At 66.3% G+C, this 57,671-nt stretch carries 43 protein-coding genes, 1 tRNA gene, 1 riboswitch and 1 other annotated feature (1 of these 46 running past the window's edge); of the genes, 23 read left to right on the forward strand and 21 right to left on the reverse strand.

Annotated elements, in window-relative coordinates; all coding sequences use genetic code 11:
- On the forward strand, window positions 1-233 hold a 233-nt coding region (locus GGR45_RS19560; protein WP_221235838.1), incomplete at its 5' end, for a hypothetical protein.
- 22 nt (window positions 234-255) lie between these two features.
- On the opposite strand, the gene cobA is transcribed toward GGR45_RS19560, so the two are convergent.
- From cobA to GGR45_RS17560, 8 genes are all read right to left on the reverse strand, one after another.
- A complete protein-coding gene (cobA, locus tag GGR45_RS17525) occupies window positions 256-1,047 on the reverse strand; it encodes a uroporphyrinogen-III C-methyltransferase (protein ID WP_175310518.1) in 792 nt (263 codons plus the stop codon).
- On the reverse strand, window positions 1,037-3,622 hold the full coding sequence (locus tag GGR45_RS17530) for a nitrate reductase (protein WP_175310517.1): 2,586 nt from the start codon (window positions 3,620-3,622) through the stop codon (window positions 1,037-1,039). Before GGR45_RS17530 ends, cobA begins: the two co-directional genes overlap by 11 nt.
- Window positions 3,623-3,773: 151 nt before the next feature.
- Window positions 3,774-4,112 carry a nitrite reductase small subunit NirD gene (nirD, locus tag GGR45_RS17535; protein WP_175310516.1) on the reverse strand — a complete coding sequence of 113 codons (339 nt, stop codon included), beginning with the start codon at window positions 4,110-4,112 and terminating at the stop codon, window positions 3,774-3,776.
- On the reverse strand, window positions 4,109-6,613 hold the full coding sequence (gene nirB, locus GGR45_RS17540; protein WP_175310515.1) for a nitrite reductase large subunit NirB: 2,505 nt from the start codon (window positions 6,611-6,613) through the stop codon (window positions 4,109-4,111). The genes nirD and nirB overlap by 4 nt, the downstream gene beginning before the upstream one ends.
- On the reverse strand, window positions 6,613-7,824 hold the full coding sequence (locus GGR45_RS17545) for an alginate export family protein (protein WP_175310514.1): 1,212 nt from the start codon (window positions 7,822-7,824) through the stop codon (window positions 6,613-6,615). The genes nirB and GGR45_RS17545 overlap by 1 nt, the downstream gene beginning before the upstream one ends.
- A gap of 2 nt (window positions 7,825-7,826) precedes the next feature.
- The gene (locus tag GGR45_RS17550; protein ID WP_175310513.1) at window positions 7,827-9,074 is read right to left on the reverse strand and encodes a nitrate/nitrite transporter; all 1,248 of its coding nucleotides are present in this window, start codon (window positions 9,072-9,074) and stop codon (window positions 7,827-7,829) included.
- Window positions 9,075-9,441: 367 nt separating this feature from the next.
- A complete protein-coding gene (locus tag GGR45_RS17555; RefSeq protein ID WP_175310512.1) occupies window positions 9,442-10,638 on the reverse strand; it encodes an ABC transporter substrate-binding protein in 1,197 nt (398 codons plus the stop codon).
- Window positions 10,635-11,216: an ANTAR domain-containing response regulator gene (locus GGR45_RS17560; protein ID WP_175310511.1), complete on the reverse strand. Its 582-nt coding sequence runs from the start codon at window positions 11,214-11,216 to the stop codon at window positions 10,635-10,637. Before GGR45_RS17560 ends, GGR45_RS17555 begins: the two co-directional genes overlap by 4 nt.
- Window positions 11,217-11,442: 226 nt before the next feature.
- Here GGR45_RS17560 and GGR45_RS17565 point away from each other — a divergent pair, with 226 nt between their 5' ends.
- Together GGR45_RS17565 and GGR45_RS17570 are read left to right on the forward strand one after the other, a co-directional pair.
- Window positions 11,443-13,464, forward strand: a complete 2,022-nt coding sequence (locus GGR45_RS17565) for a TonB-dependent receptor (protein WP_246358300.1) — start codon at window positions 11,443-11,445, stop codon at window positions 13,462-13,464.
- 208 nt (window positions 13,465-13,672) lie between these two features.
- Window positions 13,673-14,128, forward strand: coding sequence for a DUF3429 domain-containing protein (locus GGR45_RS17570; RefSeq protein ID WP_175310509.1), 456 nt, complete (start codon window positions 13,673-13,675; stop codon window positions 14,126-14,128).
- Between the two features lie 4 nt (window positions 14,129-14,132).
- Here the strand turns inward: GGR45_RS17570 and GGR45_RS19870 are convergent, their stop codons facing one another.
- Window positions 14,133-14,264, reverse strand: a complete 132-nt coding sequence (locus GGR45_RS19870) for a hypothetical protein (RefSeq protein ID WP_281394146.1) — start codon at window positions 14,262-14,264, stop codon at window positions 14,133-14,135.
- Between the two features lie 84 nt (window positions 14,265-14,348).
- Here GGR45_RS19870 and GGR45_RS17575 point away from each other — a divergent pair.
- Window positions 14,349-14,423 (forward strand) — tRNA-Thr (locus GGR45_RS17575).
- A 442-nt stretch (window positions 14,424-14,865) separates the two neighbouring features.
- On the opposite strand, the gene GGR45_RS17580 is transcribed toward GGR45_RS17575, so the two are convergent.
- Entirely contained in the window at window positions 14,866-16,284 is a 1,419-nt protein-coding gene (locus tag GGR45_RS17580) for a coniferyl aldehyde dehydrogenase (RefSeq protein ID WP_246358301.1), read from the reverse strand.
- Between the two features lie 260 nt (window positions 16,285-16,544).
- On the opposite strand from GGR45_RS17580, the gene GGR45_RS17585 reads away from it, so the two are divergent.
- Both GGR45_RS17585 and GGR45_RS17590 read left to right on the forward strand, forming a co-directional pair.
- On the forward strand, window positions 16,545-19,058 hold the full coding sequence (locus GGR45_RS17585; protein ID WP_217497856.1) for an alpha/beta hydrolase fold domain-containing protein: 2,514 nt from the start codon (window positions 16,545-16,547) through the stop codon (window positions 19,056-19,058).
- Window positions 19,055-20,683 carry a GMC family oxidoreductase gene (locus GGR45_RS17590; protein WP_175310508.1) on the forward strand — a complete coding sequence of 543 codons (1,629 nt, stop codon included), beginning with the start codon at window positions 19,055-19,057 and terminating at the stop codon, window positions 20,681-20,683. Before GGR45_RS17585 ends, GGR45_RS17590 begins: the two co-directional genes overlap by 4 nt.
- A gap of 19 nt (window positions 20,684-20,702) precedes the next feature.
- Here the strand turns inward: GGR45_RS17590 and GGR45_RS17595 are convergent, their stop codons facing one another.
- The 4 genes from GGR45_RS17595 to GGR45_RS17610 all read right to left on the reverse strand — a co-directional run bounded on the left by GGR45_RS17595 (window position 20,703) and on the right by GGR45_RS17610 (window position 27,789).
- Window positions 20,703-21,716, reverse strand: coding sequence for an AraC family transcriptional regulator (locus tag GGR45_RS17595; protein ID WP_175310507.1), 1,014 nt, complete (start codon window positions 21,714-21,716; stop codon window positions 20,703-20,705).
- 423 nt (window positions 21,717-22,139) lie between these two features.
- On the reverse strand, window positions 22,140-23,855 hold the full coding sequence (locus tag GGR45_RS17600) for an acyl-CoA dehydrogenase family protein (protein WP_175310506.1): 1,716 nt from the start codon (window positions 23,853-23,855) through the stop codon (window positions 22,140-22,142).
- A 30-nt stretch (window positions 23,856-23,885) separates the two neighbouring features.
- On the reverse strand, window positions 23,886-25,463 hold the full coding sequence (locus tag GGR45_RS17605; RefSeq protein WP_175310505.1) for a long-chain-fatty-acid--CoA ligase: 1,578 nt from the start codon (window positions 25,461-25,463) through the stop codon (window positions 23,886-23,888).
- A gap of 25 nt (window positions 25,464-25,488) precedes the next feature.
- The gene (locus GGR45_RS17610) at window positions 25,489-27,789 is read right to left on the reverse strand and encodes a membrane-bound PQQ-dependent dehydrogenase, glucose/quinate/shikimate family (RefSeq protein ID WP_175310504.1); all 2,301 of its coding nucleotides are present in this window, start codon (window positions 27,787-27,789) and stop codon (window positions 25,489-25,491) included.
- Window positions 27,790-28,116: 327 nt separating this feature from the next.
- On the opposite strand from GGR45_RS17610, the gene GGR45_RS17615 reads away from it, so the two are divergent.
- From GGR45_RS17615 to GGR45_RS17680, 14 genes are all read left to right on the forward strand, one after another.
- Window positions 28,117-28,533, forward strand: a complete 417-nt coding sequence (locus GGR45_RS17615; protein ID WP_175310503.1) for an acyl-CoA thioesterase — start codon at window positions 28,117-28,119, stop codon at window positions 28,531-28,533.
- A gap of 182 nt (window positions 28,534-28,715) precedes the next feature.
- Window positions 28,716-30,026, forward strand: coding sequence for a TolC family protein (locus GGR45_RS17620; protein ID WP_483398307.1), 1,311 nt, complete (start codon window positions 28,716-28,718; stop codon window positions 30,024-30,026).
- Window positions 30,023-31,027, forward strand: coding sequence for an HlyD family secretion protein (locus GGR45_RS17625; protein WP_175310502.1), 1,005 nt, complete (start codon window positions 30,023-30,025; stop codon window positions 31,025-31,027). The genes GGR45_RS17620 and GGR45_RS17625 overlap by 4 nt, the downstream gene beginning before the upstream one ends.
- Window positions 31,024-32,157, forward strand: coding sequence for an ABC transporter permease (locus tag GGR45_RS17630; RefSeq protein ID WP_175310501.1), 1,134 nt, complete (start codon window positions 31,024-31,026; stop codon window positions 32,155-32,157). Before GGR45_RS17625 ends, GGR45_RS17630 begins: the two co-directional genes overlap by 4 nt.
- A complete protein-coding gene (locus GGR45_RS17635) occupies window positions 32,154-33,275 on the forward strand; it encodes an ABC transporter permease (protein ID WP_175310500.1) in 1,122 nt (373 codons plus the stop codon). Before GGR45_RS17630 ends, GGR45_RS17635 begins: the two co-directional genes overlap by 4 nt.
- A 387-nt stretch (window positions 33,276-33,662) precedes the next feature.
- Window positions 33,663-34,592 carry a 3-hydroxyacyl-CoA dehydrogenase NAD-binding domain-containing protein gene (locus GGR45_RS17640; RefSeq protein WP_175310499.1) on the forward strand — a complete coding sequence of 310 codons (930 nt, stop codon included), beginning with the start codon at window positions 33,663-33,665 and terminating at the stop codon, window positions 34,590-34,592.
- Window positions 34,589-37,078: a CoA transferase gene (locus tag GGR45_RS17645; RefSeq protein ID WP_175310498.1), complete on the forward strand. Its 2,490-nt coding sequence runs from the start codon at window positions 34,589-34,591 to the stop codon at window positions 37,076-37,078. Before GGR45_RS17640 ends, GGR45_RS17645 begins: the two co-directional genes overlap by 4 nt.
- A gap of 84 nt (window positions 37,079-37,162) precedes the next feature.
- Window positions 37,163-38,059, forward strand: a complete 897-nt coding sequence (locus GGR45_RS17650; RefSeq protein WP_175310497.1) for a YncE family protein — start codon at window positions 37,163-37,165, stop codon at window positions 38,057-38,059.
- A gap of 283 nt (window positions 38,060-38,342) precedes the next feature.
- Window positions 38,343-38,618, forward strand: a complete 276-nt coding sequence (locus GGR45_RS17655; protein WP_175310496.1) for a hypothetical protein — start codon at window positions 38,343-38,345, stop codon at window positions 38,616-38,618.
- Window positions 38,619-38,907: 289 nt separating this feature from the next.
- Window positions 38,908-40,200, forward strand: a complete 1,293-nt coding sequence (locus GGR45_RS17660) for a dicarboxylate/amino acid:cation symporter (protein WP_175310495.1) — start codon at window positions 38,908-38,910, stop codon at window positions 40,198-40,200.
- Window positions 40,201-40,254: 54 nt separating this feature from the next.
- Window positions 40,255-42,378 (forward strand): transglycosylase domain-containing protein, encoded by a 2,124-nt coding sequence (locus tag GGR45_RS17665; protein WP_246358303.1) that lies wholly within the window; start codon window positions 40,255-40,257, stop codon window positions 42,376-42,378.
- A 306-nt stretch (window positions 42,379-42,684) separates the two neighbouring features.
- Window positions 42,685-42,740 (forward strand) — a sequence feature (sul1 is cis-regulatory element that is thought to sense ions involved in sulfur or methionine metabolism; They are found in Alphaproteobacteria).
- Between the two features lie 70 nt (window positions 42,741-42,810).
- A complete protein-coding gene (locus GGR45_RS17670) occupies window positions 42,811-44,292 on the forward strand; it encodes a SulP family inorganic anion transporter (RefSeq protein WP_175310493.1) in 1,482 nt (493 codons plus the stop codon).
- Window positions 44,293-44,351: 59 nt separating this feature from the next.
- Window positions 44,352-45,353 carry a threonine aldolase family protein gene (locus GGR45_RS17675; RefSeq protein WP_175310492.1) on the forward strand — a complete coding sequence of 334 codons (1,002 nt, stop codon included), beginning with the start codon at window positions 44,352-44,354 and terminating at the stop codon, window positions 45,351-45,353.
- On the forward strand, window positions 45,350-46,270 hold the full coding sequence (locus GGR45_RS17680) for a DMT family transporter (protein ID WP_175310491.1): 921 nt from the start codon (window positions 45,350-45,352) through the stop codon (window positions 46,268-46,270). The genes GGR45_RS17675 and GGR45_RS17680 overlap by 4 nt, the downstream gene beginning before the upstream one ends.
- Here the strand turns inward: GGR45_RS17680 and GGR45_RS17685 are convergent.
- Both GGR45_RS17685 and GGR45_RS17690 read right to left on the reverse strand, forming a co-directional pair.
- Window positions 46,180-47,019 carry a Rossmann-fold NAD(P)-binding domain-containing protein gene (locus GGR45_RS17685; RefSeq protein WP_285138717.1) on the reverse strand — a complete coding sequence of 280 codons (840 nt, stop codon included), beginning with the start codon at window positions 47,017-47,019 and terminating at the stop codon, window positions 46,180-46,182. The genes GGR45_RS17680 and GGR45_RS17685 overlap by 91 nt on opposite strands.
- Before the next feature lie 124 nt (window positions 47,020-47,143).
- On the reverse strand, window positions 47,144-48,850 hold the full coding sequence (locus GGR45_RS17690; RefSeq protein ID WP_175310490.1) for a M28 family metallopeptidase: 1,707 nt from the start codon (window positions 48,848-48,850) through the stop codon (window positions 47,144-47,146).
- Between the two features lie 137 nt (window positions 48,851-48,987).
- Between GGR45_RS17690 and pepN the strand changes: the two genes are divergently transcribed.
- Window positions 48,988-51,591, forward strand: coding sequence for an aminopeptidase N (pepN, locus tag GGR45_RS17695; protein WP_175310519.1), 2,604 nt, complete (start codon window positions 48,988-48,990; stop codon window positions 51,589-51,591).
- A gap of 124 nt (window positions 51,592-51,715) precedes the next feature.
- Here the strand turns inward: pepN and GGR45_RS17700 are convergent, their stop codons facing one another.
- From GGR45_RS17700 to GGR45_RS17720, 5 genes are all read right to left on the reverse strand, one after another.
- Window positions 51,716-52,642 carry an alpha/beta hydrolase gene (locus GGR45_RS17700; protein WP_175310489.1) on the reverse strand — a complete coding sequence of 309 codons (927 nt, stop codon included), beginning with the start codon at window positions 52,640-52,642 and terminating at the stop codon, window positions 51,716-51,718.
- Between the two features lie 201 nt (window positions 52,643-52,843).
- A complete protein-coding gene (locus GGR45_RS17705; protein ID WP_175310488.1) occupies window positions 52,844-53,203 on the reverse strand; it encodes a tRNA-binding protein in 360 nt (119 codons plus the stop codon).
- Window positions 53,190-53,861 carry a glutathione S-transferase family protein gene (locus GGR45_RS17710; RefSeq protein ID WP_007405605.1) on the reverse strand — a complete coding sequence of 224 codons (672 nt, stop codon included), beginning with the start codon at window positions 53,859-53,861 and terminating at the stop codon, window positions 53,190-53,192. The genes GGR45_RS17705 and GGR45_RS17710 overlap by 14 nt, the downstream gene beginning before the upstream one ends.
- 151 nt (window positions 53,862-54,012) lie before the next feature.
- Entirely contained in the window at window positions 54,013-54,150 is a 138-nt protein-coding gene (locus GGR45_RS17715; protein WP_175310487.1) for a hypothetical protein, read from the reverse strand.
- Window positions 54,137-56,299, reverse strand: a complete 2,163-nt coding sequence (locus GGR45_RS17720; protein WP_175310486.1) for a TonB-dependent receptor — start codon at window positions 56,297-56,299, stop codon at window positions 54,137-54,139. The genes GGR45_RS17715 and GGR45_RS17720 overlap by 14 nt, the downstream gene beginning before the upstream one ends.
- A 180-nt stretch (window positions 56,300-56,479) precedes the next feature.
- Window positions 56,480-56,699: riboswitch (cobalamin riboswitch) on the reverse strand.
- A gap of 88 nt (window positions 56,700-56,787) precedes the next feature.
- Here GGR45_RS17720 and GGR45_RS17725 point away from each other — a divergent pair.
- Both GGR45_RS17725 and GGR45_RS17730 read left to right on the forward strand, forming a co-directional pair.
- Window positions 56,788-57,105 (forward strand): hypothetical protein, encoded by a 318-nt coding sequence (locus tag GGR45_RS17725; RefSeq protein WP_175310485.1) that lies wholly within the window; start codon window positions 56,788-56,790, stop codon window positions 57,103-57,105.
- A 371-nt stretch (window positions 57,106-57,476) separates the two neighbouring features.
- Window positions 57,477-57,671, forward strand: the 5' end (the start) of a protein-coding gene (locus GGR45_RS17730; RefSeq protein WP_175310484.1) for an alpha/beta hydrolase-fold protein. The gene runs 978 nt beyond the window's last position; only the first 195 of its 1,173 coding nucleotides appear in the window; it begins with the start codon at window positions 57,477-57,479; the stop codon falls past the right edge of the window.

The raw sequence follows: 57,671 nt of genomic DNA on the forward strand, positions 1-57,671 counted from the left end.
TCGAACCGACGACCGTTGAAAAGGCAGGAGAAAACTCGACCATGCCCGAGGACTCGAACCACCACGCTCGGCTCACTCCTCTTCTGGGCACCATTCTTTCCCAAGGCTTCAGAGCCTGGGACTGGCGGAAAACCAAGACTTTCTACCAACGTCACCGTGCGGAACGCGCGATGACGAGGTCTTGGCCTATCCCGCCGCCATGGCCGCCCACGCGCGCGCTTTCCCCCTTCTGAAGCTGACGGACCCATATTGGCGTCAGGCGACGATCATCCCGTCACGTACCGGGGTGGATTGTGCGCGTGCGAAAGCAGGATCGGCTTCGACCGCCTCGCCGACGATCAGCATGGCGGGATCATGCGCGCTGATCGCCTCGACCAGAAAGGCCAGCGAGGACAGACGCCCCCGGATGATGCGCTCATTGGGCAGCGAGGCGTTGACCACGACCAGCACCGGCGTGTCGGGGCTACGCCCGGCGGCGACGAGCTGCTGGGCGACCGTCGCGGCGGCGGCGCGGCCCATATAGATGGCGAGTGTCGAATTGGCGGCGGCCAGCGCTGGCCAGTCGAGATCGAGCGTCGCGCCCGCCTGCGCATGGGCCGTGACCAAGGTCAGGCGACGCGCCACGCCGCGTAGCGTCAGGCTGGTCCCCGCCGAGGCGACAGCCGCGCTGGCGGCGGTGATGCCGGGGCATATGCGCGCCGATACGCCCGCCGCGCGGCAGGCGGTGACTTCCTCCGCCGTGCGCCCGAAGATCGCCGGGTCGCCGCCCTTCAGCCGGACGACGCGCTTGCCCTCCAGCGCTGCCGTAACGATCAGCGCGTCGATGGTGCGCTGATCCTTGGAATGACGACCGGAGCGCTTGCCGACGCTGATCCGCTCGGCACCGGGCGCGATCAGGTCGAGGACACCGGGGCCGACCAGCGCGTCGTAGAAGACGATGTCGGCGGCGGCGATCAGCCGCTCGGCCTTGCGGGTCAGCAGATCGGGATCGCCCGGCCCAGCGCCGACCAGCCAGACCGAACCGGCGGGAAAATCGTCATGCAGCATGGATATTCTCCTCGGCGAGCAGGCGGGCGAGCGCGGGGCGGCAGGATCCGCAATTGGTGCCCGCCCCCAAGGCGGCTCCGATCGCGGCGACATCGGCCAGCCGCTGGTCGCGAATTGCCGCGACGATGGTGCGCATCCCGATATCGAAACAGGCGCAGACGATGGCGCCGCGATCCGCCTGAACCCCCGGCGCGCGTCCGGCGAGCAGGGTCGGCGCGGCTTCCGCCTCGGTCAGTTGTCCGATCAGCCAGTCACGGGCGGGCAATTCGCCGCTCTCGGTCACGAACAGCGCGGCGACCAGCCGTCCGCCCGACAGGATCGCGATCCGCCTGGTGCCGCGCGCGGCGTCGATCGCCTCGATCCGCTCGCCGCCGGGCAGGCTCGCCTCCAGCTTCACCGGATCGCCATCGCCCGCCAACTCCCACAGGCTGCCCGCCGGAACCGCGACGCGCGTCGCCCAAAGACATTTGGGCGGGCGCACCGGCTCGCCCGCGACGATCAGGAAGCCGCGCCAGCGCGTCGCCACCGCCGCCAGCCGCGCCGGGGTTTCCTTGAAGCCCGGCTGGCCCGAGACCGGATCGACCAGCGGACGCGGCAACAGGCCGGTGCGACCGCCGCTCGACGTTCGGTCGGTCCAGTGGATCGGGGTGAAGATCTCGCCCTTTCGCTGCGCAGGCGTCACGCGCACGCGGTAGAGGCTGTCGCCCTGCGGCGTCGCCACCCGCGCCAGTCCGCCATCGGTGACGCCCAGCCCTGTGGCATCGTCGGGATGCACCTCGACCAGCGGCTCCTCGCGGTGCCGGGCGAGCTTGGGGGCCAGGCCGGTGCGGGTCATGCTGTGCCACTGGTCGCGGTAACGCCCGGTATTGAGCGTCAGCGGCCAGGCGGCGAGCGGCCCCGAAATCGCCTTTTGCGTCACCGTCACCAGCCGCGCGCGACCATCGGGGGTCGGGAAACGGCTATCGGCAAAGGGCGTACCGCCCCAGCGGAACGGCGTCATCGCGTCATAGTCCGCATTGCCCGCGCTCGACCGGCCGGGCAGCGCGAAGAGGCGCGCGCCGTCATTCTCATAGGCCGACAACCGGCAATGCTCGCGCCAGATCTCGGCGGGGCGGTCATAGGCGAACGCGGTCTTCCACCCCATGCGGCGACCGACTTCCTTGACGATCCACCAGTCGGGCTTGGCCTCGCCGGGCAGCGGGAACAGCGCGCGCTGGCGGCTGATCGTGCGATCCGAATTGGTGACGGTCCCGTCCTTCTCACCCCAGGCGGCGGCGGGCAGGCGGACATGGGCATGAGCCGAGGTGTCGGTGTCGGCGATCACGTCGCTGACCACCACGAAGGGACAGGCGGCCAGCGCCTCGCGCACCCTGCCCGCGTCGGGCATCGACACGGCGGGGTTGGTCGCCATCACCCAGAGCGCCTTGATCCGCCCCTCGCCGACCGCCCGGAACAGGTCGACGGCCTTGAGACCCGGCTTGTCCGCAATGGTCGGCGCGGCCCAGAAGCGCTGGACGCGCGCGCGATTGTCGGGGGCGAAGTCCATATGCGCGGCCAGCGTCGAGGCCAGCCCGCCCACCTCGCGCCCGCCCATCGCATTGGGCTGTCCGGTGATCGAAAAGGGCTGCGCGCCGGGCTTGCCGATCCGCCCCGTCGCGAGATGCACGTTCAGGATCGCATTGACCTGATCGGTGCCGGTCAGCGACTGGTTCACCCCCTGGCTGAACAGGGTGACGGTGCGCGGGGTGGCGGCGAACAGCTCGTAGAAGCGGCGGAGGTCGGCGGGCGTGAGGTCGCAGGTCCTGGCCACCGACCAGAGATCGCTGCCCTCGCTCACCCGCTCCCAGAAATCGGCCGGAACCGACAGATGATCGGCGAGGAACCCGGCGTCGAGCACCCCCGCCTCGCGGCACCAGCCGAGCAGGCCGTTCATCAGCGCCACGTCGCTGCCCGGGCGCAGCGGGAGGTGCAGGTCGGCTTCCTCCGCCGTCTCGGTGCGGCGCGGGTCGATGACGACCAGCTTGGCGCCCGCATCGCACCGGGCGCGGATGCGTTGATAGACGATGGGGTGGCACCAGGCGGTGTTGCTGCCGACCAGGACGATCAGGTCGGCGGCGTCGATGTCTTCGTAGGACGCGGGCACGATGTCCTCGCCGAACGCGCGGGTGTGACCCGCCACCGCGCTGGACATGCAGAGCCGCGAATTGGTGTCGATGTTCGCCGAGCCGATGAACCCCTTCATCAGCTTGTTGGCGACATAATAGTCCTCGGTCAGCAGCTGGCCGGAGACGTAGAAGGCGACGCTGTCGGGGCCATGCTGCGCGATGGTGTCGCGGAAGCGTTTGGCGACCAGGTCGAGCGCCTTGTCCCAGCTGGCGCGGCGCTTGCCGATCATGGGGTGCAGCAGGCGACCTTCCAGGCCGACCGTATCGCCCAGATGCGTGCCCTTGGAACAGAGCTTGCCGCGATTGGCGGGGTGGTCGGGGTCGCCCTCGATGCGGACGGAGCGGTCGCCGGTGACGGTCGCACGGATGCCGCAGCCGACGCCGCAATAGGCGCAGGTGGTGCGGATCATAGATCCTCCCCGGCACGGGGAGGGGGACCAGCGAAGCTGGTGGAGGGGGCGTGCGGCGGGGCGACAACGGCAATATGAATGGCGCAGCCTTTGCGGCGCCCCCCCTCCACCATGCTGCGCATGGTCCCCCTCCCCGTGCCGGGGAGGATCCTCACGCCGCCGCCTTCAGGGTGCTGGCGCGGCAGATCAGCACGCGGCCGCCGCTGATCTTCACCGGCACGACCGGGGTACATCCCTTGTCCTCGCCCAGCGCTTCCCCGGTGCTCAGCGAAATCCGCCAATTGTGCAGCGGACACGCCACCGCGCCGCCATGGACGATGCCCTGGCTCAGCCGCCCATGTTTGTGCGGACAGCGGTCGAGCAGCGCGAAGACCTTGTTCTCGCCGGTGCGGAAGACGGCGATGTCGTTTCCGCCCTCGACCTGCACGGTGCGGCTGCCGCGCACCGGGATTTCGTTGACCCAGCCGATATCGAGCCATTCGCCAATCATGCCATCTCTCCAACGGGCTGGAAGCGCGCCATCGGCGCGTGGATTTCGCGTTCCTCGCCCGCGACGCGCGCGGCCCAGGGATCGTCTTGCGAGAATTGCTGGGAGAAGAAGAAGCGGCGGGCGAGTTCGGCTCGCTCGTCCGCGTCGGGCAGGAGGCGCGACTGGATATAGGCGAGGCCGACCCGCTCGATCCACGGCGCGGTGCGTTCCAGATAGCGCGCCTCCTCGCGATAGAGCTGGACGAAGGCGGCGCACATCTCCATCGCCTCGGCCTCGGTCGCGACCTTGCAGAGCAGATCGGTCGCTCGAACCTTGATCCCGCCATTGCCGCCGACATGGAGTTCATAGCCAGAGTCGACGCAGACCACGCCGAAATCCTTGATCGTCGCCTCGGCACAGTTGCGCGGGCAGCCGCTGACCGCGATCTTGAACTTGTGCGGCATCCACGAGCCCCAGGTCGCGCGCTCCAGCTTGACGCCCAGCCCGGTCGAATCCTGCGTACCGAAGCGGCACCATTCGGAGCCGACACAGGTCTTCACGGTGCGCAAGCTCTTGCCGTACGCATGGCCGCTGACCATCCCGGCGGCGTTGAGATCGGCCCAGACGGCGGGCAGGTCTTCCTTCCTGATGCCGAAGATGTCCAGCCGCTGGCCGCCCGTCACCTTGACCATCGGCGCGTTGAACTTCTCGACCACATCGGCGATCGCGCGCAGCTCCTTGGGGCTGGTGATCCCGCCCCACATGCGCGGGACGACCGAATAGGTGCCATCCTTCTGGATGTTGGCGTGCATGCGTTCGTTGACGAAGCGGCTCTGCTGATCGTCGACATACTCACCGGGCAGCGCGCAGAGCAGATAGTAATTGAGCGCGGGGCGGCAGGACGAACAGCCGTCCGGGGTCGACCAGTGCAGCTTCTGCATCACCTCGGGGATCGAGCGCATGTCCTGCGCGACGATCTCGCGGCGGACATCGTCGTGACCGAAGCTGGTGCATTTGCACATCGTCTTCGGCCCCGCCTCGACCTCGTCGCCCAGGGTGAGCGCGAGCAGCGTTTCGACCAGCCCGGTGCACGAGCCGCAGCTCGCCGACGCCTTGCAGGTGGCGCGGACCGCATCCAGGCTGTGCGCACCCTTGGCGATGCACGAGACGACCTGGCCCTTGGTGACGCCGTTGCAGCCGCAAATCTCCGCCGTGTCGGAGAGCGCCGCAACGGCCGCCTTAGGGTCCGCCTGCCCCCCTCCCGAGGCGAAGGCCTGGCCGAAGATCAGGGCGTCGCGAATGGCGCCGACGCTCTCGCCCTTTTTCAGCAGGTCGAAATACCAGTTGCCGTCGGCGGTGTCGCCGTAGAGCACCGCGCCGACGATGCGGTCGTCCTTGACCACGACCCGCTTGTAAATGCCGCGACTGGCATCGCGCAGCACGATGTCCTCCGCGCCGTCGCCGCCGCCGAAATCGCCCGCCGAGAAGACGTCGAGACCAGCGACCTTCAACTTGGTCGCGGTGGCGGTGGGGCGATAGCCGCTGGGTGCGCCGGTCAGCGCATCGGCCAGGCTGCGGCACATGTCCCAGAGCGGCGCGACCAGGCCATAGACCTGCCCGTCATGCTCGACGCACTCGCCGACTGCCAGGATGCGGGGATCGCTGGTGACCATATGGTCGTCCACCTTGATCCCGCGCCCGACATCGAGTCCCGCCGCGCGGGCGAGCGCGACCGAAGGACGGATGCCGACCGCCATCACGACCAGATCGGCGGGGATCTCGCGACCGTCCTTCAGGCGGATCGCCTCCACCTTTCCATCGCCCAGGATCGCGGCGGTGTCCGCGCCGGTCAGCACGGTCTGCCCCCGCGCCTCCAGCGCCTGTTTCAGCAGCCAGCCCGCCGCCTCGTCCAGCTGCCGCTCCATCAGCGTCGGCATCAAATGGAGGACGGTGACGGTCATTCCCCGAAGCGACAGGCCATGCGCCGCCTCCAGCCCGAGCAGACCACCGCCGATCACCACCGCGCTGCCGCCCCGCTCGGCGGCGGCGAGCATATGCTCGACATCCTTCATGTCGCGGAAGCTGATGACGCCGGGCAGGTCGTGGCCGGGCACCGGAATGATGAACGGGTCGGAGCCGGTCGCGATCAGCAGCCGGTCATAGTCCAGCACCATGCCGCTCTTGGCGGTGACGGTGCGGCCCACGCGGTCGATCGCGGTGACGGGATCGCCGCTGACCAGCGTGATGCCGTTATCGGCATACCAGTCGAGCCCGTTGATGACGATCTCGTCGAACGTCTTTTCCCCCGCCAGCACCGGCGACAGCATGATCCGGTTGTAATTCACCAGCGGCTCGGCACCGAAGATGGTGATCTGGTAGCGGGCGGGATCGCGGGCCAGCAGTTCCTCGACCGCGCGGCATCCGGCCATGCCGTTGCCGATGACGATCAAGTGTTCCCGGGCTTCGCCCGCTGGCAGGTGCTCGCGGGTATCGGTCGCCGCGACGACGGGGCGATGTTCCATCAGATGGTCCAGTCCAGTTGCAGCCAAAGCTTTTGGGTGTCCGCACCAAAGCGATCCGCCTGATAATCGGCGTAGCGCAGCGAGGCGGTGGTGCGACCGATCTTGCCCTGCGCCAGCAGGTCGATCTCGTTGCCGTAATGGCGGATCAGCCGGTCGCTTTCGAAGCGGTGCCAGACGGCGGACAGGCTGACCGCCTTGACCGGGCCGACCTGTTTCCAGCCCCAGCCGGTGCTGGCGTACAGGTCGCGGATGCCGTCGGCCGGCGTGGTGGTGAACTTGTCGGCCCAGCCCTGAAACTTGAAGATCGAGGACAGCGGCGTCTGAAAGCTGGTCAATGCCTGGCCCTTGTCCGCGCCCAACACTTCATAGCCCCCACCCAGACGCGGGCCGTTCAGGTCGAGCGCGAGGTCGGCCAGCCAGTAATCGGCCGAATAGCTGTTGGGGTTGCGGTGATAGTCCGACTGACGCGCCCAACTCGCCTGATAGGCGAGCTTCGCCTTGCCCAGCGACTGCGCGCCCGCCAGGCGCGTGCCATAGGTCTGGCTCGACAGGCGGAAGCCCTGCACCGCAGCCTCGTCCTCATCGATCAGATAGGCAAAACCGGTCAGCGTGCCGATCGGCGAGGCCCAGCCCAGATTGGCCAGCACCGTATTGCCGCCGACCGAGCGCGGCCGCACGCCGGTGCCATCGATGCCCCAGACGGTGCGCACGCCCCAGACATAGCTGACGTCCGCCTTCACGCCCTTTACGGGCACCAGCTCGACCCGCACCGCGTCGAAGGTCTGGCCATTGTTGCGGATCTGCGCGGCACCGACGAAGCGTTCGTCGTCCAGAGCGATACGCTGCCGCCCGGCCGTCAGAGTGAAGGGATCGCTCTTATACTGGATCTGCGCGCGGTAGAGGCCGATGCTTTGCGGATCGCCGATCAGCGGGCGATTGGGGTCTGGGTGCACGCCGTCGAAATAGTCCGGGACGATCGCCAGATTGCCTTGCGCCTCGGCCAGCGCCGACCATCGGCCGGTCGTCGCGACCAGTCCGGTACGGATGCGGGCGGTCACCGCATCCGCCTTTTGGGGCAGGCCGTCCTGGTCCACCTGCTCCCAGCGCAGCCGGGCTTCGGCCAGCGGCTTCAGCGTCACCGTCTGCGCGGCAAGCGGGCTCGCGGCGAGAACCGGGGCGGAGAGCAGGAGAAGGGTGGAAAGAGCGCGCATGTTCAGATCCGTACGGTTCCGGCGGCCGCCCAATCGCGCCGCCAACGGGTCTTCACTAGCGTCAGTCCGGTTACTGCCACGCTAGCGAGCGCGGCGAAGATCAGGAAACCGGGGGCGAAGCTGCCCGTCCACTGCTTGGCGAAACCCAGTGAGGAGGCGAGGTAGAAGCCGCCGATGCCGCCAGCCATGCCGACCAGACCGGTCATGACGCCAATCTCCGCCCCGAAACGCTGCGGGACCAGCTGGAACACCGATCCGTTACCGACCCCCAGCGCGAGCATCGACAGGACGAACAGGGCCAGCGACGCGGCGAACCCGTCGACCAGCGCGACCCCGACCAGCGTGGCGGCAGCGGCCAGGAACACGACGGTCAGCGCCTTCACGCCGCCGATCGCATCGGCGAGCGCACCGCCCATCGGTCGCACCAGCGATCCGGCGAAGACGCAGGCCGCCGTGGCGTAACCCGCCTGTACCGGGGTCAGCCCGAACCGGTCGGTGAAATAGATGGGCAGGCTGGCGGCGAGCCCGACGAACCCACCGAACGTGACGGCGTAAAAGCCCATCAGCCACCAGGCATCGGCCTGTTTCAACGGCGCCAGATATTCGACCAGACGACGTGGGCTCGGCGCGCCCGGCGCATCCTTGGCCATGACCATATAGGCGAAGAAGACGAGGGTGAGCGGAAGGCAGGACAGGCCCAGCACCGCGTTCCAGCCGAACAGCTTGGCCAGCGCCGGTGCGAACAGCGCGGCCAGCACCGTACCCGAATTGCCCATGCCGGCGAGGCCCATCGCCTTGCCCTGATGCTCGGCCGGGTACCAGCGGCTGGCGAGCGGCAGCGCGATGGCGAAGCTGGCGCCTGCAAAGCCCAGGATCACGCCCAGCGCCAGCGTACCGCCAAAGCTGTTCACCCCCAGCACCCAAGCCGAGAAGAGCCCGCCGATGACGATCAGTTGGCTGATCGCGCCTGCCCGCTTCGGCCCGATCCGGTCGACGAGCAGGCCGTTGACTACGCGCAGCACCGCGCCCGCCAGCGTCGGCACCGCCACCATCACGCCCTTTTCGGCAGGGGTCAGCGACAGGCTGGTGGCGATCTGCGGCGCCAGCGGGCCGAGCAAGACCCAGACCATGAAGGCCAGATCGAAATACAGGAACGCGGCGATCAGGGTCGGCGTATGGCCGCTCGCCCAGAAGCCGCCGTCCTCCCCCGCTTTCGCCGTCTTGCCGTCGTCCCAGAATGCCGTTGCCATCGTGCCGCCTCCCTAGGGTCGCTGGGACCCGAAACGAAAAAAGCCGCCAGGACGTGGACCCTTGGGTCCCATCCTGGCGGCTTCGTTGCCTCCAAACGGAACGCGGGGATCATCCCGCTTCCGCCAGCGCGCTACCCCGTCATTGGAGCGGCATCCGCTGCTATCTCGTGCCCGACGCCATTGCCGAACGAATCGAAAGTTGCCTGATTCGCGAGCCCCGCGCAAGAGGCTTTCGCAATCGCAGCAAATTCATCCTTCCCGGCACGAGTGGAAGGTGGAGGGGGATCACCGCACGGCATGACCGTGGTGGAAGCCCCCCTCCACCCCCGCTACGCGGCGGTCCCCCTCCCCGTGCCGGGGAGGATCGTTACGGCAAATCTCTCAAATACCCCGGAATATCATCCGGGTCGAACGCCCGCCCGTCGAAGAACCGGTCACTCCCCAACACCAATCGCCCTTGCGTCGACCCCGCCCCGATCGGCCCGACCAGCGCGCCCTCCAGCTTGGAGCTCGCGCCGGGCAGCGGCGCCCCCGAGCCCGCCAGCGCGGCGCGGTACAGGTCGGGCCGGAACACGCCCTGCGCGGTCGTGGCGTCCGCGCTCGAAAAGGACCGCCCCTCCCATCGCACCATCTGCGCATAGAGCCAGCCCGCCTGGCTGCGCCACGGGAAGTTCGCCGCCTCGCGATATTGGAACATGAAGTCGGGATAATGGACCGGCTCGCCGCCCGGCACCACGCGGATGCGGTCGGTGATCGCGCGCAGGATCGCATCGACGGGCGCGTCGAGATAAGCGGTGCGCGACAGGATTTCGGCGCTCTGTTCGACCGTCTCGGGGTCGACGAAATGCGCCGCCGCCGCGTGCAGCGCGCGGATCAACCGCAGCACCGCGTCGCGCCGCTCCTCGGCCTGGTCGGCGCGCATCGCCAGCACCTTTTCGACGCCGCGTCGCCAGATCTGCGCGGTAGCCAGCGCGATGCGCCCGACGCCGCGATCGACCGCGATCGAGTTCCACGGCTCGCCGACGCAGATGCCGTCCACCTCGCCCGCCGCCAGCGCATCGGCGGCGAAGGGCGGGCTGGTCACGACGATATCGACATCCACATCCGGCCGGATGCCGACCCCCGCCAGCCAGTAGCGCAGCATGTAATTATGGCTGGAATGGCGATGCACCACGCCGAAGCGCAACCGCTGCCGCGCCGCCACCGCGCGCAAGGCCGCCCCCACCGCGACCGGATCGCCCAGCCCCTCGCCCAGCCCGCACGCCTCGCCCAGCGCGGTCGAGAAGGTGATCGCATTGCCGTTCAGCCCCAGGACGAAGGGCACCGCCATCGGCACCGCTGGGCGGTCCCGGCCCAGCGCGGTCGCGATGGCGAGCGGCGCCACCATATGCGCGGCATCGCTATGCCCATAGAGCAGCCGGTCGCGCACCGCCGCCCAGGTGACGTCGCGGACCATCTCGATGGCGACGCCTTGGTCCTCGGCAAAGCCCAGTTCGCGCGCCAATATGGGCAGCGCGGCGTCGACCAGCGGCACGAAGCCGATGCGGAAGCGGTCGAGACTCATGGCAAATCTCCCATCAGCGCCTCGCTGGTCACGATCGCCTCGGCCACCTCGGCGATCCGCCGGTTCGACTGCATTGCATGGCCGCGCAGCAGCGCATAGGCGGCGGGTTCGTCGATCCCGCGCCGCCGCATCAGGATCGCCTTGGCCCGGTCGACGATCTGGCGGTCGGCCAGCGCGGTCTTCGCCTCGGCCAGTTCGGCCTGCAGCCGCGAAAAGGCCTGGAAGCGGCGGATCGCCACGTCCAACACCGGCTTGATCCGCTGCTTGGCGAGGCCATCGACGACATAGGCCGACACGCCCGCATCGACCGCCGCCAGCGCACTTTCGGCATCCGACTGGTCGACGAACATCGCGATCGGCCGGTCGAGCGCGCGCGACATGGCGAAGAAATCCTCGAGCAGGTCGCGGCCGGGATTTTCCAGATTGATGAGCACCACCTCGGGCGCGCACGCCTCGATCTGGCGGACGATCGGCCCGGCGGGGTCGATCAGCACTTGGTCGTCCAATCCGGCCTCGCGCAGTCCCTCGGCGATGATCGCCGCGCGCGTCGTGCTGGTGTCGATGATCGCGATCCTCACGACTGAGGTGACTAACCCCAAAGCCGCGCGTCATCCACCCCGGACGATGACGCGGGCCATGACGATTTTCTCATAAATTGCGGCCGCCGGGTGTTGCCATGCTGCCTCCCATACGTATGAGACGTTGCAACATACCACATGACCGGATGTCCCGATGGCCGTCGCCGACCGTTTCCTTTGTCGTTTCCGCCTTGCTGCCTTGGGGCTTGCGATGGCCTTGTGTGCCATGCCTCTCACTCTCACCGCGCAGGAGGTCGAGGACGGCGAGACGGCGGAAAAGCGGTCGGACATCGTGGTCCTCGGCACCCGCCGCTCGGTCGACCGCACCCTGTCCTCCGACCCCGCCACCGCGCGCATGTCGCAGTCCAGCCGTTCGCTGGAGCAGGACGTGTTGCAGGCGGCGGGCACCTATCGCTTGAACGACGCGCTGGAACTGGTCAGCGGCTTCAGCCAACAGAATAATCGCGGCGGCGTGCTCGACAATTTCGCGATTCGCGGCTTCCTCGGCACGCCGGACGGCGGCGCGGAATTCTATGTCGACGGCTTCATCGCCAATCGCGGCATGGTGCCGCCGCGCGACCCCGCCACGGTCGAGCGGATCGAGGTGCTGAAAGGCCCGGCGGGCGCGATCTTCGGCGATGTCGATCCGGGCGGCCGGGTGAACATCGTCTCCAAGATACCGCGCTTCACCCCCTCCGCGCGGCTGACCGCGACCTACGGCTCGTTCGACACCCGCCGGGTCGAGGCGGATGCGACCGGTCCGCTGTCCGACACCTTCGCCGCGCGGATCGTCGTCGCGGCCGAGGATAGCGATGGCTGGCGCGACACGGTGTCGCTCAAACGACGGGTGGTGTCGCCCTCGCTCACCTGGCGACCCAGCGACTCGCTGCGCCTGACCTATCTGGCCGAGTTCATGCAGTTCGACACGCCGTTCGATCGCGGCATCCCGGCGGTGGGCGACGATGCCAACGCCCTGCCCCGCTCCAACTATTACGGCGAGCCGTCCAATGGCCTCACCCGATTCCGCAACGAACGGCATCAGCTGACCGGGCTGGCCCAACTGGGCGGCGGCTGGACGCTGAACGGCGGGATCGTCTGGCGGACCGGCTCGCTCAAGGGCTTTTCGGCGGACCAGTCGCGCATCGTCGGCACCCAGGTCTGGCGCCAGCGCCGCTCACGCGACTTCGTGATCGACGATCTCGCCGCGCGGCTGGAGCTGGCGGGCACGGTCGGTCGGCACCAGCTGAGCATCGGCATCAAGGGCTATCGCATGACCTATGGCGAGCGCTGGATGCGGCGCAATCCGTCGGCGGCGGCCCCTTATGCGGTCGATCTCTACGATCCGGCATCGAGTTATGGCGGCACCGCCGCGCCGCTTTTGCCCTTCACCAACAATGACGAGAATCGCTGGGCGGGCACGCTGTACGTCCAGGATATGTGGGCGGTGACCGACCGGCTGACCTTGGTCGGCGGCGCGCGGGTCGATCCCTATCGGCAAAAGATCGTCAACAACCGCACCGGCGGCGTCGGCCAGATCGTCGACCAGCCGGTGAAGTTCCGGGCGGGCGTCCGCTATGTGGTGGACGACCATATCTCGGTCCATGCGAATTGGGGCGAATCCTTCCTGCTCAACTCGGGCACCGGCCGCACCGGCGAGGGTTTCCAGCCAGAGGAAGCGTGCGGTTACGAAGTCGGCATCGCGGGCCGCTGGGCCGGGCTGGACCTGGGCATGACCTGGTTCGACATCGCCAAGAGCAATATCCTGACCACCGATCCGGTCGACCCCGGCTTCAACGCGCCGGTCGGCCGGATGAACAGCCGGGGGATCGAGGCCGACGCCTCGCTGCGCCTCGCCCGCCGGTGGCAGGTGATCGCCAACTATGCCTGGGTCCATGCCCGCAACGACGACCAGAGTTTCGCGACGCCAGCGGTGCTGGGCGTGCCCGCGCATTCGGGGACGGTGCTGGTCGTCCACCAGCTGCCCATCGCCGGACGCGACTGGCAGCTGAGCGGCGGCCTCGCTTATGTCGGCGACCGCGCAGGCTCGCTCGACGCGACGCCACTGGTCCTGCCCGCCTATGTGAAGGCCAAGGCGGCGGTCGAAGTTCCCGTCGCCGACCGGCTGCGTTTTCGGCTGGAGGCGGACAATCTGTTCGACGCACGCTATGCGGCCAGTTCGTACAGCCGTTTGTGGATCTATCCCGGCCCGCCAAGGACGGTCCGCGCGTCGTTGCGGGTGGAGATCTGAAAAATCCTCCCCGGCACGGGGAGGTGGCAGGCCGCAAGGCCTGACGGAGGGGGCTTTCCGCAGGGGATGTCCTATGCGGCGCACCCCCTCCACCAGCTTCGCTGGTCCCCCTCCCCGTGCCGGGGAGGATTGTGATCACCCCGCCAAATGAACCATCGCGCCCCCTCTGCGTAGCCACCCCGCCACGTCACGTTCCGGGAATGCCGCGATGAATCACGCCCATCTGCCACGACCACCGCTGATCCTGGGGGCGGCCGGTGTCCTGCCGCCGCTGCTCTGCGTCGCGCTGGCGCTGGTCGACCCAACCCTGATCCTGCCCGCGACGATCGGCGGAGGGCTCTATGCCGCGCTGATCCTGTCCTTCCTGGGCGGCATGTGGTGGATGGAGGCGTTGCTTCGCCGCGACGATCGGGGCTGGCCCTATCTGGTCGCGGTTCTGCCCAGCCTGATCGGATGGGCATTGCTGTTGCCGCCGCTGCTGGCGGGCGGATCGATCCGCCTCGCGCTGATCCTGCTCGGGCTGGTCATCATGGTCACGCCGCTGGTCGACCTAAGGGTCGGTACGGCGATGCGCACCATCACCGGCTGGGCAAGGCTGCGCTGGGCCTTGTCGCTGGGATTGGGCGGGCTGACCCTGATCCTGGGCCTTATCGCGCCGCGCTGATGCCTCAGGCGGTTTCGTCGCGGGGCACGGGACCGGGCGCCCGCGCCTCGTCCTGTTCGCGCGCCTGAGCCTTTCGCCGCTTCAGATTTTCCCGGAGCGCCGCCGCCAGCCGCTCCGCGCGTTCGTCCTTTGCCATGACATTTCGCATAATCCGTCCAAAGGTCGCTTGACAATGCCCGCCCGATCGTCTCTAGGCGCGCTTCCGCGGTGAAACGCGAGTGCTGCCGTAGCTCAGTGGTAGAGCGCATCCTTGGTAAGGCTGAGGTCGTGAGTTCAATCCTCACCGGCAGCACCATTTTTCAATAACTTATCTACCCTTCGGGGATTATCGCAGATTCGGGTCACAACCCGGTCACATCGATAGACGGCACCGTTGCGGGTGATCGCCAGGATCATCCGTCATTCGATCGGGTCGGATCCCGCGGGCTTGCGCAACAACGCCGGTGGTTGGCCCCACAAAGGCGGTACATGCTGCTCCCGCGCGATCGCATCGCCGTCCACCGCAGGAAGACATAACAGTCTTCCCGCGCAGATCGGCGGAACATGCGCTGTTCCTGAGATCGGTCACCCGAAGGTAACGACCGCCAGGTGCAGCAAAAGACAGAGGTGCGCTGCAGGTGGGGCGTCTACGTGGGCGGGGGCGCTTCTAATCGGGACTTCGTGCACGACAAGATCGTGAGCCATGCGCGCCATCTCGGCGGTGAACGCGGTTATCGTCTTGCGGCCGGCAGCCGAGTTCATATCAGCTTTTGAAGCGCTCCGAGCATGGCGTCAAAAGTCTTGCCGTAGGGGGGCTGAAAAAACCTGGTCCCGGCGACGGCCGGCTGATGCAAAATCGGTTTGAAGTGGCTGAACGTCCTGAAGCCCCATTCACCGTGATAGGAGCCGGTTCCGCTGGCTCCGATCCCGCCGAACGGTTGATCCTCCTGCGCCAGGTGCCACAGGCAGTCGTTCACCGTCACTCCGCCGGCATGGGTCTCCCGGAGCACGCGCTCGCGGGATCGCGCATCGGTGCCGAACCAATAAAGGGCCAGCGGGCGCTCGCCCGCGGTCACATGAGCGATCGCCTCATCAAGGCCGTCATATTCAATGATCGGCAGTATCGGACCGAAAATCTCCTCCTGCATGACGCGCATCGACGCATTCACGCCGAGGAGCAGCGTCGGCGCCATCTTTCGAGCGTTGGTCGCCAAGTCGACCCGGACAGGTTCGACGACGGCGGCACCCTTATCGCATGCATCCTGTACGAGGGCCGCGAGGCGGTCTCGATGCCCGTCGGAAATGATCGCGCTATAGTCCGGATTGTCCGAGATGGTGGGGTAGAGCGACCGTATGGCGTCCCCGAGATCGCTCGACATTTTTGCAGTGCTTCCGCGCGGGACCATCAGGTAGTCGGGCGCGATGCACGTCTGCCCGGCGTTCAACAGCTTGCCGAATGCGATACGGCGCGCCGCCTGTGTCATGTCGGCCGAAGGATCGAGGATCGCCGGCGACTTGCCGCCAAGCTCCAGCGTCACCGGCGTCAGATTGGCCGCCGCCGCCATCGCCACCTGACGACCTACCGCGGTGGAGCCCGTGAAGAAGAGGTGATCGAAGGGCAGCGCCACGAAAGCCCGCCCGACTTCCACCCCGCCGGTGACGACGTGAAGCTCGTCGGGGTCGAACAGCCCGGCCACGAGCCGCGCCAGCAATTCGGAAAAATGGGGCGTCAGCTCGGACGGCTTCAGCATCACGCGGTTGCCCGCCGCGATTGCCGCAACTGCGGGGCCGATCGAGAGCTGGAAGGGATAGTTCCAGGGGGCAACGATGCCGACGACCCCGAGGGGCTGCGGCAGCAGGCGATTGCGGGCCGGCCAGAACCTTGCGGCGGTCGCCACGCGGCGGGGCCGTGTCCAGCGCCGAAGATGCGATTCGGCATGCGAGATCGCTGCGGCGACGAGGAACAGTTCCGCGAGCCGGGTCTCGTGGGCCGACCGGCCGCCGAAATCAGCATCGATCGAAGCGGCGATCGCCGTTCCGTGTTCGCGGGTGAGCGCGCGGAGGCGCTTAAGACGATCGCGGCGCACCGCCAGCGTCGGCCATCGCTCCTGAGAATATGCCGCACGCTGTGCAGCTAGCCTGGCTACCAACCCGGACGGGTCGTGCTGTGCCATCATGTTCTGGGTCCTCTCCCATTTGACGAGGCCTCGATGCTCCCCGCATTACCGCCAAATTGCATCGTGTGGAACGAACGCCCCATGGTGGAGCAGGCCGACATTCTTAGAAGTTGGGCCATGCCCGGCGAGCTATACCCTAAGATTGGGTCGGGCTGGCCCTGTCCTCTTCGATAAAGGCGCTGGCCCGCCGGGTCATTCCTGGACCGGGTTAGACCTGTCACGTTCGTCGAAATCGGCCTTGAAGCCGAAGGTAGGACAGGATGCTCGAGATGCGGCAGGCGAATAGCACGCCGGGTGGGCGCGTGTGCGACACCGAACCGTTGGACGTCATCATCATCGGCGCTGGCTTTGCCGGAGTCGGGATGGCGATTTCCCTGAAGAGAGCCGGCGTGCACGCGTTCCTCATGCTGGAGAAGGCGCACGACATCGGCGGTGTCTGGCGCGACAACGAGTATCCCGGCGCCGCCTGCGACGTTCCCTCGCACCTCTACTCCTACTCCTTCGCGCCCAATCCCGATTGGAGCCATGTCTTCGCACCACAGGCAGAGATCAGAAGCTATATCGACCGCTGCGCCGACGCTTACGGCATCCGACCTCATGTCCGGTGCGGGACGGAGGTCGCCGAAGCCCTCTACGACGAGGATGCCGGGGTCTGGCGCGTCAGCCTCGTCGATGGTGCCCGGCTGACGGCCAGGATGGTTGTCAGCGCCGTCGGCCAGCTCAGCCGTCCCGCGTTGCCGCGGATCGCCGGTCTTGATCGTCCCACGATCCCGACGTTCCACTCGGCTCGCTGGCGGCATGACGTTCCGCTCGCCGGCAAGCGTGTTGCAGTGATCGGGACGGGAGCGTCGGCGATCCAGTTGGTCCCCGCCATCGCTCCGCTCGTGGCGACGATCACCATCTTCCAGCGTTCCCCGGCACACATCATCCCTCGACCCGATCGTGCCTATAGCGAACGCGAGAAGGCGCGATTCGCCTCCGGCCCGCTCTACATGCGGCTTCAGCGCCTGAAGACCTATCTCGCTTACGAGAGCCGCGCGCTGGCCTTCACCCGCTTCAAGGCGCTCCTCGATTGGCAGGCCGGCGGTGCGTTCCGCAAGGCGCTCGGCCGCGAAATCCCCGACCCGGCGCTCCGTGCAAAGCTCGATCCCGACTATCCGGTCGGCTGCAAGCGGGTGCTGCTTTCCAACGACTATCTACCGACCATGGCCCGGTCCAACGTGGAGGTGGTTACCGAGGCCATCGAATCGCTCACGGAAACCGGAGTAAGGACCGCCGACGGCCAGGAGCGGCCCTTCGACGCGATCATTTATGGGACCGGGTTCGCAGCCACCGACTTCCTAGTGCCGATGCGCGTCGTGGGTCGGGGCGGCGTAGACCTGCGCCAGGCCTGGCGCGACGGCGCCAGCGCCTACCTCGGCGTATCCGTTCCGAAGTTCCCGAATTTCTTCATACTCTATGGTCCCAACACAAATCTGGGGCACAATTCGATCATCTACATGCTGGAGGCGCAGATCAGCCATGTCCTGCGCTGCCGCGCCCGAATGGCGGCCATCGGCGCGGACGCCGTAGAGGTGCGGGAGCGCGCACATCGGATGCACGATGCAAGGACGCAACGACGCCTCACCCGCACGGTTTGGGCCGACTGCCGCAGCTGGTACACCGATGCATCCGGACGCAACACGACCAATTGGCCGGGGTTCACGTTCGCCTATCGTCGTGCCGCTCTGCGCGAAAGCCTCGATGCCTACCGCTTCACGACGGCGCGCGGCAGCGGCCACACGCTCGTCCACGCGCCCGGGGGTCGGCGCGAAGGGATGATGGCCAGTGCAATTCGCGGCCAGCTGCGGGCGACGTTCCGTCGTTTCGCCGGCCCGCCTTTCGGTCCGCAGGTGCAGCGCATGATGACGAATGCGATCTCAGCGACGATGGCCGCCGAGCGCGGGGTGTCGCGTAGTCGGCGACGCGTCGGTCCCGTTGATGTCGAGATCGTCGGCCGGGCGACAACGCGTCGTGCTGCGATCCTGTACCTGCATGGCGGCGCCTTCTGCCTCGGCAACCCCTTCACGCACCGCGCGCTGACCAGCCGGCTTGCCGCGGCCGCGGACATCCCCGTCTGGGTCCCCGATTATCGGCTGGCGCCCGAACACCCCTATCCCGCCGCGCTGCTCGACGCGCTCGGATGCTGGCACGCGATGCGCGAAAGCGGTCTCGAAGCCTCGCAGATAGTCTTGGCAGGCGATTCTGCGGGGGGCGCTCTGGTGCTCGCGCTCGCCTTGCGGCTCATCGACGAGGGCCAGGCTCTGCCCGCCGGCCTCGCACTGCTGTCTCCTTTCATCGACGCGTCGCTCTCTGGAGAGACCCTCTCATTGATGGCGCGACGCGATCCGATGATTCGGCCGGCGTGGCTGAAGCAGGCAATGCGGTGGTATGGAGGACCGGGCGACGGTCCGCTTGACCGATCGCTGGCCGGTCTTCCGCCGATGTTTATTCAGGCGGGGGAGGACGAAACCCTGCTCGCAGACGCGGAGCGGCTCCACCGCGCCGCCCGCCGGGGCGGTGTCGCATCGACGCTCGAGGTCCATCGCCGTCGCTGGCATGTCTTCCAGCTGCAGGCGGGCTTCTTGCGATCGGCGAACGACGCGATCAGCGAGATCGCTGCTTTCGCCGTGGCAAGGGCGTCTGCCGCCGGTATCCGGTCCCCTGCGAAGCCGCATGGCGGACACGGAGATGGCAACGCGGCGGCGCGACAGTACGAGGGAGGGATATCATGATCGCTGGTGCGGACTACATCGTCGTCGGGGCGGGGCCGGGCGGCTGCGCGGTGGCGTCGCGACTGGCGGCAGCGCGGCCGGATCGCATCGTCGTGCTGCTCGAGACCGGCCCCTCGAAGCCCTCGGTCCTGACCAAGGTGCCGCTCGGCATCGCCGGTATGGTCGCGTTCAGGGGTCGGCATAACTATGCCTATCTGACGGAACCCCAGCCACAGCTAGGCGGCAGGCGCGGCTATCAGCCCCGTGGACGCGGCGTCGGCGGATCAAGCCTGATCAACGCGATGATCTACGTGCGCGGACAGCCGGAGGATTACGATGAGTGGGATGCGCTGGGCGCGTCGGGCTGGTCCTGGAAAGAGGTGCTTCCCTATTTCCGCCGCGCCGAGTCGAACGCCCGCGGTGCCGATGCACGGCACGGGGGTGACGGCCCCCTGCGCGTCGAGGATCTGCGGGAACCCAATCCTGCAACCCAAGCCTTTATCGAGGCCGCAAAACAGGCGGGGTTTCGCTACAATTCCGATTTCAACGGCCCCGATCAGCAGGGCGTTGGCGCCTATCAGGTGTTCCAGCGCGAGGGGCGGCGCTTCAGCGCGGCGGACGCCTACCTCGGCGAGGACCGGTCTCGCTACCGCAACCTGATCGTGCTCGGCGACACCAAGGCCGTGCGCATTTGCTTCGACGGCCGCCGTGCAAGCGGCGTCGTGGTGCGGAAGGGCAATGAGGACCATGTCATCGAAGCGCGTGAGGAAATCGTCCTGGCGGCCGGCGCCTTCGGCACCCCCCAATTGCTGATGGCGTCAGGCGTCGGCCCGGCCTTCCATTTGCGCGACCTCGGCATTCCCGTCATCGCGGACCGACGGGAAGTCGGCGCCAACCTGCAGGATCACATCGATTACACGATCAACGTCAGGAGCGGTGCGGCCGGCCTATTCGGACTCAGTGCCGCCACTGCGGCCGCCATGCCAGCGGCGATCAGCCGCTGGCGACGCGGCGGGCGCGGAATGCTGACTTCGAACGTCGCTGAGGCCGGCGGCTTCCTGAAGACCGATCCCTTGCTTGGGCGGCCGGACGTCCAGCTGCACTTCTGTCTGGGGATCGTCGACGATCATAACCGCAAGCTCCATATCGGTCGCGGCTATTCGATCCATGTATGTGCACTGCGACCTCATAGTCGCGGCACCGTGCGACTGACCTCGCCGGACATGCGCGACGCGCCGGCCATCGATCCCGCCTTCCTGTCGGATCCGCGCGACCTCGACACGCTGGTGAAGGGCGTAAAGATCGCGCAGCGGATCATGGTCGCGCCCGCGCTCGCGGCGTTGGGAGGGAAACCGGTATACGGCAGCGGTCGGGACGACGACGCGACGCTGCGCACGCTGATTCGGGATCATGCCGACACGATCTACCATCCTGTCGGAACGTGCCGAATGGGCAGCGACGAGAACGCTGTCGTCGATGCGCAGCTGCGTGTCCAGGGCGTAACGGGACTGCGGATTGCGGACGCTTCGATCATGCCGCGGCTGATCAGTGGCAATACGCAGGCCCCGACCGCGATGATCGGCGAGCGGGCATCCGACCTGATTCTGGGACGCAACTCAGCCGCGATCTCACCGATGGCCGCCTGATTCGCTCACATGACCAAAATCAGGCGCGGCGGCGGCGCTGCAGACTGGGAGGGGCGCCTGACCACTTCTTGTACGCCTGCGAAAAGCTGGACGCATCGCTGAAGCCCAGCCGCTCTGCGATGTCGGCAAGATTTAGCGTCCCGTCGTCCAGCAATTCGTCGGCGATAGCGCGGCGGTAGTCGGCGGAGATTTGTCGGAAGCTGGTCCCCTCGTCATGGAGACGGCGCTTGATCGTTCGCTCGCTCGTGTTCGCGTAATCGGCGAAGCTTGGAAGGCTTCCCGTGGCGTTCGCCGGCAGCGTGCTCAGATACTGGCGGACAAGGGTTCCCATCCTCAGATATCCTCGACGGCGCTCCATGAGTTGGGAGCACATCTGTTCGCACATGGCGGTCGTCACGGGGTCAGCGTTAGGCAAAGGACGTCGGAAGGGCTCGATGTCGAACGTGATGCTGTTCGTCGGGCAGTTCGGTGTCGGCCATGCACCGAAGAGCGACATGCCGGGCATCGGCAACGCGGATCGCAGGTCGAAGCCACGCAGTGTGAAGTCTTTCCCGACAAGTTCGCTTTCTAGCGTGGCCGCCGCCGCCATGTCGCGAAGCAGCAGGAACGAGCGCTCGGACTCGCCGATCCCTCCGCCCGGCTCGCTGAACTGCAAGACGCCAATCTGCTCGTCTTGATGGAAAGAGATGGCGCAATAGGCGTAGGTGAGCGACAGGAACCGAAGTGCGAGGGATATAGCGTCGAGGCCGGTTGCGCTGCTGATCAGTCCATAGCCCCAGAGCCCGTAGGTGGAAAAGCGGTATCGCTGGCCGACCTCTATACCCAGGCCGACCGGATCCCCCAATGCGCCCAGGAGGTTGCTGACGACCTGCAACTCCTGCTCCGCCGTGATCTCGATTTTGGGATCCAAGATTTGCGCGGGGCCAAGCCGCGTGCCCGCGAGCAGGGCTGGTAGCGAAAGACCGCGTTCCGCGCCAAAGGCCGTCATCAGTCGAACGCTGGCGGTGCTCCGCGCAAAGTTCCAGAAGGGCATCAGGTCCCCATGTCCTCTCGAGCGCCACTATGCGGCAAAGCTGGAGTGCATGTCACCGCCGCAGCTGGCACAAGCGGTAACGATTGCGTCCCCAACCTTTGTTTTTTCGACCGCCTATCTCCGACATAACGCCGCTCGACGGACTGCCTCAGTCGTCGGGGCGCTGCCGTGCAGAACTTGGCCCATAGTGTCTCACGCATGCCGTGGCGATTAAACGTATCACCCCATTGCGGGATCAAACACCGAGATGTTCGGAGCTGCAAGCACGGAAAAAGGTACCGATCGTCGGACGTCAGAAAAAGGTACAAGACTCGACCTGCCATCGACCGCCATCGAGATGGTGAACGATGCTTATGATCCAGGTTTTCCTTCGATCATGCCACTCCCATCCCACCAGCGCCGGACGCCAAAACCTTCGGCGCCTCAGGCCAGCAGCAGTGCTGGATCGATCGCATAGAGCTGGTCTGCCGATGCACTGGCTGCGGCCGCCAGCCCGATCGCCTCAGGAACTATCTGATCAAGATAGAATGTCGTCGTTGCTTTCTTGGCCTGGCCGAATTCGTCGTCGGCCGCTGCGCTGTGCTGCTTTTCCATCAGCCAACCGCAGACCGCGACCGACAGCATCGTCAGGAAGGGATAGCTGGCCGCGAGCCGATCGTCGGCATCGGCAGCGGCAAGACGGCGTCCAACATTCTCGCAGCAATCGATCAGTTGCTTGAGTGGCGCCGATTTCGCAGTCGCTCGCAAATTGTCAATCAACGCGGCAAAGGCTTTGCCGCCGGACAGGCTGAGCTTGCGGCCGACGAGATCTGCCGCCTGGATCCCGTTGGTACCCTCGTAGATGGGGGTGATGCGGGCGTCTCGGAAGAACTGCGCAGCGCCCGTCTCCTCGACATAGCCCATGCCTCCATGCACCTGAACCCCGATCGACGCGATCTCGTTGCCGAGATCGGTGGCATGCGCCTTGGCGAGCGGCGTAAGGAGTTCGAGCCGGTCTCGAGCTTCATCGTCGCCAATCTTCACGAGATCGACCTGCGCGGCGGCATAGTAGACCAGGGCGCGCGCGGCTTGCGTCTGGGCGGCCATCCGCATCAGCATGCGCCGCACGTCCGGATGATCCGCGATCCGTACCGGCGTGCGGTCAAGGGCGCCGGCGCGGGCAGATTGAACCCGTTCCAACGCATAGGACACGGCCTTGCGCGTCGCGGCTTCACCGATCTGAACGCCTTGCAAGCCGACATTCAGGCGCGCGTTGTTCATCATCGTGAACATGGCGCGCATGCCCCCGTTCTCCGGACCGATCAACTCGCCGACGCAATCGTCATGATCGCCAAAGCTCAGGACGCATGTCGGCGAGGCGTGCAGCCCGAGTTTGTGCTCGATCGAGACCGCCTTCACGTCGTTGGGCTCAGCCGGTTTTCCGTTCGCGTCGAGACGGAACTTCGGCACGAGGAACAGGGAGATGCCGCGCGTCCCCGCTGGTGCGTTCGGCGTCCGCGCCAGCACGAGATGGACGATGTTTTCGGCCATGTCGTGGTCGCCGAAGGAGATGAAGATCTTGGTGCCCTTGATCGACCATGTCCCGTCGCCGCGGGGGAGAGCCTGCGCGCGAAGCGCGCCGACGTCCGATCCCGCCTGCGGCTCGGTGAGGTTCATCGTGCCGGTCCAGGCCCCGGTGGCGAGGTGCGACAGGTATAGCGACTGCTGTTCGGCCGAACCGTGATGGACCAGCGCCTCGATCGCGCCGACCGTCAGCGTCGGGCAGAGCGCGAAGCCGGTGTTCGCGGTCCCGAGCAGTTCCAGAACCGCCGTCTGCAGCACGAAGGGCAGTCCCTGGCCGCCATATACTACCGGAACGCCGATGGTCCCCCATCCACCTTCGACATAGGCCTGATACGCCGAGGCGTACCCTTCGGGCATGACGACGCCATGCTCGGTCCACCGTGCCCCGACCGTATCGCCGATACCGTTGAGCGGCCCCCATACGCCGGCAGCGAACTCGCCGGCTCCCTCGAGCACGGCATCGACGACGTCATCGCTGGCGTCGGAGAAAGAATCGTGCCGGGCGAGTTCGCGGATCCGGGCGACGGTATCGAGAACGAACCGGATTTCGGTGGTAGCGGGCGATGAGGGGGCCATTCTGTCAATCTTTCCGAAACAGTCGTGGGATCAGGCGGTCGCGGGCGAGGCGGACGCGATGGCCGTCTCCCGCAGCGCCTTCTTGTCGACCTTGCCGACGCTCGTTCTTGGCAGGGCCTCACAGAAGTGGATTGCATCCGGGATGGCGTAGCGCGAGATCGCTCCCGTCTGTGCCCGGGCGGACACCGCCTGCCGCAGCGATCCCTCCGTTACCGCCGGCCCGGCCCCGCGGACGACAAATGCTACCGGCCGCTCGCTCCAGCGAGCATCGGGAATGCCGACAACGGCCGCTTCCGCCACGCCATCTTCGGCCATCAAAAGCGATTCCAGCTCAAGCGAGGACACCCATTCGCCACCCGTCTTGATGACGTCCTTGAGCCGATCGACAATCCGGACCGCGCCGTCCGCGTCAATCTCCGCGATGTCGCCGGTGTGCAGGCGTCCGCCATCCCACAGGGCGTTTGAGGCATCCTGTCCCGAATAACCCTGAGTGAGCCAGGGAGCACGGAGTGTCAGTTCCCCGCCGCAGGCATGGTCGACGGCGATATCGACCAGCGGCAACGGGAAACCGGCGCGACACCGGGCTTCAACGGGCTCTCCCGGCTTGCTGCGCGCCAGGGTCACGACCGGCCCGGTTTCCGACATGCCATATCCGGAAAGTGCGATGATCCCGACGTCCTCCGCCTCCTGCGCGAGGGCTTCAGGCAGCGCCGATCCGCCGATCATCATCGTCCAGGGAGCCAGGTCGACCGCATCTTTCCGCGCGACGTCGATCAGCATCCGCAAGATGGTCGGAACGCAATGCGAATAGGTCACGCCCTCCTTGCGCTTGAGCGCCAGAAGCGTCGCCGGATCATAGCGACCGGGATAGACCTGCTTCATCCCCAGCATCGTCGCGACATACGGCAGACCCCAGGCATGCACGTGGAACATCGGCGTCATCGGCATGTACACGTCGGTCCGCATGACGTTCTGTCCGACCGGCTGGTTTGCGATCGTCGCGGCCGCCGCCAGAGTATGCAGGACGAGTTGTCGATGCGAGAAGAAGACCTGCTTGGGATCGCCCGTCGTGCCGGTCGTGTGGAACGTCGTGGCGATAGCGTTCTCGTCGAAGTCCGCAAACGCGAAGTCGCGGTCGCCCGCCTCGACCAGGGCCTCGAAGCCGTCCGTCGCGGTGCCGCCGAAGGTCACGGTGCGCTCGATGCCGAGCGCCGGGACGAGCGCGGCGGCGAGCGCCTTGAAATCGTCGTGATAAAGAAGCGTCGAAGCGCCGCTCTGCCGGAGCGTGAAGCCGATCGCCGCCGGCGCCAAACGGACGTTGACGGTCTGCAGGATCGCACCGAGCATGGGGATTGCGAAATAGCATTCGAGATAGCGATGGCTGTCCCAGTCCATCACTGCCACGGTGTCGCCGGCCTGAACGCCGTGTTGAGCGAGGCCCGATGCGAGGCGGTGGACACGCTCGACGAATGCAGCATAGCTGAAACGCCGTCCGTCGCTGACGATCTCGGTATCCGTCGTCTGCGGCTGGGGCAGCAGTCGCCGGATCAGGAGGGGATAGCGATACGCCTCCGCGGCAACGGTCTCGAGCAGTCTCGGCTGCGTCATGATTTCTCCTAAGGCTTTGGTTGTTCTAGTTGGATTTCGGCGTGCTGAAGGCGATGACGTAGTCGCCGACGTCTTTCGAATGGGCGGCGCCGCCGACCGAAACCAGCACGTACTGGCGCCCGGTCTTGGGCGAGATGTAGGTCATGGGCGTCGCGCTCGAGCCGACCGGGAGCCGGTAGCGCCAAACTTCCTTGCCGTTCGACGTGTCGTAGGCTCGCAGATAATAGTCCTGCGACCCCGCGAAAAAGAGCAGCCCCCCGGCGGTCACGCTGGTGCCCGCATAGGTCGGCATGCCGATCGGCATCGGGAGGTGCGACTTGATACCGAATGGTCCCAGTTCCTCGGCGGTTCCCGCCGGCACCTGCCAGGCAATCTTGCGGGTATTCAGATCGATCGCGGTGATCGTGCCGAACGGAGGCCGCGAGCACGGAACGCCGAGCTTGGTCATCCACATCTGGACGTTGACGCCGTAGGGGGTGCCCAACTGCGGCGAGGGGCCGTGCCCGGTGCCGTCCGGATGGTTCTTCTTGGCGAACTCCGTAAATTCGGGACGGGTCATCAGCTGGACGACCATCGGGACTCGGACGTCGTTCATGAACACCCTGTTGTTGGGCACGTCGACCGACATGCTGCCCCAGTTCATGCCGCCGAGGTTGCTCGGATGCTCGATGGATCGGGTCATGCCGGGCGGCGTGAAGTCGCCGCTGTAGCGCAACTGACGGAATGAAATGCGGCACGCGAGCTGATCGAACATCGTCATGCCCCACATCCGCCGCTCGTCGAGCGTCTCGGCGATCACGGGCATATCGATCGAATAAGGCTGGGTCGGCGACATGCGCTCCCCCGGCATGCTGCCTGCCGACGACACCGGCTTCTCGACCACGCGGCTCAGCGGCCGACCGGTTGCCCGGTTCAGCAGGAATAGCTGACCGCGCTTGGTGGACAACAACAGTGCCGGGATGTTGCCGCGCAGATTGACGAGGGCCGGCTGTGCGGGAAGGTCATAGTCCCACAGGTCGTGATGCACCGTCTGGAACTTCCAGCGCTCGCGACCAGAGGTCACGTCAAGCGCCACGAGCGTCGAATTGTAGCGATCCGCCCACGGCTTGCGCTGCACGCCGTAATAGTCCGGCGTTGCATTGCCGAGCGGCACGTAGATCAGGCCCAGCTTGTCGTCATAAGCAGCGGTGGTCCACATGTTCGGCGTGCCGCGCGTGTAGGTCTCGCCGGCGGGGGGCTCGCGCGTGATCGCGGGGTTGCCGAGATCCCATGCCCAGACAAGCTTGCCGGTCATCACGTCGAAGCCGCGGACGACGCCCGAGGGTTCCCCCGTCTGCTCGTTATCGACCACCCATCCGCCGATGACGATCACGTTGCGCGCGACCAGCGGGGCGGACGTCTGGAAGTAGAAGCCGGGCTTGATCGGCCCCATGCCTTGGGCAAGCGATACCGTGCCGCCTTTCCCGAAGCCGGAGCACAGCCTGCCCGTCCTGGCGTCGAGCGCCATCAAGCGGGCGTCGATGGTGGTGGCGATGATCCGCTGCCGGCATTCGCCTGACGTCGTCGCCGACTGGTAATAGCCGAGCGACCGACAGCGCTGCCAGAACGGCGCCTTCGCATGAGGGTCGAAGCGCCAGCGAGTCGCGCCCGTGTCCGGATCGAGTGCGAGGATAACGTTGTTGCGCGTGCAGCTGTAGAGAGTGTCGCCGATCTGGAGCGGCGTGTTCTGATCGACACCCGGACCCATGTCGCCGGTCCGGATCGTCCACGCAGGCTTCAACGACCCGACGTTATCGCGATTGATCTTGTTGTAGGTCGCGTACCGAAGCCCGGCGGTGGTCGCCCCGTAGGAGGTCCAGTCCTGCGGTGCGTTGTTGCCTGCGCCCGGCGAATACCCCATCGCCTCTCCCGCTGCCACGGTGGGATGAGGGACGAAGGCGAGGCCGAACATGGCGGCGAACGCGACCGCACAGGCCGCGGCGCTGAGCCGGCAGCGCCGACGGCCGCCGCCCGCGACGATCGACGGGAACAGCCCGAAGCCAAGACCGACCAGCGCGATCGGTGCGAGCAGACGGGGAAAGAGGTCCCAGAAGCGCAGCCCTGCCTCGAATATCGACCAGATCACGGTGCCGGCCAACGCCAAGGCAAGCACCCAATTCGCCTCGCGATGGTTCCTCAAGGCCAGAACGGGCGCAACGGCGAGTGCCGCGCCGAAGATCGCGTAGTACGGGGATCCGCCCAGCCCTGTCAGCCACAGACCGGCCGCCGTTAGGGCAGCGCCAATGATCAACAGAATGAAGGCGTAGACTCTTGCAAGCTTCGGCATCGGGGTTTCCGATCAGAAATTGGTGCGGCAGAGCGACCCTGTCGGTGAGCTGCTTCGCCGTCCGGCTAGCCGGGCTTCGACGGAGCGATGCGTATCGTGCGCTGGGTGATGCTCCCGTGCGTCATGCCCAGCGCCGCGGCGACCGCTTGAAGGGTGATCGCCCATGCCCATCCGCCGCCAAAATCCCGCAAGCCGCAGTGATCGCCTCTTCGCGAAGCTCGTCCGGCTGGCGGCGCCGACGCCGGGCAGGGATTATCACTATTGTCATTAATGACAATATCTGCGAAGCTTTGATTGCTGTCAATTAATTCCATGAGGACGGATCAAATGCCCGAAGGCGGCAACGGTCATTTCAGCGCGTTCGAAGTGATCGCATCAGATATCGACCACATGGGGCATGTGAACAACACGGTCTATCTGCGGTGGGTTCAGGATGCTGTGACAGCCTTTTGGAGGCAGAATGCCCCCAGCGGAGCTGTGCGTTCGGTCGCTTGGGTCGCGCTGAAGCACGAGATCACCTATCGCTGCCCGGCGTTTCTCGACGAACGCGTCGATGTTCAGATGCTCATCGAACGGATTGTCGGGGCTCGCGCATATTTCGGGGCAACGATACGGCGCGGCGCAACCGTGCTGGCGGACGTCAAGAGCGTCTGGTGCAGCGTCGATATCACCTCTCTTCGTCCGGTTCGCCTCGACCGGAATGTACGCGATACTTTCCTGGGCGGATCAGAGGCCACGGCGTGACGGGCCGCCTCGCATCGCAAGCGGTAGCTTTGGCGGCCATAATTTGCACCGGGACGGCGAATGCCCAGAGCCGTAGCGAGCAGAGCGCCCAGTCCCTGAGCTTCGACGCGGCTCTCGCGCGGATCGACGATGCCTCACCTGGACTCTCAGGCGAGGATCATGCCGTCCGCGCAAGCGAACTGATGGCTGACGCTACGCGCAGCCTTCACCGTCCGGTAATCAGCGCGTCGGCTAGCGTCATCGAGTATCAGAAGACTTTGTCCGTCGACCTCACCGGACCGAAGGATAACGCGGCAAATGCCGCAACCGACTTCCTGTCACAGTTGCCGGGCCAGTTCCCGGTCGGATTTCAGCAGATCGTCGGGCAGGTCACGCAGCGGGTTGGTGCCGCACTGCCAACGATCTTCGGCGCGATCCCGGACACTCTGCGATACCAGACGCGTAACACGGTGTTCCGACCTACGATCACCGCCGCCATGCCCCTCTACACAGGCGGAGCGATCCCCGCGATTCAGGCAGGCGCGGACGCCGCTGTCGATGTAGCGCGCGCCAAGCAGGCCGGTGGGCATGATGTCTCCCGCGTGGGCCTTGTTCGCAGTTATTTTGGTCAGCAGGTCGCGGCACAGCTGACCCGCTCCACGCGTGAGACGCTTGAGGGATTTGACCGGCACTTGTCCGATGCGAAGAAGCTCGAGCAGAACGGGGTTATTCCCCATGCCCGCGTCCTTCAGGTCCAGGTGGCTCGCGATGCTGCTGAGCGCGCGCATGTCCGCGCTCAGCTTGAGGAAGCGACGGCCGCCGATGCGCTGGCGCGATTGCTCGATCAGCCGGGAGGTGTGAACGCGCTGACGCCCCTGTTCGTCAATTCGACGCCATTGCCGCCGGTCAGCGTGTTTATCGACGGCATCGATGCGACGCCGCGGGCACGCGGTGCCGACGCTGCCCGTGACATCGCCCGTGCCGGCGTCGGTCTGGCGAAATCCCGTTACCGTCCACAGGCTTTCGCGTTCGGAAGTTACAATGCCAATCGCGACAACGCACTGCCGACCGAACCCGATTGGGTAGCCGGCGTCAGCCTGCGATATACCCTGCTGTCGAATTTCGACCGCAAGAAGTCGCTCGACGCGGCACGCGAGCAGGAGCGGGCGGCCGCAGACGCGGCAGCGCAGGCACGCAGGGACGTGGCTAGCGAAATCGTCCGTGCCTGGAATTTGGTCGAAACGGCCCGGCGGTCCTTTCTGCTGCTCGACAGCAACCTTGCAGCAGCGCGGGAAAACCTGCGGGTCCAGCGAATCTCGTTCTTCGAGGGGGAAGCCCCATCCTCGTCGCTCGTCGATGCCGAGGCGACGCTGGCATCGACGCAAACCCAACGGATTGCGGCGGCCTACGAATATGACCTCGCGCTGGCGGGGTTGCTCGCGACCAGCCACCGGGTCGATGACTTCACCACCTATCTGGCGCGGGCCGATCGACGTTTGGGGGACGAGAAGTGAACGAGGAAACGGTCGCCCCGGCAAGGCGCAGCAAGCGGCCTATCGCGATCACCATAGGCTTGATCATGGTGGTCGTTATCATCCTGGGGTTGTGGCTGGCGAGTCGTCCGGCGCCGGAGCAATTGCAGGGCATGGTCGATGCGGACGAGGTCAACGTTGGAACCAAGGCGCTCGCCCGCGTCGAGCGCTTGATCGCCGAGGAGGGGCAACGCGTTCAACCCGGAACGCTGCTGGCCACGCTGTCGAGTCCCGAGATTGCAGGCGGACAGGCGCAGGCCCAAGGTGCTCTCGACGCCGCACGCGCGGTCGCGTCGGAAACCAACGAGGGCGCTCGGCCGGAGGACATCGCGACGCTGCGCTCGACATGGCAGGCCGCCCGGGCGGCTGCGGATTTGGCAGCGGTCACGAGCCGGCGCACCTCCAACCTGTACGCGCAAGGGGTTGTGGCAGCCCAGCGCAGGGATGAGGCAGCAGCAGCGCGCGACAGCAGCGCTCGCAATGCCGAGGCTGCGCGACAGCAATATATGAAGGCACTGGCAGGTGCGCGTCCCCAGAACAAACAGGCGGCCAACGCTCAGGTGCGCATCGCCGAAGCCGCGCTGCGTACCGCGAATGCATTGGGGCGCGAAACGCAATTGTTCTCGCCAATCGCCGGCGAGGTCGCCCGCAAGCTGGTACAGCCGGGCGAAATCGTCAGTCCCGTCATCCCCGCCTATCAGGTCATCGACATCGATCATCCCTGGGTCGCGCTGAACCTGCGGGAAGACCGTTATCATGGTCTCGGGATCGGCTCGGTGCTACACGGTCACATACCCGCGCTGCAGCGCGATGCCGACTTCAAGGTCTATCTGGTGGCGCCGCGCGGCGACTTCGCCACATGGCGCGCGACGCGCGAGTCGTCGGGCTACGACGTGCGGACCTTCGAGATCCGGCTGCATCCGGTTCGCCCGATCGAGAAGCTAAGGCCGGGAATGAGCGTCCTGTTCGACTGGCCGCAATGAACGCCTTTCGTCGGGCGTTGGTACGCGAGGTGCAGCATCTGCGCCACGATCGCTGGGATCTCGCGGGGATCACGCTGCTGCCCGGATTCCTCATCTTCATCGTCGCGGCTTTATTCTGGCAGGGTCCGTTGCTCCAGGTGCCGCTGGGGATCGTCGATGGCGACGCTAGCACCGCCAGCCGAACGGTCATCCGGGCGCTCGATGCCTCGCCGCTCATTCGGTTCGGCGGCTACTATCCGGGCGAGGTCGAGGCGGTTCGGGCGGTCCGCGCCGGTAAGATCATGGGGTTCGCGCACATTCCGGCGGGGCTCGGCGAAAGTGTGGCCCGGCATCGGGAACCGGTCGTCCGCATCCTCTACAACGGAAGTTTCCTGACCGCAGGGGGGCAGGTTGCCCGTGCGGCTGAGGAGGCGGTGACCGAAGCGCTCCCAGAGATCGCGGCCGACCAGTTGCCCAATCATGCGGTACCGGCGAGCCGCGTCCGGCGTCTCGCCGTCGAAGCGACGCCGCTGGGCAACGCGCCGTCGAGCTTCGAATGGTTTCTGGGGCTACTGATCTTCCCGGCGGTCTTGCATCTGATCGCGGCCTGCGTCTGCGCCATGGCGATCGGACGCGAACTCGAGGACAAGTCCCTTTCGGCGTGGGCGAAGGCCAGCGGCGGCGTGGCTTCGGCGATGGTCGGCAAGATGCTGCCCTACGTCCTAGCCATCAGCGGCTGGGGGCTCGTCTGGCTCCTCTATCTGACCCTTGCGCGCGGTTGGCGCGTCGAGGGGAGCATCGTCCTCATCGCATGTGGCCAGACGCTGTTCTACACCGCGACTGCCGCCATCGCGGCTTTGCTGGTGGCGGTGACGCGCGAGACTGCCACGGCTCTGTCGGCCAGTGCCGTATATGCAGGGTCCGCGCTGGCCTATTCGGGCGCGACGCTGCCGCTGAACGGCGCGAACGCGTTCGCGCGCACCTGGAGCAATGTACTGCCGCTCACCCACTACATCGCGCTCCAGATGGGGCAGGTGAGCGGCCAGGCGGTCGCCGCAGCGGTCGCGCCGACGACATCCCTAATGGCATATGTCGTCATCGCGGGCGGCGGAGCATGGGCCTTCATCATGGCAAGAGCGCGCCGGGCATGACCTTCGATCGGGCTTTTCTCGAAACTTGGCGCACGATCCTCACCTCGCGTACGCTCCTCAGCACGATGCTGCTCGCGGTCGTCCTCTATGCCTTCTACTACCCGGCTCCCTACTCCCACGAAACGCCTCGTAAGCTGCCCGTGGTCGTCGTGGATCAGGATGACAGCGCCCTCAGCCGCGCCATGATCCTGGACCTGGACGCCACCCGCGCGATCAGCGTCGCGGAGGTGGTCGCCAACCTCGCCGACGCGCAGGCGGACATGCGAAAAGGCAAGGCCGACGGGGTGATTCTGATCTCCGACGGGTTGGAGCGCCAGCTGCGATCGGGAACGCCCGGTTCGGGGATCGCCGTCTGGGTAAACGCAACCTATCTGCTGCGTGCAAGCACGATCGGCGAGACGGTGACGGCGGTCATCCAGAACACAGCGAAGACGCATCTCCTGCCGGGTGGCCAGATCAGTCGCGGTGGCCCGCCCGTCGCGGTCGTGACGGAGCCGCTTTTCAACAGGACGGGCGGCTACAAGGGTTACGTCTTTCCATCGGTGGCCGTCATCATCATCCAGCAGACCCTTCTGTTCGGCGCCGCGACCTTCATGGGTGGACGGCGCAGGACGGGACTGTGGCGGATGCGCGCGGCAGAGTTCGGCGGGACGCTGGCGGCCTTCTCCTCGGTCGGCATTCTGGGATGCTATTTTCTGTTCGGGCTTATCTTCTGGGTCCAGGCCGTCCCGATGGACGGCAATGTCGTCGGCATGATGATCGTGGTCCCGATCTTCGCGACGGCGGTGGCCGCTTTGGGGCTGCTGGTGGGCAGCGTGTTCGATCGAAGCGAACGGGCGATCTACATGCTCGGTCCGACTTCAGTTCCCTTCTTCTTCCTCACCGGTGCGACCTACCCGCTCGACCAGATGCCGTACTTCGTTGCCGCGTTCGCACGTCTGATACCGTCGACGTCGGGGGTTCACACCTTCGTGCCCCTCAATCAGATGGGCGCGACGCTCGGCGATGTGGCGGTCCCTCTCCTGACGATGGTGGCGCTCGCCGTGGTCTACTCCCTACTCGCGTATATCCGGATCGTCGGATCGTCGCCGCGCTCGACCCTGACGTCCGCACCTTAGTTCGAGCGGAAGCAAGGCGAAATGGCACCCTTGCGACGCGACGAGCACCGATCTGGTCGGTGGTGACGAACGCGCCGCCCGGCTTGCGGCGAAGCATCTCGTGAATCCGCTGCCCATGGCGATATGCTGGGACGTCAAGGTGGACACTGGTCGATGAAAAGCTCCGGCCGCTTCGGAGGGCCGCAGCCTTCGTAGCGGGCAGGCACAAGCTCGGTTTTCCGGCTTATTCGTCGCTACGCTTCAAACGGACTGCGCGGGCATCGGCTACCGTCGCTGAAGCGACAGGACGAGTCCGCCGCGCCAAACGTGACCTGCCGAGAAATCTTTTGAGCATATGGATACAAAATTGTATCGAGCTGTTTGTTCCGCAAAAGCTGGAGAAATAGCATGAACTCGCCACAGCGTTCAGTCGCCGTCATCGGTGCTGGTACTATCGGCCTATCCTGGGCGTCGCTGTTCGCCGCCCACGGCTGGACGGTCCGCGTATCGGATCCACGGCCTGACCTGGGGCAAGCCATAGACGATGCCGTTTCCGAAGCCGCGCCTGCGCTCATCGCCTTGGGAGTCGATGTCGAAACCTCCGACTTGAGGTCACGGATAACAGCCTCGGCCTCCTTGGAGGAAGCGGTGGACGGCGTCTCCATTGTACAGGAGAACGGCCCCGAGCGCGTCGATTGGAAGCGTGAGCTGTTCGCAAAGCTCGAAAGCATCACGGCCGGCGACACGATCCTGGCGACGTCGAGTTCGTCGATCCCCGCAAGCGAGATCGCACGCGACATCGCCGATGGCAGCCGCATCATCGTCGGCCATCCCTACAACCCGCCGCATGTGCTGCCTGTTGTCGAGGTGGTGCCAAGCGAAAAGACGTCGCAAACCACGATCGATCGCGCCGCCGAGATTTACGCATCCCTTGGTCGTGAGCCGGTTATTCTCAAGAAGGAGATCGCCGGCTTCGTAGGCAACCGGCTGCAATTAGCTCTTTTGAGGGAGGCGTTTAGTCTCGTCCATGCCGGCGTCGTCGAACCGGAAATGCTGGATCGGCTGATGCGGGGATCGCTCGGTTTGCGTTGGGCGGCCGTCGGCCCGCTCGCTGCCGTTCGTCTCGGTGGAGGGCCTGGCGGAGCCAAGCACCTAATGGAAAACGTCGGCAAGGAAATGGAGCACATCCAGCTCGGATCGCCCACGCCCGAAGCGATGACAGACGTCGCCGCGACCATCGATGAGGCGTATGGCCAGAAGGATTACGCGACAGCCGCAAAGGATGCCGGTCGCGCGCAGATTGCGATCCTTACAGCGACGAGAAAGGCCGCGGCATGAGCGGCGCGACGACATCGGGCGGCCCACTTGCCGGTCTGCGGGTTGTCGAATTCGGTCACTGGCTTGCGGGTCCGATGGCGGGGCTCCTGCTGGCTGACCAAGGCGCCGAGGTCGTGTCGGTGCGGCGACCGGGTGCAGCCGAGCGCCACCCCGCCGAACGGATACTTCATCGTGGCAAGCGGTGCATCGAACTCGACCTGAAGAGCGAGGTCGGTCGTTCGGAAGCGCTGGCGCTGGTCAACGCAGCCGATGTGGTGATCGAGAACTTCAGACCCGGCGTGATGGCGAGGCTCGGACTTGGTTATGACCAGGTACGGCAGGACAATCCCCAGATCATCTATGCATCACTGCCGGGCTTTTCCGAGAGCGATGCCAGAGCATCGATGCCTGGCTGGGAGGGGGTGATCGCCGCAAACGCTGCGCTTTTCACCGACATCTCCTTTTGGGGTGCAGCCTTTTCGCTTCCACCGGTCTTCACCGCCCTGCCCTTGGCCTCCGCATATTCGGCACTCCACGCGGCGATCGGCGTGACGGCGGCGGTGTTCGGTCGACTTCGCGATGGGCGCGGCGACCGGATCGAGGCACCGTTGCTCGATGGCGCCATGTCGGCGTCGGCCGGCCCGCTCATGCGGACGAAAGGGCAACCAAAGAGGTATAACGAGCCGGGCATCCCCACCGTCATCATCGACCATCTGAACCTGCGCAGGCTTCCGGGTGTCCTGGCATCGGGCGTCGAGCGGTTCCTCGATGGCCAGATGCCTCCCTTCTTTCGGAGCTACGCGTGCGCCGATGGGCGGGATTTGTTCATCCTCGTCATCGACAATATCGGTCACATCGACCGCCTATTGAGCGCGATGGGCATCGCCGACGAATTGGAGTCGATGGGCCTGCGCCGCGGCAATATCCTCGACGTGCCGCCTACCGATGACAATGTCTACGCCTACCGCTCGAACACATCGGGGATGAAGCAGCTGGCCAAGCGGCTGGAAGCGCTGTTCCTGACGCGGTCTGCCCTCGAATGGGAAGATCATCTGGGCCGACATGGTGTGCCGGCGGCAGTGCAGCGGACCACGGCGGAATGGACCGGCTTCGGACCGATCCGCGAGGCAGGGATCGTGGTGGCGCATGATGACGACGAGGCGACAATCCTCGCTCCGGGTCACCTCGTCGACATATCGGCAAGCGATCATGGTTCGATGCCTCTGCCTCAAAAGGCAGCGGCGCCTGTCTTCACCGGCTGGACTAGCGACGGGCGGTTCTTTGCCAACGCACCGGAACCAGCAGAATCAGCGACGCCGCCGCTCTCGGGCTTGAGAATCCTCGATCTTGCGAACGTCATCGCAGGCCCAGTCGCGTCGCGCACCTTGGCCGAGCTCGGTGCCGAGGTACTTCATATCGATCCCATCAACCCGAAGATGGGACCGCGGATGCTCCTGTTCATCGGTCAGGAGGTCAATCAGGGCAAAGACGCGGCGATCATCGACCTCAAGAACGAGGCGACAAAGCCCATCGTCGATCGCCTTATCGAGCGCAGCGATGCGGTGATCTACAACAAGCTGCCCCACCAGGCGGCTGGGCTGGGTTTCGACCCCGATCGGGTGCACGCCGCGAAGCCGGATTGCGTCATCACGGCCGTGACGGCGTATGGCGGGTCACTCGGCAAGGGGTGGGGGGACCGGCCCGCATACGACCCGGTCGTCCAGGCAATGTCCGGCATCATGGTCAGGTACGGAGGTCTATCGTCGCCCGAAGTCCACGGCGTCGCTGCGACGATCGACTATTTCACCGGCTTTGCGGGCACGCTGTCGGCACTGTGCGGCTTTGTCGCAAGGGAGCGCGGCGCGCGCAACATCGTCACGCGAACGTCGCTGGCACGAACCGCCGCCTGGATCCAACTGCCCTTCATCACCGGACGCCCCGTTGCCGAACCAAGCGGCCAGAATGCGCGAGGCTGGGATGCGCTAAACAGCCTGTATCGCAGTTCCGATGGCTGGATCTATCTGGCGCTGGAACCCGACCTCTACCTGCAGGCCCGCCCGTCGATCGAGGCGGCGATGGCGATCTCCCTGCCTGACCGATGGCAGGACGCAAGCGAGACTCTCGCAAAGGCGTTCGAGAAGAGGAAGGCGGCGGAACTGGTCCGGGCTCTGCAATCTCCGATCCTCGCCATCGCGGAGGTGCTTGACGTCCGCGCACTGCGCGAGAAGGCCGAGCCGGGAGCATGGGCAGATACGTTGGTCACCACCGATCTTCCGTCCGGCCGCACGTTGCTCGTGCCGCAGGGCGAGGACCGAGGGGAACTTTACGTCCCGGACTCCACCTGGCTGCGCTGGGGATCACGCCCTCGCCGCCGTCTGCACGCCAGCCATTTGCCCGGCGCCGATACGGTCGCCTTGCTGGAAGCACTGATGGGGGCGGCCCCTGCGACGCTACCGTCCGGTATGTCGAGCAGCTGGGATCTGTCGACCGGCCCACTTCCCACCTGACCGGGACGCGGTCACGGCCGCAAGGCCGTGCCGCATTCGACACATGATTGGTACCTCGCCTGAGGCGATCGAAGGAAAGTCATCATGACCGGCACATTGTACATTCTCCAGGCCCGACCGGCAGCAATCGTCGCGCTCGATGTCGACAGTGGCGACATCAAAACCGTGCGCGGTGATCTGTACGGCGTCCCCGACGGCATCCAGGTCGTCGCCGCCGACGATGCGATCTACTGGACGAGCATGGGCAAGCCGCCGTTGAGCGGCGAGGAATTCCCCGGGGATGACGGATCGGTCGAGCGATGCAGCATCGGAGGCACCGATCACGCAACCCTGATTGGGGATGGGGCCATCGTGACGCCCAAACAGGTGCGGCTCCACCGACCAACCGACCGGCTGTACTTTTGTGATCGCGAGGGCATGGCGCTCTGGTCGTGCCGAACCGATGGAAGCGACTTGCGGAACTTGCTGCGCACCGGCGACTGGCCCGAGCAGACGGGTGAGATTCTGCGACACTGCGTCGGCATCGCCCTCGATGACCTCGGGGGATATATCTACTGGACGCAAAAGGGGCCTGCTGATGGCGGTCGCGGTAGAATCTTCCGTGCCCCCATCGATTTCCAGGCTGGCCCGGCGCCGCTCCACGACCGGGATGTCGAACTGCTGCTGGACCATCTGCCCGAGCCGATCGATCTTGAGATCGATTTCGATCGGCGGAAGCTGTACTGGACCGATCGCGGCGACCCGTCAGTGGCGGGTAATTCCCTCAACTGTGCCGATATCGGTGTCGACGGCCTATCCAACCACGTCGTTCTCGCCACCGGCTTGCAGGAGGCGATCGGTCTGGCGCTGGATACTGCCGGACAACGGATCTTCGTCAGCGATCTGGGCGGTACGATCCATTCGTTTTCGCTCGTCGACGGGACGTTCGCCGTGGTGCATCAGTTCGGCAATCCGCTGACGGGGATCGCCTTTTCACAATAGAGTCGCCCAATTCACATCGGGCTGCCGAGGTCGGATCGCCAACCGCTCATGAGCTGCGATCCCAAGCATTTCGACGCTGCAAGTCCTACAGCCCGCTTCCAAAAGGATACCGCCGGTGCCGCGCCTCTACACTCTGTCGGTAGCTTGACCCATCGCGCTGTTCGGTGGCTTCCTCGCCGCCACCGGGGGGTGTTGCTCTGTCACCCGGCGGATCCCCCTATCACGTCGTCGTCGGGGGTGCTCACATCGGCGGGGCATACCGGCCATCGCTGGGGTGCCGGACGTGGTCGGCCTCGCCGGATCGACGCTACCTGCGCAGGATACGAGGCCACCAGCGACGCGGGCTGCGACGAGCGACGAGGCGGATAAGGAAAGGCGGGATTATGGCGGAGCCCTGTCGAACCGACGCTATCGCGCACTGGCCGACATCCCGCCGAAGAACGTCGACAGGCTCGAGTTCGCATGGGCGCAGCGCACCGGCGATCTGGCGATGACTACCGAACGCCTCGAAACGCCGCGCTCCTGCGCCATCTACATCGATCCTCATCGGGCCGGATGACCGGGAATTCGGTCAGGACCGGGGCACACGCAGGAAGTAACCTGCAGCGCCCACCGTGCAGATACGAAGCCCCATAGAGCGCGGAGATCCGCCAGTTAACATCCGCTAGATACCAACAGGAACCTGCGGATCCCATCAGCAATTCTCTGGGAAGTCTGGGGTCGTGAGTTCAATCCTCACCGGCAGCACCATTCTCCCCCGCCCCTCAAAGGGCCTGAAATGGGGAGCTTTCATCCCCACACGTAAAACTTGGTTGGGATCGTTTTACCGGCTCGCTAGCTATGGTCGGATGAGATTCCGTTTTTCGTTCGGCGCCCAGGTGTTCGTCGGCATGGCCGTGGGCCTGCTGCTCGGCCTGCTCGCCCGGTCGCAAGGCTTGGCCGGGCTGGCCGAAGGCTTGCGCATCGTCGGCGAGAGCTTCGTCCAGCTGCTCAAGGTGCTGGTCGTGCCGCTGGTGTTCACCGCCATCGTCGCGTCGATCGCGGCGCTGCGCGACCTGAACAATGCCGCGCGGCTGGTCGCCGCCACCTTCATCTGGTTCGCGATCACCGCGCTGATCGCCGTCACCATCGGCCTGACGCTGGGCACCGTGCTGCAACCCGGCCTGCATGCGGGCGTCGCGGCGGGAAGCGCGGTGCGGCCCGACACGGCGGGGTCGTGGCTCGACTTCCTGCGCGGGCTGATCCCGTCCAATATCCTGGGCCTGTCCGCCTCGACCAGCGCGGGCGACGGCGGCGCGCTGAAGACCGGACTGTCGTTCAACATCCTCCAGATCATAGTCATGGCGGTCGCGATCGGCGTCGCCGCCGTTCGGGTCGGCGACAAGGGCGAGAGCTTCCTGTCGTTCAACGCCTCCGCGCTCGCCATCTTCCGGCGTATCCTGTCCTGGGTGATCCGGCTGACCCCGATCGGCTCGGGCGCGCTGCTGGGCAATGCCATCGTGCGCTATGGGTGGCAGTCGCTGTCCGCGCTCGGCAGTTTTGCGCTGGCGGTCTATCTCGGGCTCGGCCTGGTGCTGTTCGTCGTCTATCCGCTGCTGCTGCTCGCCAACGGCATGTCGCCCAAGCGCTTCTACGCCGCCGCCTGGCCTGCCATCCAGCTGGGCTTCGTGTCACGCTCGTCGATCGCCACCCTGCCGGTGACCGAGGATGCCGTCGAGCGGCGCCTCGGCGTGCCGCGCGCCTATTCGGCCTTTGCCGTGCCCTTCGCCGCGACGACCAAGATGGACGGGTGTGCCGCCATCTATCCGGCGATCTCGGCCTTGTTCGTCGCGCAATATTATGGCCTGCCGCTGCATGTCGGCGATTATGTGCTGATCGTGCTGGTGTCGGTGCTGGGCTCCGCAGCGACGGCGGGGCTGACCGGCGCGGTCGTCATGCTGACGCTGACGCTGTCGACGCTGGGCCTGCCGCTGGAGGGTGCGGGGCTCTTGCTCGCCATCGATCCGATCCTCGACATGGGGCGGACCGCGATCAACGTCGCAGGACAGGCGCTGGTCCCCACCATCGTCGCGCATCGCGCAGGCCTTATCACCGACGCGCCGCCGGTGGACCGCTTGCCGGAGGTGCCGCAAACGGGGTAAACACGTCCATGAGCTTGCGCGCGGTGTTCTAGTAAAGTAATACACGCGAGGCCGATGCCGGAACCCCAGATGCGCCCCGACCCATTTAATCCCGACCGTACACCCCTGGACCGGCCTTACGAGCCGGTAGGGCCGCATTATCCGCTCTATGATGCGGAGACGCAGAGCTGGACCTTCGGCCCCGACGAGGACGATGCGCTGGCCGAGCGGCCTCGCCGCAAAATCCGCTGGGGCCGCTGGATCGCGCGCGGGGCGGGGGCGGGCATCATCCTGCTGGTCATCGCCATCGCCTGGCTGGCCGTCACCGCGCCGCTGTCGCGCTCGCTCCAGCCACCGACGCCGCCCTCGATCACGCTGACCGCCGATGACGGTACGCCGATCGCGCGGCGCGGCGCGATCATCGGCGCGCCGGTCGATGCCGCCAAGCTGCCCGCCCATGTCCGCGAGGCGTTCATGGCGATCGAGGACCGGCGCTTCTATTCGCATTGGGGTGTCGATCCGCGCGGCATCCTGCGCGCCGCCTGGCATAATCTGGGCTCGGGCGGGGTGCGCGAGGGCGGATCGACCATCACCCAGCAGCTGGCGAAGAACGCCTTTCTTGATTCCGACCGGACGGCGGGGCGCAAGATCCGCGAGGCGATGATCGCCTTCTGGCTGGAGGCGTGGCTGACCAAGGACGAGATTCTCTCGCGCTATCTGTCGAACGTCTATTTCGGCGATAACGTCTATGGCATCACCGCCGCGTCGAAACATTATTTCGGGCGGACGCCCGACAAGCTGAACATCGGCCAGGCGGCGATGCTGGCGGGTCTGGTGAAAGCCCCCTCGCGCCTTGCGCCCACGACGAACCTGAAGGGCGCGCGCGCCCGACAGGCGGTGGTCGTCGCGGCAATGGAGGATGCGGGCTTCCTGACCAAGGCGGAGGCCGATGCCGTCCAGCCGCAGCGCGTGCTCGCCTCACGGCCCGAAACCCTGCCCAGCGGCACCTATTTTGCCGATTGGGTGCTGCCCGAGGCGCGCGACCAGGCGGGCGAGATCAAGACCGAGGCGACCGTCCAGACCACGCTCAATCCCCGGCTGCAACGGATCGCCGAGCGGACGGTGCGCAGCGCCGGGCTGAACCAGGCGCAGGTCGCGCTGGTCGCGATGCGCCCGGACGGCCGCGTCGTCGCGATGGTCGGTGGCAAGGATTATTCCAAGAGCCCGTTCAACCGCGCCACCCAGGCACGCCGCCAGCCGGGCTCGGCCTTCAAGCTGTTCGTCTATCTGGCCGCGCTGCGCTCAGGCATGACCCCGGACTCGACCATCGAGGACGAGCCGGTCGACATCGCCGGGTGGAAGCCGCGGAACAGCGACGGCCGCTATCTGGGCAAGATCACGCTGCGCCAGGCGTTCGCGCGGTCGTCCAACGTGGCGGCGGCGCGACTGACCCAGGCAGTCGGGGTGAAGTCGGTCATCAAGGCGGCGCGCGACCTGGGCATCACCACGCCGATCCCCAACGAGGCGACGATCGGCCTGGGCACCTCGACCGTCAGCCTGCTGGAGCTGACCGCCGCCTATGCCGCGGTCGCCAACGAAAGCTATCCGGTCGCCGCGCGTGGGCTGAACGACGTCAAGGACAAAGGCTGGTACCAGTCGCTGACCGAGCGCAAGACCGGCTTTTCCTCGGCGGTACATGACGGGATGCTCGATCTGCTTTCCTCCTCGATCAAGACGGGGACGGGACGGCAGGCGCTGCTGACCGTCGATGCCTATGGCAAGACCGGCACGACGCAGGATTCGCGAGACGCGCTGTTCATCGGCTTTGCGCGCGATCTCGTGGTGGGCGTCTGGGTCGGCAATGACGACAACACGCCCAATCCCGGCCTGTCCGGCGGCGGCGTGCCCGCGCGCATCTGGCGCGCCTTCATGCAGTCCGCGCTCGACATCCCGCCCGTGCCCGCCCCCGTGGTGCAGGAAGAGGTCGATCCTGACGCGCTGGCCAATAGCACGGATGAGGAGATGATCCCGACCGAAAGCGATCCGGTGGGCGAGATCATCCAGGGCATGGGTCTGGACATGAAGATGGGCGACGACGGATCGATCACCGTCGGCCCAAGCCGCCGCCGCCCCGACCGCGCAGGCCCGCCCCCCGAAGATCGCCGCCCGCCCGACGAGCGCGAGGGAGAGGGGGAATAGCGAACGCTCTCGAGCGGGAGACGCTTTTTCCTTCGCGTCATCGCGGCTTCGCGTGATCCATTTGAAATTCACGCGAAGCCGCGATGACGCGAAGAGGTTTTGTTCGCGCAAAGGTGCGGAGGACGCAGAGGGCTTTGGCGCGGTGGCCCCGGCATGGCCCAGGCTGATACGCTGAGAGACGATAGGGCCTGTCGGCCAGACATGCCTCTCTGCGTCCTCCGCGCCTCTGCGCGAACCAACACCTTGAACTTGGGCTGGCGGGGCTTGCCCTTCCCCCCTCATACCGCTTACACACGCTGTCATTCGCAAGGACCCGGTGCAATTCCGGGTGGCTATTCCGGCCGCCGATCCGCCGGACAACAGAATGCATGGCCCCATCGCCGCTCCTGCCGTCAGAGAGCGTGTCCGCCATGCGCGACATTCTGGTATTTCATGACTCTCCAAAGCTACCGAACCCAATGGTTCTCCAACCTGGGCGATGCGCGACGCGATGTGCTGGCCGGGCTGGTCGTCGCGCTCGCGCTGATCCCCGAGGCGATCGGCTTTTCGATCATCTCGGGCGTCGATCCCCGTGTCGGGCTTTATGCGTCGGTCGCGATCGCGATCGTCATTTCCTTTCTGGGCGGCCGGCCGGCGATGATCTCCGCCGCGACCGCCGCCGTTGCGGTCGTCGTCACCCCGCTGGTCCGCGACCACGGCGTCGACTATCTGTTCGCCGCGACCATATTGATGGGGCTGATCCAGATCGCCGCCGGTTTCCTCCGACTCGATCTGGTGATGCAGTTCGTCTCGCGCTCGGTCATCACCGGCTTCGTCAACGCGCTGGCGATCCTGATCTTCATTGCACAGCTGCCGCAGCTGACCGGCGTGACATGGCACAGCTATGCGATGGTCGCGGGCGGCCTCGCCATCATCTATCTGCTGCCACGCGTGACCAAGGCGGTCCCCTCCCCGCTCGTCGCCATCCTGGTGCTGGCGGCGATCAGCATCGCGATGGGCCTGCCGGTGCGCACGGTGGGCGATATGGGGCGCCTGCCCGAAGGCTTGCCCAGCCTGGCGCTGCCGAGCGTGCCGCTGACGTGGGAGACGCTGCGCATCATCCTGCCCTATTCGCTGACCATGGCCGCGGTCGGCCTGCTCGAATCGCTGCTGACCGCGCAGATCGTCGACGACATGACCGATACGGACAGCAACAAGCGCCGCGAGTGCATGGGGCAGGGCGGCGCGAACATCGCCGCCGCTTTGGTCGGCGGCATGGGCGGCTGCGCGATGATCGGGCAATCGGTCATCAACGTCACCTCGGGCGGGCGCAAGCGGCTGTCGACGCTGACCGCGGGCGTCGTGCTGCTGATCTTGCTGGCCGGGCTCGGCCCGGTCGTAGGCCGCATCCCGATGCCCGCACTGGTCGCCGTGATGGTCATGGTGTCGATCGGGACGTTCAGCTGGAACTCCATTCCCAATCTGCGCCGCCACCCGCCGACCTCCTCGGTCGTCATGCTCGTCACGGTCGCGGTGGTGGTCCTGACGCATGATCTGGCAAAGGGCGTGCTGGCGGGCGTGCTGCTGTCGGGCATCTTCTTTGCGGGCAAGGTCCGCCGGCTGTTCGCGGTCGAGCGGATCGAGCAGGGCGATGCGGTACGCTACCGCGTGACGGGGCAGATCTTCTTCGCTTCGGTCGACCGCTTCACCCGCGCTTTCCTGGCGGAGCCGGACCGCAACGTCGTGATCGACGTGTCGGCGGCGCATTTCTGGGATATTTCGGGAGTAGGCGCGCTCGACAAGATCGTGGCGCGGCTGCGGCGCGATGGCGCCAAGGTCGAGGTGATCGGCTATAATCAGGCGAGCGCCGACCTGGTCGACCGCTTCGCGCTGCACGACAAGACCGGGGTCGAACTGGGCGTGGTACCGCACTGACGCCCGCCATGGGGGAGTGGTGTTGACCTGACCCGCCACCTCCCCCAAACGCCTGAGCCATGCGCTTTTTCTCGGACAACGCCGCCCGTATCCACCCCAAGGTCATGGAGGCCATCGTCGCCGCCGACCAGATGGACACCGCCTATGACGGCGACCGCTGGTCCAAGGCGCTGGACGCGTGCCTGTCCGAGCTGTTCGGCACCCAGGTCGAGGTGCTGTGGGTGCCCACCGGCACCGCCGCCAACTGCCTGGCGCTGGCGGCGCTTTGCCCGCCTTACGGCGGCGTGGTCTGCCACCGCGACTCGCATATCCAGAATGACGAGGGCGGCGCGCCCGAATTCTACACCCATGGCGCCAAGCTGATGCTGGCCGATGGCGAGGGGGCGAAGCTGACCCCCGACACGATCCGGGCCGTGATCGACGCCATCGCCAATGACGTCCACCGGGTCCAGCCGCACGCCATCTCGATCACCAACGCCACCGAATATGGCCGCGTCTACAACCCGGAAGAGGTCGCTGCGATCGGGGCATTGGCCAAGGAGCGCGGACTGGGTTTCCACATGGACGGCGCGCGCTTCGCCAATGCGGTCGCGCGGTTGGGCTGCACGCCCGCCGCGCTGACCTGGCAGTCCGGCGTGGAGGCCCTGTCCTTCGGCTTCGTCAAGAACGGCGCGATGAGTGCCGAGGCGCTGGTGTTCTTCAAGCCCGGTCTGGCGGACGTCACCCGCCGCCGCCGCAAGCGCGCCGGGCTGTTGATGTCCAAGGGCCGCTATCTGGCGGCGCAGGTGCTGGCGATGGTCGAGAATGATCTGTGGATCGCCAATGGCGCGCTGGCCAATGCCTGTGCCGAACGACTGGCGGGCGCAGCGGGCGACCGGCTGGTCTACCCTGTCGAGGCGAACGAAGTCTTTCTGCGCGCCACGCCGGAGGAAGCCGCGAAGCTACGGTCGCAAGGCTTCGACTTTTACGACTGGGCGGAGGGTGAAATCCGGCTCGTCACCGCCTGGGACACCGACGCGCACCATGTCGCCGCCCTGGCCGACGCGATCGTCGCCTTATGAGCGAGTTCGACACCAGCCCGCGCTCGACCCGCGCCGCCGTCCTTATCCCCTTCGCCATTGTCACGCTGATCTGGGGATCGACCTGGCTGGTCATCCGCGACCAGATTTCGGTCGTGCCCGCCACCTGGTCGGTCAGCTATCGCTTCCTCGTCGGCGGGCTCGCCATGGGGGCCTTCGCCATCGCCCGGCGGGAAAGTTTCCGGCTGGGCACCACCGGTGCGCTCTTTGCCGCCGGGATCGGGCTGTTCCAGTTCGTCCTCAACTTCAACTTCGTTTATCATGCCGAGGCGTACATCACCTCCGGGCTGGTCGCGGTCGTCTTCGCGATGCTGCTCATCCCCAATGCGGGCTTTGCGCGCCTTTTCCTGGGGCAGCGCATGGGGCGGCAGCTGATGGTCGGCTCCGCCATCGCGATGGCGGGCGCGGCGCTGCTGTTCGTGCATGAGGCGCGGGTCGATCCTGCCGGGCCGACCCGCGCACTGACCGGCATCGCGCTGACCATCGTGGCGATCCTGTCCGCCTCGACCGCCAATGTCATGCAGGCGACCAAGACCGCCAAGCGCTTTCCGATGCACGCGACGTTGAGCGTGGCGATGCTCATCGGCGCGGCGCTGGATGCGGTCATCGCCTATAGCCTGAACGGCCCGCCGGTGTTCGAGATGCGCGCTGGATATGTGCTGGGCATCCTCTATCTCGGGCTGTTCGCCTCGGCACTGGCCTTTCCGCTCTACTACCGGGTGCTACGGACGATCGGCCCGGCCAAGGCGGCCTATTCGAGCGTCATCGTCCCCGTCATCGCCATGAGCCTGTCGACCGTGTTCGAGGGTTATCGCTGGTCGCTGCTGGCTGGCGCGGGGGCGGCGGTGACGGCGCTGGGGCTGGTCATCGCGCTCAAGGCGCGCAGGCCCAACCGGTAATCGGGATAGCGGGGGCGCCAGTTCAGCACCCGCTTGGCCTTGCCATTCGCCACCCGCCGGTTCTCAGCGTAGAAACCGCGTGCCGCGTCTGACAGGCTGTCCAGCGACACCAGTGGCGGCGGCGACAGCCCTGCCAGTTGGGCGGCATAGGCCATGACCGCGTCCTGATCGCAGGGAAAATCGTCGGACAGATTATAGGCCCCCGCCGGGCCGTCGAACCCGGCGATCACGCCCGACACGATATCGGCGATATGCACCCGGCTGAACACCTGTCCGGGCAGCCCGACCCGGTGCGCGCGTCCGCCACGAACCCGGTCGATCGGCGAGCGGCCCGGGCCGTAAATGCCGGGCAGGCGGAACACCCGCGCGCCCAGTGCCTGCCAGTCGGCATCCGCCGCCGCCCGCGCCGCACGCCGTCCCGAGCCGATCGGGGCGGTTTCGTCCACCCACGCCCCGCCGGTATCACCATAGACGCCGGTCGAGGACAGATAGCCGAGCCATGCATCCGACCGTGCCAGTTGCGCGCCATAGGAGACGAGCACCGGATCGACCTCACCCTCGGGCGGGACCGAGGACAGGATATGCGTGGCAGCGGCGATCTCCGGCTCCACCCGCGCCCGGTCGTCGAAGCGGATCGAGCCGCCACGCCCGTCACGGGTCGTTCCCGCAACCGACCAGCCGCGTCCTTCCAAGAGCGCGGCCAAGTGACCGGCGGCATAGCCCATGCCGAAGACGAAAAGACGACCCACCAAGCTCAAACCTCCGTTCGCACTGAGCGAAGTCGAAGTGCACGCGAACGGCGTGCTTGGCCTTCGACTTCGCTCAGGCTGAACGGATGAGGTACGGCTTGGCTGCAGGAAGCGGCCGCAAGCATCACTTCGCCGCCATCGGCCCCTTGTAGAGCGTGCCGAAATAATCGCCCTTGTTCCACACCGGCCGCTCCGCACCGTCGGCGATTTCGCGGGCGATGGCGTAGTTGACGCTGACGAAGCGCGGTCCCTGGCTCCAGTCGATGCCTTGGTCGATCTCGTCGCCGGGGCGGTGATAGCGGTGGCTCATGAAATCCTCGACCGCCGCCTTGCCCGGTCCCTTCTGGCCCGGCCACAGGAAGACCGAGGGGATGCCCTTCTGCACGAAGCGGAAATGGTCGGAGCGGACGAAAATGCCTTCCTCCGGCATCGGATCGGGCGAGACGGGCAGGTCCATCGCCCCCACCGCCTTGCGCACGATCGGCCCCAGCGTGGATCGATCCGCGCCGAACACCACCATATCCTCGAACTTGTAGGTCAGGATCGGCATGTCGAGATTGACGTCGGCGACGATCGACTTCAGCGGCACAGTCGGGTGGTTGGCGAAATAGTCGGAGCCGACCAGCCCCTTTTCCTCCGCCGTCACCGCCAGGAACATGACGGTGCGCTTGGGCGGCGTGGCCGCCTTGAAGCGCTTGGCCTCCTCGATCAGGCTGGCGATGCCGATGGCGTTGTCGAGCGCGCCATTGTTGATCCGGTCGCCCTCGCCGCCCTCATTGGTGCCGATATGGTCAAGATGCGCGGACAGCACGACCACCTGGTCCTTCAGCTTCGGGTCGCTGCCGGGGATCAGGCCGATGACGTTGCTGCTGTCCATCGGCTTGAAGCTGGTCTTGGACGCGACCGTCAACTGCCCCTTGGCGGTAAGCGGCTTGTAAGCGGGCTTGGGCGCAGCGGCCGCCTTTACGACCGCGTCCCAACCCTTGCCGAACAGCTTGGCCGCGCCCGTCTGAGATAGGGTGCCAAGTACCGGGGTCGTCGGCGTCATCGCATGGGCGGTGCCGTCCGGGTTCGCCCAGGTCACGCGCGGCGCGTTGTAATAGCGAGCGAGCGAGGCAAAGGGCCGCTGCCGACCGCCAGCGCGCGGCATGTCGATCTGGATCGCGCCGACCGCACCGCGCGCCGCCGCCAGCGAAGCCTTGTTCGCCGCCGACCCGAAAAAGGCGCGCTCCTCGCCGCCCAGCCCCTCGGGCGTGCCGGGGACGAAGGCGACGATCTTGCCGCGCACATCGACGCCCTTATAGTCGGTCAGCCCATATTGCGCGGCGTCGATGCCGTATCCGACGAAGACGACCGGCGCGGAAAGGCTGGTCTCCTTGGCATTGGCCACGGGCGAGGGCACGAAATCCTCCCCGAACACCAGTTCCTGCGGCTGGCCGCCCGCCGGGGTCCACAACGCGCTGCCCTTGTCGGCGACATTGTACGCAACCAGCGGCACCCTCTGCAGATAGCCGCCATTGTCGCCGCCGGGCCGCAGCCCCGCCGCATAGAATTGCGCCGCGACATATTGCGCGGCGATGTCATAGTCGCGGGTGCCCGCCTCGCGCCCCGCCATCGCGTCACTGGCCAGGAACATGACGTGCGCCTTCATCGCCGCCTGATCCTCGGGCAGGGGCGCGGTGACGACGGCGTTGCGCTCGGCCGGGCTACGCTGCGCCGCCGTTTGCGCCGGCGTGGGGCTGGCGGCCTGATAATGAAGATGATCGTGATCGTGCGCGATCGCGGCGGTGGACAGGAGAAGCAGCGGCAGCAGAGCCGTCGAACGCGACATGCAGGACCTTTCGGGGAGATAGTGTTGCATAGGCGTATCACGCCATTTTCGCCGATCAACCCCGCCCATGATGGGCCGCGCCGGTTTTTCCTGCCACGCCGGTGGTCGCGCGGGTCCTGCGCGGCTATATTCGCATCATGGACATTCAGCGCAGCGCCGCCCAGCCCAGCACGGCCCCCACCGCCATCCGGCGCGAGGACTATAGCCCCCCCGCCTGGGAAGTCCCGCAGATCGCGCTCGACTTCGCGCTGGACCCTGCCGATACCCGCGTCCGCGCCGCGCTGACCGTCACCCGCAGCAGCCCGCACGATATGCCGCTGGTGCTCGACGGAGCCGGACAGATGCCGCTGTCGGTCAAGGTCGACGGCGTCGCGGTCAATGACTGGCGGATCGAGGGCGAGCAGCTGGTCGTGCCGCTGACCGGCGACCATCACGTCGTCGAGACCGAGGTTTCGATCGCGCCCGAGAGCAACACCCAGCTGATGGGCCTTTATGCCTCGGGCGGCAATCTGTGCACCCAATGCGAGGCCGAAGGATTTCGCCGCATCACCTGGTTCCCTGACCGTCCCGACGTGCTGAGCGTCTATCGCGTTCGCATGACCGCGGACCGGCGGCGCTATCCGGTGCTGCTGGCCAATGGCGATCCGGTAGCGAGCGGCGAGAATGACGACGGCACGCACTGGGCGGAATGGCACGACCCCTTCCCCAAGCCGTCTTATCTCTTCGCGCTGGTCGCGGGCGATCTGGCGGTCAACGCCTCGACCTTCACCACGATGAGCGGGCGCGAGGTGCGCTTGGGCATCTGGGTGCGCGCCGCCGACCTGGCCAAGACCGACCATGCGCTCCACGCGCTGAAGCTCTCCATGGCGTGGGACGAGCGCGTCTATGGCCGCGAATATGACCTGGACGTGTTCAACATCGTCGCGGTCGACGACTTCAACTTCGGCGCGATGGAGAATAAGGGGCTGAACATCTTCAACAGCCGCTACATCCTCGCCGACCCCGACACCGCGACCGATTACGACTATGACGCCGTCGCCGCCGTCGTCGCGCATGAATATTTCCACAACTGGTCGGGCAACCGGATCACCTGCCGCGACTGGTTCCAGCTTTCGCTGAAGGAAGGCTTCACCGTCTATCGCGACCAGTGCTTCTCCGCCGACCAGGGATCGGCGGCGGTCAAGCGGATCGAGGATGTGCGGGGCTTGCGCGCCAGCCAGTTCCCCGAGGATTCCGGGCCGCTGGCGCATCCGGTGCGCCCGGAAAGCTATATCGAGATCAGCAACTTCTACACGGCGACCATCTACAACAAGGGGGCCGAACTGATCCGCATGATGGCGACCATGCTGGGTCCGGTCCGGTTCCGCGCGGCGACCGACCTGTATTTCGATCGCTTCGACGGGACGGCCGCCACCTGCGAGGATTTCGTCGCCTGTATGGAGGAGGCAGGCGGCATCGACCTGTCGCAATTCCGCCTCTGGTATAGCCAAGCGGGTACGCCGCGCGTCTCGGCCGGACTATCCCACGAACCCGGCGGCGGCCGCGCCGAGCTTCGCCTCGCCCAGCATGTCCCCGCCACGCCGGGGCAGAGCGTCAAGCAGCCGATGCTGTTGCCGCTCAAGGTCCGGCTGTTCGGCGCAGAAACCGGGCGCCCGCTGACCGACGAGCGGCTGATCCTGCTCGACCAAGTGGCCGAAACCATCACCTTCGAGAGCGTAACCGAGCGCCCCGTCCTGTCGATCAATCGCGGCTTTTCCGCCCCCATCGTGGTCGAGAGCGACCGGACGGCGGAGGACCTTGCCTTCCTGTCGGCACATGACGACGATCCCTTCGCCCGCTACGAGGCGATGCAGCAGCTGATGCTCGACACGCTGGTCGCAGGCACGATCCACGGCGAGGTAAAGGGGCAGGCGGTGATCGACGCCGTCACCCGCACGCTGGAGGCCGAGGGGCTGGAGCTGGCCTTCCTCGCCGAGGCGGTGTTGTTGCCGTCGGAGAATTTCATCGGCGACCAGCTCGTCACCGTCGACCCCGATGCGATCCACGCCGCACGCGAAACGCTGCGCACACAGCTGGGCCGCGCACTGTTGCCGACCTGGCGGCGGCTCTATGCCGAGCTGGCGCAGGGGCGTTACGTCTATTCGCCCGAGGCCAAGGGGCGGCGTCGCCTGCGCAACGTCGCGCTCGGCTATATCGCGGCCAGCGGCGCGGAGGATGCCGCCGCGCTGGCGTTCGCGCAGTTCGAGGCGGCGGACAATATGACCGACCGGCAGGCGGCGCTGACCACGCTGGTCAGCTCCGACGCACCCGAGCGCGAGGACGCGCTGGCGCATTTCCATGCGCGCTATGCCGGTAACGGGCTGGTCCTCGACAAATGGTTCCAGACCCAGGCGCTGTCGTCGCGCAGCGATACCGGCGCGGTGGTCGAGCGGCTGGCCCAGCATCCCGACTTCACCCTGGCCAATCCCAATCGGGCACGCGCGCTGTTGGGCGCGTTCGGGGTGAACCAGCGCGCGTTCAACGCTGCTGACGGATCCGGCTATCGCTTCCTGGCCGAGCAGCTGATCGCGCTCGACCGGCTCAACCCGCAAACGGCGGCCAAGCTCTTGCCGCCGCTCGGCCGCTGGCGCCGGTTCGACGCCAAGCGCTCAGGGCTGATGCGCGCGGAGCTGGTGCGGATCGTCGAGACGCCGGGCCTGTCCAAGGACCTGTTCGAGCAGGCCTCGAAGAGCTTGGACTGATCCTCCCCTGAAAGGGGAGGGGGACCATGCGAAGCATGGTGGAGGGGGAGCGCCACACGGGACGTCCTATGGGAAAAACCCCCTCCACCGCCCTGCGGGCGGTCCCCTCCCGTACCGGGGAGGATTATTTGGCCTGCAAAAACCCTTCCATCACGATCCAGCGGTAGAAGGCATCGAACCAGCCGGTGCTGGTCGTCTTCTTCGGATACATACCGAAGCCGTGGCCGCCCTGGCCGTAAAGATGGAATTCGACCGGTTTCTTGGCCGCCATCCATTGATCGATCAGGCCGAAGCCCTTGCCCGCAAACAGCGGATCGTCGGCGGCGATCGCAGCGAACATCGGCGGCGCGTCGGCGGGCACCGTCATCGGCTGGAGCGGGCCATAGATATCACCGATAAAGGCGGGCTTGGCCTGACCGTCGAGCACGGTCGCGACGGTCAGCATCGCGCCCGCCGAAAAACCGACCATGCCGATCCGGTTGGGATCGACCTTCCACGCGCCTGCGCGCTGGCGGACCAGCGCAAAGGCGGCGCGGGAATCGGCGATCTGGGGAGCCAGGCCCTTCAGCGCTTCCTCTGGATTCGGCCGCGCGGTGGGGCGCGCCACGCTGGAGAACATCGCGGCCATCGACTTTTCAAACTCGCCCATGTCGGCGGGCGTCTGGTTCAGCCGGTATTTCAGGACGAAGGCGGCGATGCCGCGATCGGCCAGCGCCTTGGCGACGTCCCAGCCTTCATTCTGCATCGACAGGGTACGAAAACCGCCACCGGGGGCGACGATGACCGCCGCGCCCGTCGCCTTCGCGGGATCGGGCAGGAAGGGAGTCAGCGTCGCTTCCGTCACGTTGCGGGCGAAGACGCTGTTATACTGGCTGTGCCAGCTTTCCTTGTTCTTGGCGCCCGGCAAGGGGCCGGTGTTCAGCGGAATGGCGGCCGGTTGCGCGGGTATGGCGATAGGCGCCATCTTGTCGGCCTGCGCCATGGCGGGTGCCGCCACCGAGAGCGTTAGCAAAGCGGCCAGCGCATGGCTGGCCCAGCGTTTGGACTTCATATCCCCTCCTGTCCTCCGTGGGTTATGTCCCTACGATCGAGGGTGGATGGTACGCTTCGGAGCGTGAGGCGCAAGGGCTAATGTTAAGGCTAACAATTTGAATTAGTGTGCGTGGCTTAGGCGTCGACTTCGCTCATCCTGGATGGAGTTCGGTATCTGGGGTTGTTCAGCTTGAGCAAAGTCGACGGCCAACGGAGACCCTCAGAACAACCGCCCCCCATTGGGCACGCGCAAATCCGGCGCGATCAACACCACCTGCCCGTCCGCATCGGGAAAGCCCAAGGTCAGCACCTCGGACATCATCGGCCCGATCTGACGCGGCGGAAAGTTCACCACCGCCGCCACCTGCCGCCCGACCAGCGTCTCCGGCGTGTAATGCCGGGTGATCTGCGCCGAAGAGCGCTTCACGCCGATGACCTCGCCGAAATCGATGGTCAGTTTGATCGCGGGCTTGCGCGCCTCCGGGAATGGCTCGGCGGCGATGACGGTGCCGACGCGGATGTCGACCGCCAGGAAATCCACGGTCCCGATCCGCTCGGCAGGCGCGTCAGAAGTCGACATTGTCGTAATGCGACGGCGGCGTGACCATCTCCATCCGCTCGGACAGCAGCGGGCGGAAGGACGGACGGCTCTTCAGCCCGCGATACCAGCGCGCGGTCTGCTCATGCCCCTTCCAGTCGATGCCGCCCAGATAATCGGCGACCGAAATCTGCGCCGCCGCCGCCAGATCGGCCAGACTCATCGTCGCCCCGCCCAGCCAGTTGCGATGGTCGAGCAGATAATCGGTATAGTCGAGATGCCCGACGGCCGCCTTCATCGCCTCGCGCAGGCCCTTGGCATCGGGGCTGCCGGTGCGCGCGACGCGCTTGACCATGCGCTCGTGGAGCAGCGGGCCGGTCACGTCCTGATAAAAATGCGTGTCGAACCACGTCACCAGCCGCCGGATCTCGGCGCGGCCGACGGCGGTACCGTTGATCATCGCCGACTTCTCGACCGTCTCCTCGAAAAACTCCGAGATCGCCATCGAGTCGACCAGGAGCACGCCGCGCTCCTCGTCGACCATCACCGGGGTCTGCCCGGCGGGGTTCATGTCGAGAAACTCGTCGCGCCGCTGCCACGGCGATTCGCGCACCAATTCATAGCCGACGCCCTTCTCGCCCAGCAGCAGACGGACCTTGCGGGAAAAGGGACAGAGCGGGAATTGGTAGAGTTGCCACATGCCGCCCACTTAAGCTGGCAAGACACGCGACGCCAACCCCGCCGACGATGTTTTCACCTCTTGGCCCGCGCAGGGCGGCGCTTTCATGTTCTATTGCGCGCGGCGCGGCGCAGGCGACGCCGCCCCAGCACGATGCCGCTGATCGACAGGGTCAGCCCGCCGCCGCATCGACCCAGTAGAAGTCGCGCTGCACCAGCCAGTCGCTCGCCACCCGCCGTCCGCCACCCGCCGGGCACCAGTATTGTGGCGCGCAACGGATCGGCGGCGTGGCCCGGTCAGAACCCGGCACGAAGCGTCACGTCGAATGCCCGCGGGCGGCCCAATATCCATTGCTGGTCGCCATAGGCGGTGACGGCATAGGGTTTGTCGAACAGATTATAGACTCGCAGATCGACCGCCACGCTCTGGCTCAAGGCATAGGATAAGGTGGCGTCGACCGTCGCATAGCCGGGGATGCGGAACGCCTCGCCATTGTCGGAGAAGCGCCGCCCGACATAGCGCAGCCCGGCGCGCGCCTGTAGCTTGGCCGAGGCATTCCAGCGCAGCCAGAGATTGGCCAGCGCCTCGGGCACGTTTGGCGGGGTGCGGCCGCTATAATCCACGCCGCCCGAACGGAAATCGTCGAACCGCGCATCAAGCAGCGTGCCGTTCGCGTCGATCCCGAAGCCCTGTGGCAGGTCGAGCGTCACTGCGGCTTCCACGCCTTGCGACGATCGCTGCCCCACCTGCTCGACCGGGCTGCCAAGCGTGCGCTGGGCGAGCAGCCCCGTCTTGACGATCCGGTAAGCCGCCAGCGTCGCGGTGCCGTGGCCGTTCAGGAACAGCCATTTGGCCCCCGCCTCGACCTGATGCCCGCGCGCATTGCTGAACTGCACCTGCCCGGTCGACACGGTGGTCAACGTGCCCAACGGATCAACGCCGGTGGCATATTGCGCATAGAGGGACAGGGTCGGCACCGGCCGATAGACCAGCCCCACACGCCACGTCGCGTTGCGGAACGTCTTTTCCAGCACGAAGCGATCGGGCGTGGCGACGGTCCAGCGGCGGACATTGTCCACTTCGTAACGGACGCCGCCGATCACCGACCATTGGCGCCCCAGCGTCACCCGGTCCTCGGCGAACACCGCCAGCGCGGTGGTGCGAGTGCGATAGCGCGGGGCGATCCCCTGCGTATCCAGGAAGCGGCCGGGATCGAAGGCGAAGGGATCGACCCCGTCGACCTGTTCGACCGAGCCAAAGTCATTCTCATGGGTGAAGCGGACCAGATTGGCGTCCACCCCGACGACCAAGGCATTGGCGATGCCCGGCGCGATCCCCGTGCGCCACGTCACGCTCGCCTGATCGCCCCATTGGGTCAGGTCGTGGCGAATACCGTAATTGCTGCTCCGCCGGATGGTGCCGGGGGTGCCGGTCGTTCCGTCCGCGCAAGCGCCAGTGGCGTCCACCCAGCAATAGCTTTCCAGATTCCGCCAGAAACGATCGCTGGTCAGGACATAGGCGATATTGGAAAGGCTGACCGAGGCGCTGGGCGTCCAGTCGACCCGGATCGAGGCGCGCTCGTCACGGAACCGCATCCGCGCATCACCGACATTATAGTTGCGATCCCGCACCCGCAAGTCGAGCCGCCCGTCGATCAGCGGAGTGCCGAAATAGGTCATGGGCCGCTGGTCGCCATGATCGCCGCGCAGCGTCACCGCCAGCGTCGAGGACGGCGTCCAGCGCAGCGTGCCCGACAACGCGATGCTGTCCGAATGTCCCCGATCGACATAACCGTCCGACCGGCGATAGCTGGCATCCACGCGATAGCCGAGTGTCGGGGTGAGCGGCCCGCCCAGCCCGGCGGCAGCGCGGAAACTGCCTTGCGCGCCATAGCCGATTTCGGCCTGGCCATGGGTCTGCGCGGTGGGCGCGCGCATCGCGACATTCACCGCGCCACCCAGCGCCCCCTGGCCGTAAAGGACCGAGGCGGGGCCGCTGAGTATGTCGATCCGCTCGACCATCCAGGGATCGGTCGGAAAGGTGATCGTCCCCGCCGCCGGGAACAGCCGCACGCCGTCGACCAGTTGCAGCACCGACCCCTGCCCGGAAAAACCGCGCGCCGCCAAAGCGGTGCCGCCATTGCCGGGGTCCGCAACGCTCGACAGACCAGGCGCGCGCGTCTCCGCCTCGACGATCGACAGGTCGCCGCGCGCGCGGATCGTGCCTCCGTCCAGCGAGGCGATGCTGGCGGGTGTCTCCAGCGGCGTCAGACCCAAACGGCTGCCCGTCGCATTGGGTGTGTCCAGCGCGGGCGCGCCCCGCGTGCCGATCACCAGCACGGTGGGATCGCCCGCCTGCTCCACGAGCTTTTGTGCCCCTGCGTCCGTCGCCCCCAGCAGGAGCGCTGCGCCACCCCACAGGACCAGATGGACCGGCCCGTATCTGTTATGATATATCATTATTTGGCTCATAGCGTCTTGTCGCGAACAAGCCGAGGTCTTCCGATCGTTGCCGAACGGCCGGATGCCTTGCGTGCGGCACGCCATTTTCCGCATTCCACAGGGCCACCCATGCGCCTCCGCCACTTATGGCGTCGCTCGTCGGAACGGACCTAGCCTCGACCATCCCCTGGACCGGGCATGAGCGACCTGACGCCGGCAGGTCTCCTGGCTCACGGGTCATCGCGGGACCATGCGCCTTCCCAGGTTGCCCCAGTGGCTGGATCGTACCAATGGCCGATCCGTGCATCGCCGCTCACCGCTTACAGTTGCAGGGACAGCCGCGGATTTGGGGCCGAGCCCCTCACCGTGTTCCCTTTTAATCCCCCTTGTCGGGGGAACCGGCGCGATCATATCGCCGGATCATTCCGGCCCCGTATCGCTAGGCGGAGGGCACCCGATGCGTCAAGCGGGATGAGGTCGGCACGTCCTTGCGCTATGGCGCCCGCATGGCACGCAGGAACCGCTATCTGATCGCGACGATGCCCGACGGCTATGTGAAGACGATCGGCCCGACATCGCAGCCCTTCACCCATTATTGGCGGATCGTCGCCGATCTGGGCGGTGGCAAGACCGAAGTCTTCTGGGGTCACGCCAAGTCACGCAAGGCGGCGATGGCGAACGACGCCGCCATGGCCGAGGCGGTGCGACAGCGCGGTTGGGTGGGGTACCGGTTCGAGGTCGTCGAACTGGTCGAGGCGGACGCGCCAGCCGAGGGGGAACGAAACGCCCCCCGCACAAGGGCAGGCGGCAGGGCCAAGCGTTGACGAAGGGGTGCCCCATTCCCTTGCGCACGGGAACGGGGGAAAGGCAGGAATGTCAGCCCCGATCCTTGCGCCTTGGGGTTTGTTCTGTACCGAGGTGAGGAAATTGTGGACCTCCGCGAAACGCAGGTTGCGACCTGCGCCGTTGCAGGCCGACCAGCCCTGCAACGGCGAAAGGGGAGCATCCGGAGCGATCCTCCTGGCATGACGATCTGCATTCCGGGCTATCTCGGGCGGCATTGCGGGTGCCCGATCGCACCGGCAATGCGAACAGTAACCTTTTGCGAAATCGCCTTGTTTTGTCCTACCATTGTCGGCACGATGCTGTTCCCGACATGGTCGATAGGGGCCAGCGGACAAAGAGGGGATGATCGATGAGGATCGCGCTGGCGGCTGTAACAGCCTCGATGATGACCCCGCTTGTGGCCCTGGCCCAGACCGCCCAGCCTGCGGTGGTCGAGGATTTCCGGCCCTCTCCACTCAACCAGCCAGGCCAGCCATATCCGCAGGTCAATTCACAAGGATACGCCCGTTTCCGCATCACCGCCCCCGATGCCAAGGCGGTGAAG

The organism is Sphingomonas zeae, assembly GCF_014197135.1.
GTDB classification, from domain to species: Bacteria; Pseudomonadota; Alphaproteobacteria; order Sphingomonadales; family Sphingomonadaceae; genus Sphingomonas; species Sphingomonas zeae.

Coding starts and splice junctions, on each gene's coding strand:
- GGR45_RS17590 (WP_175310508.1), top strand. CDS start 19,055: ATGATCGCTGGTGCGGACTACATCGTCGTCGGGGCGGGGCCGGGCGGC.
- GGR45_RS17645 (WP_175310498.1), top strand. CDS start 34,589: ATGAGCGGCGCGACGACATCGGGCGGCCCACTTGCCGGTCTGCGGGTT.
- GGR45_RS17630 (WP_175310501.1), top strand. CDS start 31,024: ATGAACGCCTTTCGTCGGGCGTTGGTACGCGAGGTGCAGCATCTGCGC.
- GGR45_RS17705 (WP_175310488.1), bottom strand. CDS start 53,203: ATGTCGACTTCTGACGCGCCTGCCGAGCGGATCGGGACCGTGGATTTC.
- GGR45_RS17570 (WP_175310509.1), top strand. CDS start 13,673: ATGAATCACGCCCATCTGCCACGACCACCGCTGATCCTGGGGGCGGCC.
- GGR45_RS17720 (WP_175310486.1), bottom strand. CDS start 56,299: ATGATATATCATAACAGATACGGGCCGGTCCATCTGGTCCTGTGGGGT.
- GGR45_RS17670 (WP_175310493.1), top strand. CDS start 42,811: ATGACTCTCCAAAGCTACCGAACCCAATGGTTCTCCAACCTGGGCGAT.
- GGR45_RS17585 (WP_217497856.1), top strand. CDS start 16,545: ATGCTCGAGATGCGGCAGGCGAATAGCACGCCGGGTGGGCGCGTGTGC.
- GGR45_RS17665 (WP_246358303.1), top strand. CDS start 40,255: ATGCCGGAACCCCAGATGCGCCCCGACCCATTTAATCCCGACCGTACA.
- cobA (WP_175310518.1), bottom strand. CDS start 1,047: ATGCTGCATGACGATTTTCCCGCCGGTTCGGTCTGGCTGGTCGGCGCT.
- GGR45_RS17650 (WP_175310497.1), top strand. CDS start 37,163: ATGACCGGCACATTGTACATTCTCCAGGCCCGACCGGCAGCAATCGTC.
- GGR45_RS17635 (WP_175310500.1), top strand. CDS start 32,154: ATGACCTTCGATCGGGCTTTTCTCGAAACTTGGCGCACGATCCTCACC.
- GGR45_RS17530 (WP_175310517.1), bottom strand. CDS start 3,622: ATGATCCGCACCACCTGCGCCTATTGCGGCGTCGGCTGCGGCATCCGT.
- GGR45_RS17580 (WP_246358301.1), bottom strand. CDS start 16,284: ATGATGGCACAGCACGACCCGTCCGGGTTGGTAGCCAGGCTAGCTGCA.
- GGR45_RS17700 (WP_175310489.1), bottom strand. CDS start 52,642: ATGAAGTCCAAACGCTGGGCCAGCCATGCGCTGGCCGCTTTGCTAACG.
- GGR45_RS17610 (WP_175310504.1), bottom strand. CDS start 27,789: ATGCCGAAGCTTGCAAGAGTCTACGCCTTCATTCTGTTGATCATTGGC.
- GGR45_RS17680 (WP_175310491.1), top strand. CDS start 45,350: ATGAGCGAGTTCGACACCAGCCCGCGCTCGACCCGCGCCGCCGTCCTT.
- GGR45_RS17550 (WP_175310513.1), bottom strand. CDS start 9,074: ATGGCAACGGCATTCTGGGACGACGGCAAGACGGCGAAAGCGGGGGAG.
- GGR45_RS17725 (WP_175310485.1), top strand. CDS start 56,788: ATGGCACGCAGGAACCGCTATCTGATCGCGACGATGCCCGACGGCTAT.
- GGR45_RS17640 (WP_175310499.1), top strand. CDS start 33,663: ATGAACTCGCCACAGCGTTCAGTCGCCGTCATCGGTGCTGGTACTATC.
- nirD (WP_175310516.1), bottom strand. CDS start 4,112: ATGATTGGCGAATGGCTCGATATCGGCTGGGTCAACGAAATCCCGGTG.
- GGR45_RS17615 (WP_175310503.1), top strand. CDS start 28,117: ATGCCCGAAGGCGGCAACGGTCATTTCAGCGCGTTCGAAGTGATCGCA.
- pepN (WP_175310519.1), top strand. CDS start 48,988: ATGGACATTCAGCGCAGCGCCGCCCAGCCCAGCACGGCCCCCACCGCC.
- GGR45_RS17595 (WP_175310507.1), bottom strand. CDS start 21,716: ATGCCCTTCTGGAACTTTGCGCGGAGCACCGCCAGCGTTCGACTGATG.
- GGR45_RS17660 (WP_175310495.1), top strand. CDS start 38,908: ATGAGATTCCGTTTTTCGTTCGGCGCCCAGGTGTTCGTCGGCATGGCC.
- GGR45_RS17555 (WP_175310512.1), bottom strand. CDS start 10,638: ATGAGTCTCGACCGCTTCCGCATCGGCTTCGTGCCGCTGGTCGACGCC.
- GGR45_RS17710 (WP_007405605.1), bottom strand. CDS start 53,861: ATGTGGCAACTCTACCAATTCCCGCTCTGTCCCTTTTCCCGCAAGGTC.
- GGR45_RS19870 (WP_281394146.1), bottom strand. CDS start 14,264: ATGGCAAAGGACGAACGCGCGGAGCGGCTGGCGGCGGCGCTCCGGGAA.
- GGR45_RS17675 (WP_175310492.1), top strand. CDS start 44,352: ATGCGCTTTTTCTCGGACAACGCCGCCCGTATCCACCCCAAGGTCATG.
- GGR45_RS17690 (WP_175310490.1), bottom strand. CDS start 48,850: ATGTCGCGTTCGACGGCTCTGCTGCCGCTGCTTCTCCTGTCCACCGCC.
- GGR45_RS17605 (WP_175310505.1), bottom strand. CDS start 25,463: ATGACGCAGCCGAGACTGCTCGAGACCGTTGCCGCGGAGGCGTATCGC.
- GGR45_RS17545 (WP_175310514.1), bottom strand. CDS start 7,824: ATGCGCGCTCTTTCCACCCTTCTCCTGCTCTCCGCCCCGGTTCTCGCC.
- GGR45_RS17565 (WP_246358300.1), top strand. CDS start 11,443: ATGCCTCTCACTCTCACCGCGCAGGAGGTCGAGGACGGCGAGACGGCG.
- GGR45_RS17600 (WP_175310506.1), bottom strand. CDS start 23,855: ATGGCCCCCTCATCGCCCGCTACCACCGAAATCCGGTTCGTTCTCGAT.
- nirB (WP_175310515.1), bottom strand. CDS start 6,613: ATGGAACATCGCCCCGTCGTCGCGGCGACCGATACCCGCGAGCACCTG.
- GGR45_RS17620 (WP_483398307.1), top strand. CDS start 28,716: ATGGCTGACGCTACGCGCAGCCTTCACCGTCCGGTAATCAGCGCGTCG.